The organism is Micromonospora sp. C95 (assembly GCF_018070465.1).
Taxonomy (GTDB): domain Bacteria; phylum Actinomycetota; class Actinomycetes; order Mycobacteriales; family Micromonosporaceae; genus Micromonospora.
The window spans coordinates 1-57321 of sequence record NZ_JAGPXT010000021.1 but is presented as its reverse complement, the minus strand read 5'-3'; the positions used below and the strand labels follow the sequence as shown (position 1 = coordinate 57321).

Genomic DNA, 57321 nt, shown 5'->3' with positions numbered 1-57321 from the left:
CTCCTCGAACGCTTCCTGGGTCATCAACACGTCGCCCGGGTCGTCCTCGACCAGGAGCACCTCGATCGGGCTGTTGCCGTCCGCCGGCGCGGTCATCCCACCGCCTCCTTCATGCCACCTGTCCCACCGCCGGCCTGTGACGAACCGGCGACGGCCGAGGGGCGTTGCGATCCGCCGCCGGCCTCGGCGCCGACGGTACCGTCACCTGCCCGGACGGCGTCATCGGCCCGGCCCGGTGCCGCGTCCGCCCCGGCTTCCGCCGGCTCGGATCCGTCCGCCGCGTCCAGGCCCGCAGCGGTCCCGTCCGCGCCGGTGGTGCTCTCGGCAGCCTCGACATCGGCGGGCAGCGCGGGCAGGGTGAAACGGATCGCCGTCCCCTCGGGCACGTCGGTGTCCACCCAGACCCGGCCACCGTGGTACTCCACGATCTTCTTGACGATCGCCAACCCGATCCCGGTACCCGGGTACGCGTCCTTGGCGTGCAGCCGCTGGAAGATGACGAAGATCTTGTCGGCGAACTCCGGCTCGATCCCGATGCCGTTGTCCTGGCAGGTGATCTCCCAATCCTCGCCGATCAACCGCGCCGAGACGTGCACCTTCGGCGGAACGTCCGCCCGACGGAACTTCACCGAGTTGCTGACCAGGTTGACCAGCAGATTGGTCAACAGCGGCTCCTCACCGCGGATCACCGGCAGCTCGCCCCAGGTCAGCTCGGCGTCGGCGTACTGCCGGGCCGGCTCGGTCTGTGCCGCCACCTCCGCCATCAGGCGGTTCAGGTCGACATCGGTGAAGCCGGTGGTGAGCCGGCCGATCCGGGAGAACGCCAGCAGGTCGTTGATCAGCCGCTGCATCCGCTGCGCGCCGTCCACCGCGAAGGCGATGTACTGGTCGGCCCGCTCGTCGAGCTTGCCGGCGTAGCGCCGCTGGAGCAGCTGGCAGAAGCTCGCCACCTTGCGCAGCGGCTCCTGCAGGTCGTGCGAGGCGACGTAGGCGAACTGTTCCAGGTCACGGTTGGACCGGGTCAGCTCCTCGGCCTGCTTCTGCAACTGGGTGTTGACCCACTCGATCCGCTCCCGTGCCTCCCGCACCTCGGCCAGGTCGGCGGCGATCTTCTGCCGCATGGCGTCCACGTCCTCGCCGAGACGCTGGAACTCCGGCGGACCGGTGCCGGTGATGCCGTGGCCGTAGTCGCCGACCGCGACCTCCCGGACCTGCCCGGCCAGGCTGGTCAGCGGACGGATCACCATCCGCTCCAGCGAGGTGAGCAGCACCACCCCGGCGACGAGCACCACGAGCGCCGCGATGACCAGCAGCAGTACCAGCAGGTTGCTGGTACTGCGTACGTCCGCGGCGGCCTCGTCGCGGACCTCGAGGATTCCGTTCTGCAGCACGTCGACGGCGATCCGGATCTGGTCGAACTGCTGCCGCGACCGATCGGTGAGCAGCTGCTGGCCGGCGACAGTTCCGCCGGTCTCGATGGCTCCGATGACCGGCAGCGCGACCGCCTGCCGCCACTGCTCCGCCCGCTGCCGCACCGTGCCGAACTCGTCGTGCAGCTCCGGGTAGCCGGCCAACAGCCGATCCATCGAGGCGCTCAGTTCCTGCTCGCGCTCTCGGCCGGTGTCGAACGGAACGAGGTCCTCCCGCTCGCCGGTCAGCGCGTACCCGCGGATCGCGGTCTCCTGGTCGACCAGGACCGCGAGCAGTTCCTGGGACTGGGCCCGCAGCGGACCGGTCTGGTTGAGCACCGCGTCGATGTGTGCCCGGTTACGGGTGGCGACCACTGCCTCTGCGGCGGCCACTCCGATCAACAGCAACCCGACGACCACGACGAGCACGGCCAGCCGGCCGCGCAGGCTCCAGCCGGCACCCGTGGTGGTCACCGGCCACCACCCCGCGTGACAAGCAGCATCGCCACGTCGTCGGCGAACGGACCGTCGTTGAGCTGCTCCGCCCGACCGACCAGCCAAGCCGGCAGGTCGGACAGCGGAACCGCCCGGCTGGCCGGCTCGGCCAGCAGGCGGGTCAGGCCGGGGACGTCGAGGCGTTCGTCGCCAGCGCCGACCCGGCCCTCGATCAGACCATCGGTGTACATCAGCAGAGACCAGTCCTCGGTGTCGAACTTCAGGTCGAACGCGACCGGCCGGCGCGGCCGTACGCCGAGCAGCAGACCACCCGGTGCCGGCACCGGAGTCACCCGGCCCTCGGCGAGCAGCACCGGTGGCGGATGGCCGGCCAGCCGCACCGTCGCCCGGCCGGCGTTGAGGTCCAGCCGGGCCGTCGCCACGGTCGCGAAGATCTCCTGCAGCCGGCGCTCACTCATCAGCACCTGTTCCAGCGCGGGGAGCACCTCGTCGTCCGGCACCCCGGCGAGAATCAGCGCCCGCCAGGCCACCCGCAGTTCGACGCCGAGTGCCGCCTCGTCCACGCCGTGACCGCAGACGTCGCCGATGATCAGATCGACCCGGTCGGGGCGGGTCTGCACCACGTCGTAGAAGTCCCCGCCGATCAGGGCGGCGTGCCGGCCGGGCCGGTAGAAGGTGTGTACCGCGATCTGGTCGGTCGACATCAGCGGCTGGGGCAGCAGGCCGCGTTCCAACCGGGCCGACTCGGCCTGGCGCAGCTCCACCTCACGCAGCCGCCGGGCGTTCTCGTCGGCTCGCTTGCGCTCCACCGCGTAGCGCAGCGCCCGGGTCAGTAGGATCCCGTCCACCTGACCCTTGACCAGGTAGTCCTGTGCCCCCTCGGCAACCGCCACGATGCCCAGGTGCTCGTCGGTGCGACCGGTCAGCACACAGACGGCCGCGCTGCCGGACATCTCCAGCACCTGCCGCAGCCCGTCCAGCCCTTGCGCGTCGGGCAGACCCAGGTCGAGCAGGACGCAGTCGACACCCGCGATCCGCCGGCGAGCCTCGCTCAGGCTGGTCGCCACCAGCAGGTCGATCCCGGAGTTCGTCTCGGCCAGCAACTCGCCGACCAGGAAGGCGTCACCCTCGTCGTCCTCGACCAGCAGCACCCGCAGCCGCTCTCCGGGGGGCAGGTTCGGGTTGCCCCCCAGCCCGCCCTGCGGGTACGGCCACGACACGACGGAGGGACCGGTCATCCCGGGCCCCCGGGCCGGCCGGGTCACCGCCGCGACTGGCGGAAGATCGCTGGTGATGTCGGGCTCCTTCCGAGTGCCCTGCTGATCCTGTATTAGACAACGTTCGCACACAACACGACGGAGCACCCTCAGGTGGCATGGAGGATGATGTCCACCCCAGGACCACCCCTCGCAAGGAGCCACCGTGGGCGAACACCCCAGCCCCGCCGCCGACCGCGCCCTCGCCCGGCCACGTCGACGTGCACTCGCCGCGCTGGCGGCACTCGTCGCGCTCGTCGCCGTCGGCGCGAGCGCCCTGCTCGACCTGCGTCCTCCGGCGCCCCGGCCGGCCGACACGCCGGCCGGCGAGTTCAGCGCGGCACGGGCGTACCCGCACGTGACGCAGGTCGCCGGGCGGCCGCACGTCGCGGGCAGCCCGGCCAACGACGAGGTCCGCGGCTACCTGGAAGGCGTCCTGCGTGACCTCGGGCTCCAGACGCAGGTGCAGGACACCGTCGCCGAGGAGGCCGGGCAGCTCAGCGGCGCGGCGGGCGGCGCCACCCTGGCCCGGGTCCGCAACGTGGTGGCGCGGCTGCCCGGCACCGACCCCACCGGCACCGTGTTCCTGGTCGCGCACTACGACGCGGTGCAGACCGGGCCGGGCGGCAACGACGACGCCGCCGGGGTGGCGACGATCCTGGAGGTGGCCCGCGCGCTGACCGACGGCCCGGCGCCCCGCAACGACGTCGTCCTCGTCCTCACCGACGCCGAGGAGGCGTGCCTCTGCGGAGCCTCGGCGTTCGCCTCCGAGCACCCGCTGGCCACCGGCAAGGGGGTGGTGCTCAACCTGGAGGCACGGGGCCGCACCGGGCCGGTGATCATGTTCGAGACGTCACCGGAGAACGCTCGCCTGGTCGAGATCTTCGGCCGGGCCGCACCGCACCCGGTGGGCACCTCGTTCGCGGTGGAGGTGTACCGCGCGCTGCCCAACGACACCGACTTCACCGCCTTCCTCGACGAGGGGTTCCTCGGGCTGAACTCGGCGTACCTGGACGGGGGTGCGATCTACCACACTCCGCTGGACACCCCGGCGTCGATGGACCGGGCCAGCCTCCAGCACCACGGCGACAACACCCTCGGCCTGGCCCGGGAGTTCGGTCGGATCGATCTTGCCGACCTGCGTGCCGGCCACGACGCCACCTACTTCCCCGTCCCCGGCGGTCTCGCCCGCTACCCCGGCTGGCTGGTGCTGCCGTTGGCGCTGCTGGCGCTGGCCGGCGTGGTCACGCTCGGCTGGCTGGCCCGGCGCCGGGATCGGGTCACCACCGGTCGGCTCGCCGCCGGCTTCGGGCTGGCCCTGGTGCCGATAGTGGTGGCACCGGTGGGCGCCCAGCTCCTGTGGGCGGCGATCGCCGCCCTCCGACCGGGCTACGCCGAGCTGCTCGATCCGTACCGGCCGACCTGGTACCGGCTGGCCGTACTGTCGCTGGCCGCCGCCGTCGTGTTCGCCTGGTACGCGCTGAGCCGACGCCGGGTCGGCCCGGCCGCGCTGGCGTTCGGCGGGCTCGGCTGGCTGGCGCTGTTCGGCGTGCTGCTGGCGTTCCTGGCCCCCGGTGGGGCATATCTGGCGACCCTGCCCGCCCTGGCCGGGGCGATCGGCGGGCTCGTGGCGCTCACCACTCGCATCGACGGTCCGGTTCCGGTGATCGCGGTGACCGTCGCCGCCGCGGTCGCGGTGATCCTGCTGCTCCCCACCGTGGTGCTGCTCTTTCCGGCGCTCGGCATGGCGATGGGCGGTGTCGCGGCGCTCTTCGCGGTGCTGCTCGGTCTCGCCGCGCTACCCGTGATCGACCTGCTGCACCCGCAGGCCGGCGGCCAGCGGGGCATGGTGGCGCTGCGGGCCCGCCGACTCGGCGCCCTGCCGGCCGGGGCCGCCGCGCTGGCGACCGTGGTCCTCGCCGGGACCGGCATCGCCGTCGACCGGTTCGACGCCGCGCACCCCGCGCCCACCCACCTGATGTACGCGCTGGACGCCGGCACCGGCCAGGCCCGCTGGCTCAGCCACGAGAGCAAGCCGCAGCCCTGGACCGACGAGTACGTGGACGGCCCGGTCGAGGTCGCCGACGAGTTCCCCGGCATCGGCGGCGACGAACTCCTCGGCGGCCCGGCACAGCCCGCCGACCTGCCCCCGCCCCGACTGGACATGCTGGCCGACACCACCACCGCCGGTGAGCGCACACTCACCCTGCGCCTCACCCCACAGCGCCAGGTACGCCTGACCACCCTGCACGTCGACACGACCACCGCCGAAGTGCGACGGGTCGAAGTTGCCGGCCGCCCGGTCCCGGTGGAGACCCGCGACGGCCGCTGGGGGTTCGGGGTGGTCTTCCACGCCCCACCGCCCGAGGGGATCGAGGTCACGCTCACCGTCACGCCGAAGGCGGACCAGATCGCGCTGCGCGCGATGGACGCCAGCGACGGCCTCGACGCGCTGCCCGGCTTCCGCCCCCGCCCACCGGACGTCGGCGTCGCCGGCTCCCACAGCTCCGAGATGCTCGCCGTAGCCCGCACCTACCCCCTCTGATCCGCGCCCCGCGATCTTGCACTTTCCGTCCCTACAAAACGGGACGTAGCAACCATAAGGGTGACCAAAAGTGCAAGATCGACGAGATGGGAGGGAGGGAGAGAGGGAGGTGCGGCTACTTCCAGCGGAAGTGGACGAAGAGGCGGCCGAAGTTCTTGGAGTCCTTCTCGACCCGGTGGTAGAGCTGCTTGACGTCCTTCTGGTCGAGGAAGCGCAGCACCCGCTTCTTGAGCTGGCCGGAGCCCTTGCCCGGGATGATCTCGACGAGGGTGGCCTTCTTGGCCACCGCCTCGTCCATGATCCCGCGCAGTGCCCGGTCGATGTCGTGGCCCTTGTTGAAGATGTCGTGCAGGTCCAGCTTCAGCTTCATGCCACGTCCACCGCCCGGTCGGCTCCCATCCGGCCATCGTAGGCACCCCGGGCGCCGGCCAGGCCATCGTGGGCACGGCCGGCTGCTGGACCCCGCACACGTCGAGAGGGCAGCCACTCGGGCTGCCCTCTCGACACGTGTCCGGAGTCAGCGACCGCTGCCGACCCGGGTCTCGACCCGGCGCAGGGCGGCGGTGTAGTCGTCGTTGGACGCATACATGGCCGCCGCGATGCGCAGGTGACGCAGCGCGTCGGGGTAGCGGTTCAGCCGCTCCAGCGTCCGACCCAGCACGTGGTGGGCGTAGTGGTCGCTCGGGTTACGGTCGACCAGCTCCCGCAGCTGCTCCTCGGCCCGGCTGAGCTGAGCCGACTGGAAGTAGGCGCGGGCCAGCAACTGTCGGACGGCAGCGTTGTCCGGCTCCGCCTCGATGATCGGTTCGAGCAGCCGGGCCGCACCGCTGGGGTCGCCCGCCTCGAAGAACAGGGTCGCCCGCCGGTACTCGGCCAGCAGATCCATGCCGCCACCCCCTCCGTCTCGCACCACTGCTCCGACGCTGGCACAACACCGGCCGTACCGCGACTGTTCCCGGCGGCTTTCCCTGCCCGAGAGACCCTCCTACACGGTGGCGAGATCCCAGGCGCGGACGCCACCGACGATGCCGGCGCTGTTGGGCACCACCACCACGTCGTCACCCATCCGGGTGAGCTGCTCGGGGCGGATCCGCCGCGAGTTGCCGCCGCCCAGGTAGAGCCGGTCCCAACGGAACACCGGGCGCAGGCCCTCCACCACCTGGCGGATCCGCCGGGACCAGAACGCGTCGCCCAGCCGGCGGCGCTCGGGCTCACCGACGTACGTGTCGTACGTCGTGCCCCAGCGGACCGGGGCGTGGGACAGTTCGAGGTGCGGGGCGAGCACCCCACCGTCGAAGAGGGCGCTGCCCAGCCCGGTGCCGAGGGTCAGCACCAGTTCGCAGCCGGTGCCGGCGACCACCCCGGCACCGTGCACCTCGGCGTCGTTGAGCACCAGCGCCGGCAGGCCGAACGCGGCCGAGAGTGCGCTGCGGGCGTCGAACCCGGACCACTCGGCGAGCAGTGCCGGGTCGACCCGGCTGCGCGGGCCCGACCGGGTGACGTAGTGCGGGGTGGCCACCACCACGCCGTGCCGGATCATGCCCGGCATCCCCACCGTCACCCGACCGGCCGCCGGCAACCGCCCGCCGAGTTCCACGAGCGTCCGGACGAACAGGTCCGGCGGCAGCGGGTACGGCGTCGGCACCCGCATCGGCTGGGCCCGCATGGTGCCCGCGCCGTCGAGGACGGACGCCTTGATCCCGCCGCCCCCGCAGTCGATCGCCAGTGTGGTCAACACGCACGTGAGTCTGCCTCGTCCCGGGGGTCGGCCGCGCGGCGACGGGTAGGCTCGGCTGCTTGTGAGCGCCACGCTGATCGCCAAGGACCTCGCCGCCGGGCATGGGGAGCGGACTCTCTTCACCGGTCTGGACCTCGTGGTCGCGCCCGGCGACGTGGTCGGCCTGGTCGGTGCCAACGGGGCCGGCAAGTCGACACTGCTGCGTACGCTCGCCGGTCTGTTGCCGGTCGAGGCCGGCAGTGTCGCGGTGAGCCCGCCCGGCGCGAGCGTCGGGCACCTGCCTCAGGAGCCGGAGCGCCGGCCCGGGGAGACGGTGCGGGCGTTCCTGGCCCGCCGCACCGGCGTGACCCGGGCGCAGTCCGCTCTCGACGCGGCGACGGAGGCGCTGACCGCCGGCGCACCGGGTGCGGACGACGGGTACGCCGCCGCGTTGGAGAGCTGGCTCGGGCTGGGCGGGGCCGACCTGGACGAGCGGGCCGAGGAGGTGGCCGCCGAACTGGGCCTCGCCGTCGATCTCGACCAGGAGATGACAAGCCTCTCCGGCGGCCAGGCCGCCCGCGCCGGCCTGGCGTCGCTGCTGCTCAGCCGGTACGACGTGTTCCTGCTCGACGAGCCGACGAACGATCTCGACCTGGCCGGGCTGGACCGGCTGGAGAACTTCGTCACCGGGTTGCGCGCCGGCACGGTGCTGGTCAGCCACGACCGGGAGTTCCTGGCCCGCACGGTGACCTCGGTGCTGGAGTTGGACCTGCACCAGCAGCAGGTGAACCACTTCGGCGGTGGCTACACGGCGTACCTGGAGGAGCGGGAGGTGGCCCGCCGCCAGGCGCGCGCGGACTACGAGGAGTACGCCGACACCCGGGCCGGGCTCCAGGCACGGGCGCGTACCCAGCGGGCCTGGATGGAGAAGGGGGTCCGCAACGCCCGGCGCAAGGCCACCGACAACGACAAGATCGGCCGCAGGTTCCGGTCCGAGGCGTCCGAGAAGCAGGCGGCGAAGGCCCGGCAGACCGAGCGGCTGATCGAACGCCTGGAGGTGGTGGAGGAGCCGCGCAAGGAGTGGGAGCTGCGGATGGAGATCGCCGCCGCGCCGCGCGCCGGCGCCGTCGTGGCCACGCTCCGCGATGCCGTGGTACGCCGGGGCGAGTTCACCCTCGGCCCGGTGAACCTCCAGATCGACTGGGCGGACCGGGTGGCGGTGACCGGGGCGAACGGATCCGGCAAGTCGACCCTGCTGGCCGCCCTGCTCGGCCGGCTGCCGCTGGACGCCGGCCAGGCCGCGCTCGGGCCGGGCGTGGTGGTCGGCGAGGTGGACCAGGCCCGTGGGCTCTTCCTCGGTGACGCGCCGTTGCTGGACGCGTTCCGGGCCGCGGTGCCGGACGTGTCTCCGGCGGACGCGCGTACGCTGCTGGCCAAGTTCGGCCTGCGCGCGCAGCACGTGTTGCGCCCGGCCGCGACGCTCTCCCCCGGCGAACGGACCCGGGCCGCGTTGGCCCTGTTGCAGGGGCGCGGCGTCAACCTGCTGGTGCTGGACGAGCCGACGAACCACCTCGACCTGCCGGCCATCGAGCAGTTGGAATCCGCACTTGCCAGTTTCCCGGGCACGCTGCTGCTGGTGACCCACGACCGGCGGATGCTGGAGGCGGTACGCCTGGACCGGCGGTTGCGGGTGGACGCCGGGCGGATCACCGAGTTCTGATCCCGGCGGAATCCGGGCGGCGGGGCGACAATGACCCCATGCTCAGGTGGGAGTACGCCCTGTTGGTGCGGCGCCGCCAGGCCGCCGCCAACGACCTCGGCTTCGAGGTGATCTTTTCCTGGTACGGCCCGGACGGTTCCATGATCGACGTCACGCCGTACGGCGACACCGCGCTGGCCCATCTCAACCGGGCCGGCGACCAGGGCTGGGAGTTGGTCGCGATGAGCGAGGACCCGTCCCTGCCGGGCAACAACGAGTTGCACCGCTATCACCTGAAGCGGCCTCGGACGGCTGCCGCGCCGCGGCAGCGGATGCGCGCGGGACGCCCCCGGCGGCCCATCCCGCGCTGACCCGGCGCGAATTTCAGGGACAACCAGCGCATACCGGGCAGCTATCCGGGTAACGGGCCGGCCGGAGGTGGCCCGGCATGGTCGCGTTGGCACACACTCCGTCCTCCGCCGAGCGACTGCGGGCGGTGGACGGGTTCCTCACCGAGGCGTGGACGGACCAGGTCCGTCACGACGAGCGGCTGCGCCCGCTGGGTGTCGAGGTCCGCTTCGACCGGGGCGTCGCCCACCTGACCGGCGAGGTCGACGAGCAGGCCCAACTGCGACTGGTCCGCGAGCAGGTCGGTCGGCTGGCCGGGGTCTTCGGCGTCTGGTGCCGGGTACGGGTCGGCGGACGCGACCCGGTGGTGGTCGACCTGGGTTGCGGCGCCACCAAGCAGTGGCCGGGCAATCTCGGGCTCGACATCTTCCCGGCCCCGGGGGTGGACGCCGTCGCCGACCTGTCCGGCTCTCTGCCGCTGGCCGACGACTCGGTCGACGTGCTGTTCGCGGTGCACATCCTGGAACACCTGATCGACTTCCTCCCCCTGCTGGACGAGTGCCACCGGGTACTCCGCCCAGGAGGCGTACTGCACGTGATGAGCCCCTGGTGGGGGCACGTGAACGCGGTCGCCGACCCGACCCATGTGCGGCTGCTTGACGTGCAGACCGTCAAGGGCATCTGCGTCATGCGACCGCCGGGCACCCCGCGCTGGTACCCCCTGCACGCCGGCAGCGACGGCGCCTCCATCTTCGCTGACCTGACCCCGCTGGGACCGGACGACGACGGCCCCTCCGCCACCCACCTGGCCCGCTTCTTCGACTAGCCGCCCGGCCAGCGCCCTGGACACCGCTGGTGTCCAGGGCATTCGTCTGTTTCGGCACCGGTCACCAATATTTCTCGCGGGTAACACCGGCAGGCCGCGCTATTGATCGAGACTTGTCGAACCCCGGTAACTCGCCGGTAACAACGTGCTCTGCCGCACACCCCCGCGGAGGTATGACCGTGCCCAGACGTCTCGCCACCACCCTCGCCTCGGCCCTGCTCGCGCTGCTCACCGCCCTCGCCGTGGCCTCTCCCGCCACGGCGGCCGTCACTCCACAGCAGAAGTTGTCGGTACTGTCCAGCTGGACCCAGACCAGCGTCAGCAGCTACAACGCCTGGTACTCCGCCCGCCAGAATCGCGCACCCTGGGCCGAGTACAACTTCGACTGGTCCACCGACTACTGCTCGTCCAGTCCGGACAACCCGCTCGGATTCAAGTTCAGCCTCTCCTGCGCCCGCCACGACTTCGGCTACCGCAACTACAAAGCGGTCGGCCAGTTCGGTGCCAACAAGCCGCGCCTCGACAGTGCCTTCTACGAGGATCTCAAGCGATCCTGCGCCACGTACAACTCCATCGTCCGGCCGGCCTGCCTGAGCCTGGCGTGGACCTACTACCAGGCGGTCGCCATCTTCGGTTCGGTGGCCGCCGTGCAGCAGTCCGACATCGACCGGGCCGCCCGGATGAAGGCCGACGCCGAGCGCCGCGCCCGGGCCTGACCGCTTGGCGGACGCCCGGCTGCCACCACGGCCGGGCGTCCGTCGGTCAGGGACCGTCGGGAACCCCGGGTGCGAGCGAGGCGCAGCTGCCGCGAGGTTCCCGACGGTCTCAGGCGTGCTCGGTGTGGCGGTCGACAGTGCTGGGCTGACGCGGGGCGGGGCGACCTGCGCCGGTGGCGAACCGCCCCGAATCGGCGGCCAGGTCTGGATGCTCGACCCCGAGCGCCAACGCGACCGCCTCGTCCAACCCCAGATCGGCGCCCTCGCCGTACGCCTCGTCGAAGGCGGCGTCGCCAAGCGCCCGCCGCAGCGCGGCCTGCCGCTGCGTCCAGTACGCCTCGTAGATGCCCGGCGTCGACCGCAGCCCCGCCCGGGTCGCCTGAGCGGCACCGAAGAGCCGCGCCGCGGTCAGCGGCTGGTCACCGAGCGCACAGCGCACCGCAACCGCGTTCAACGTGTCGCAGGCCCGTCCGTGGAAGCCGTGATTCATCCGGGACCGGAGCGCCACCAGCAGGTGCTCGTGCGCGGCCACCAGGTCGCCCCGAGCCAGCGCGACCATGCCGAGCAGCATGTCCACCGAGCGACGCCCCCGGTCGCGCGGTCGGGCCGCCTCCACCGGCCGGGCCGCACCGAGCAGTTCCGCCGCCTCGTCCAGCGCGCCCCGCCGCCACAGCAGCTCGGCCAACCGGAGCACGGCGAACAGCGCCTCCGACTCGACCCCCTGGTCCTGCGCCCAGTCGATGACCTCCCGACAGACCCGCTCCGCCTCGGCGAACTGTCCCATGTCGACAAGCGGGGCGGCGCGGCCGGCGAGCACCCGGGCCAGCAGACCGGCATCGCCGGCCTGACGGGCCGCCGCCTCGGCCCGCTGCGAGTAGCGCAGTTCCTCGCCGAACTCACCGTCGCCACCGGCGTGCAGGGAATGCATGTGGTAGGCCGCCGCCAGTTCGTCCTCCGGGACCACCTCGCCGGTCTCGGCCAGTCGGCCGTACAGCCGGAACAGCCAGAGCCGCCCCTCCCGGGCCAGTCCGCGCTCACGCCACCACTGGTCCAGCCCGCCGGCCAGCCGCAGGCCGGCCCGGGCACTCCCACCCGTGGCACACCAACGCAGCGCGGCGCGCAGCTCACCGGCGAGTGGATCAAGCGCGTACAGCGACAGCGTCACCGGCTGCCCGTCCGGGCCGAGGTGAGCCCGCTTGAGGGCGTGCGCCGACCAGGCCACGTGCCGGTCGCGGGCGGCCTGCTCCTCCCCGGCCTCGGCGAGCCGCCGCGCCGCGTACGCCCGGATGGGGTCGAGCATCCGGTAGGTGCAGCCGGCCACGTGCGGTTCCGCAAGCACCAGCGACTTGTCGATAAGCACCGACAGCGGGTCGAGCGGGTCGTCGTCGAGCAGCCACTCCACCGTCGGCAGGTCGACCGGGCCGGCGAAGACCGCCAGCCAGCGCAGCAGTCGCGTGGCGCGTGGCCCAAGCGTCCGGTACGACCACGTCACGGTCGCCTGCATGGTCAGGTGCCGTTCGGCCGCCGAGCGGACTGCCGCCCGGCTGGCCGGGGTCGAGCGACTGACGCCGGTGGCCGCTGCGGCCAGGTCGACGGTGTCCCGCTGGTTACCGGTGTTGCCCCGATCGGTCGGCGGCGGTAGCGGATCCTCGCGGCCAGCGTCGAGCGTGCCGAGCACGTCGTCGAGTCGCTCAGCGAGCTGACCCACCGAGAGCACCCGCAGCCGGGCCGCGGCCAACTCGATGGCGAGCGGCAGACCGTCGAGTCGCCGCACCACCCGTCGTACGTCGGCCGACTCGGACGGATCGGGCTGGCGCCCGCCCCGCGCCGCCGCCGTTCGGTCCAACAGCAGCGCCACCGCGTCGCTCTCGGTGCCGTCGGGCGCCGGATCGACGGTCAACGGCGGGATCCGCCACACCACCTCGCCCGGCAAGCCCAGCGGCTCCCGGGTGGTCGCCAGCACCCGCACCCCACCACCACCGGCCAGCAGCCGGGAGACCGCGTCGGCGCAGGCCGCCGGCTGGGCGTCGCAGGTGTCGAGCACGATCAGCATCCGGCGGCCGGCGGCGTACTCCACAAGCGTGTCGACCATCGGGCGGCCCGGCTCCGGACGCAGCCCGAGCACAGCGGCGACGGCGAAGGCGACAAGTCCGGGGTCGGTTACCGCGGCGATGTCGACGAACCAGACCCCGTCCGGGTACTCGTCCACCAGGTCGGTGGCGAACTCCACGGCCAGCCGCGTCTTGCCGCTGCCACCCGCGCCGAGCACGGTGACCAACCGGTGCCGGCTCACGAGTCGCCCCAACTCGGCGCGCTCGGTCTGCCGACCGACGAACGTGGTCACCTGGATCGGCAGGTTGTGCGCCACCGCGTCGGCGGTACGCGGTCGCGGGAACTGCCGCTCCAGGCCGGGCGCGACGAGCTGGAAGAGCCGTTCCCGATCATCGAAACCACGCAGCCGGTGCAGCCCGAGGTCGAGCAGGGAGGCGCCGGCCGGCAGTGGCCGGGCCCGGCGGGCGGTGGCACCGGAGCAGAGGATCTGCCCGCCGTGCGCGGCGGCGGCGACGCGGGCCGCCCGGTGCACCTCGGGGCTGGCGTACTCGCCGTCGCGTGGCTCCGCCCAACCGGTGTGCAGTCCCATCCGGACCCGGGGGGCCGCCTCCGGCGTCGGCCAGTCGTGCTCACCGAGCGCCCGCTGCGCGGTCAGACAGGCGGTCAACGCCGCGCCCGCGTCATCGAAGGCCAGGAAGAACGAGTCGCCCTCGGTCAGCAGTTCAGCGCCCTCGGTCGCCGCGATCGTCCGGCGCAGCAGCCGCCGGTGCTCGGCCAGCACCGGCCGGTAGCCGGACCCGAGCAGCTGGGCCAACCGGGTGGAGCCCTCGATGTCGGTGAAGACGAACGTCACCCAGCCGGTCGGGAGGTGGATCCGTGGCGGCATGCGTGGCACCTCCCCCCTGGTCTCGGCACCATACTTCCCGACACCAGATCATCACGCATCGTGAGAACGGCCGGCCGAGACTCCGACCCAAGGTGCCATCGGACCCGGCGTCCGGGCAAGGCCGGCAGCCACCCGTACCACCCTTCGGCCAATCGTGCCGGCGTGATCAGCAGCCGCAGCCGCCACCGCAGCAGCCACCACCGGCGGGCGCGGACGAGGCACCGGACCCGCTGCCACCGCGACCGGTGATCGCGACCGTGGAGAGCAGTTTCACCGTGTCGCCGTGCCCCTGCGGGCAGGGCGCCGGCTCACCGGCCCGCGCCATCGGACGGTTGACCTCGAAGGTGGCGCCGCAGGCGCGACAACGGAACTCGTACCGGGGCATGCCGTCAGCCTACGACCGGACCTGACGTCGGCGGGGACATGGGTGATACTCGACGGGTGGCAGACGGCGAAGAGCGCACCACCCTGCGGCCCCTGCGACCGGCCACGCCGCGCGCCGACTCCGGCGCCGGCCCGGACGGGCCGGCAACCAGGCTGCCCCGGCCCCGTCGACCCTGGCTGAGTTCCGGCAGGCCGGCCGCCGACGCGGCACCGGAGCCACCCACCACCGAACCGGTTCCGGCGGAGGCCATCGACAACGCCGCCGGCACCACGAGCGGCGCTACGGCTCCCGACAGGACGGATCGTGCCGCGGCGGAATCGACGCCGAAGACCACTGTCGAGAAGTCCACTCCGGAGTCCGGCGCACCGGCAGCCCGGCGCCGCCGGGTGCGCTTCGGGCACGCCGTACGTCTCCCGGGGCCTCGGGCCGCCGCCCGGGCGACCCGCGCCTGGTCGCGCCGGCCGAGCGGCCGGCTGACCCTGCCCGGGGTCTTCCTGCTCGTCCTGGTCGCCGCGACCGCCACGGCCGGCGCGCTGGTGGTGCCCGCCACCCTGGGCGCTCCACGTCCGGTGGCGGCCGACGCCACCGACGACGCACCCGGCGCGCTGCCCAGCGACCTGCCGCCGACCGCTCAGGTGCCGCCGCCCGGGCAGTTCCCGCCACCCACCGCGACCCTTCCGCCGGGCGTGACCGGGCCGGGCACCGCCGCGCCGGCCGGTGGCCGCCCGTCCGACGCCCTGGCCGGCTGGGCCCGCGACACGGGCACCAAGGTCGGCATCGACCCGATCGCCATGCAGGCGTACGGCTACGCCGAGCTGGTGCTCGCCGAGACCGATCGCAGCTGCGGCCTGAGCTGGACCACGTTGGCCGCGATCGGTCTGGTCGAATCCCGCCACGGACAGGCCAACAACGCCCAACTCGGTGCCGACGGCCGGGCGGTCCCGGAGATCATCGGTCTGCCGCTGGACGGGCAGGGCAACCGGATGCGGATCGCCGACACCGACCGGGGCGAGCTGGACCGCGACACCACCTACGATCGGGCGATCGGGCCGATGCAGTTCATCCCGACCACCTGGGAGGAGATCGGCGCCGATGCGGACAACGACGGCCGTGAGGACCCGCACAACATCCACGACGCCGCCCTCGCGGCCGGGATGTACCTGTGCAAGGGCGGCCGGAACCTCACCATTCCGGGTGACTGGTGGAACGCGATCCTGTCGTACAACGATGTCCGAAGGTACGCCCAGGACGTCTTCGACGCCGCCAACCGGTACGGACAGGCCAGTCGCACGTGAAGTGATCGTCCGCATACATTGGAGAACTGGACACTTCCCCCCGGCTGCGGTTAACGGCAAGCTAGACGGGTGATGGTGCGCGAGTGGGACCCCAGGACCGCGTCGTCCGCCGAGATCGCGTCGCTGCTGGACACGCTGAACGCGGTCCTGGCGGCCGATCTCCCGCAGGATCCGCCGTGGCGGGAGAGTTCCCTGCGGGAGTACCTCGCCGAGGTGATGCCGGGCGAACGACGGATCTCCTGGATCGCCGAGGAGGAGCCAGACGTCGACGGCGTTCCGGGAGCCATCCTCGGTCAGGTTCACGTGCTGCTGCTCGGCAACATCGGTGTGCTGGAGGTCCTGGTCCACCCGTCCGCGCGGCGCAGTGGTCTGGGCCGTGATCTCGTCCTGCGCGCCGCCCGCCGCGTCTACCAGGAAGGTTTCGAGTCGATCGGGGTGGAGGTGGTCGGCGACACTCCCGCCGTCGCCTTCTACGAATCGCTCGGCTTCAGCCGGGAGTACGTGGAGACCCGCAGCGTCCTCGACCTCTCCGGCGTCGACTGGGCCGAGTTGGCGGAGATGTCCACCGGCCTCGGGGCGGGCTACCGCGTCCAGTTCCACCCCGGCGGCCCACCGGACGAGCTGATCGAGGCGTACGCGCGGGCCAAGGCCGAGATCCGGGACATCGAGGACGGCGAGCTACGACCCAGTTCGTACGATCCGCAGCGGCTCCGGGACAGCCTCGACTGCCTGCACCGGCGGGGCATGAAGCCGTACATCGTGCTCGCCCTGCACGAGCAGACCGGTGAGGTGGCCGGCCTGACCGAGGTGGTGGTGCCAGCCCAGCACCCGACCCGCGCCGACCAGTACGACACCATTGTCGTTCAGGATCACCGGGGTTACGGCATCGACCGGGCGATGAAGGCTCGGATGCTGCTGGAGCTGCGCTCGGCCGAGCCGCAGCTGACCGAGGTACAGACCTGGAACGCGCAGGCAAACGAGACCATGCTCAAGGTCAACGCCGAGCTGGGCTACCGCACCGACCGGGACTGGTGCGAATACAGCGTCGACGTCGCCGAGCTGGTCCATCGCCTCGACGCCACCCGCTGACCGTCGGCTGCCCGCCCGTCAGTCCCGGTACCAGGTACCCGGGTCCGGCGGAGGCGGCACGTTGCGGTACTTGGCCACCCGCACCTCCCACTGACTGCGGCGTCGCCGCGCCTCCCGGTCGGCCCGGGAACGGTGGTAGGTCTCCGGCGGGCGGGCCAGCCCGTAGATGTCCGCCCACCACTCGCCCGGCTCCGGATCGAGAATGGTGTTCAGGTGAGCCGGGTAGCGACGATCGGCCCCGTCCCGGGTATCGTCCCAGACCTCCATCGGCAGCACGACCCGCCCCTCCTGGTCGACGGCCACGAGGTAGAGCCCGGCCGCACCCAGCAGCCGCTCCAGCACCGCCAAGCTCGGCGTCAGGCTGCCCGCCTCGACCCGCGCGACGGTCGACGGGGCGACCTTGGCGAACCGGGCCATCCGCAACTGGCTGAGCCCGACGATCCGGCGGGCACGTCGCACCAGACCGGCGATGGGGAAGGGACCGACGGTGGGGCCAAGGTCCGGCGGCTCGAAGACGGTGGACATGCCCCGACCTTGCCGCTGCACAAGACAGGGCAGCAACCCCTGTGGAAAAACCTGTGGATATCCGGCCTCGCGGCATCCATTGACACCGCACCAGGCGGACGACCGCTACCTTGAGCGACTATCACCTTGAGTGACGGGGAGGCCTCCTCCCTCCGCCCTTCCCGATAAACACCTGCACGCCCTTTGCTCTGCTTCAACCCACGCAACCCTCTCTGACCAGCAGTTGAGCGAGGCCGAGTCCTCAACGCGCCATCCGCCGACAACTACCCTCCGCAAGCTGTGCGTGGGTTGAAGCAGAGCAAAGGATGGGCAGGGACAACCGTGGGGGTGGAGGAGAAACACTCAGAGTGACAGCTGTGGCCGAGGCGCTGGTCGACCAGTGCTGACGGGTGTCGGCGTGCACAGGCCCGTCGCCTCAGCGGTCAGCCGTCAGCCGTCAGCATTGCGGCGTGCGGGGAGGCGAGCAGGGCCGTCGAGCCGGGTCAGTAGCGTTCGCGGAGCAGTTGGGCGGCCTCGACGGCCCAGTAGGTGAGGATGATCTGGGCACCGGCGCGGCGGATCGAGGTGAGGGTTTCCAGCATCACCCGCTCCCGGTCGATCCAGCCGTTCGCGGCGGCCGCCTCGACCATCGCGTACTCGCCGGAGACCTGGTAGGCCGCCACGGGCACGTCCACGGCGGCGCGGACCGCGGCCACCACGTCGAGGTACGGCAGCGCCGGCTTGACCATCACCATGTCGGCACCCTCGGCGACGTCCAGCGCGACCTCGCGCAGCGACTCGCGCAGGTTCGCCGGATCCTGCTGGTAGGCCCGCCGGTCCCCGTCCAGCGCCGACTCCACCGCGTCCCGGAAGGGGCCGAAGAAGGCCGAGGCGTACTTCACGGCGTACGCGAGGACGGCCACGTCGGTGTGACCGGCCGCATCGAGTGCCGCGCGTACCGCCGCGACCTGGCCGTCCATCATGCCGGACGGGCCGACCACCCCGACCCCGGCGGCGGCCTGGGCCACGGCCATCTCGGCGTATGCGGCGAGGGTGGCGTCGTTGTCGACCTCGCCGGCCGGGGTGAGCTGCCCGCAGTGCCCGTGCGAGGTGAACTCGTCCAGGCAGAGGTCACTCATCACCACCGTGGCGTCGCCCACCTCGGCGACCACGTCCCGGATCGCGACGTTCAAAATGCCGTTCGGGTCGATGCCGCCGGAGCCACGTTCGTCGCGTGACGCGGGCACGCCGAACAGCATGATCCCGCCGACGCCGGCCTGCACCGCCTCCACCGCCGCCTTACGCAGCGAGTCGCGCGAGTGCTGGAGCACTCCCGGCAGCGAGGCGATGGCGCGCGGCTCGGTCAGCCCCTCCTTGACGAACATCGGCACGACCAGCTCGGCCGGGTCGACGCGGGTCTCGGAGACCAACCGACGCATCGCTGCCGTGCGGCGCAGCCGACGGGGCCGCATCTCTGGGTACGGCATGAACCCTCCCTGACGACCAGCCGGAGCCGGAACGGCTACCGGAACCTCAACGCCGTCGGCCCCTGGACCTTCGAACCACGGCGCTGCTTCGCCGGCATCGCGGCGAGCTTTTCCCGCAGCTCGACGGCGTAGCCGGCGAGCGCCTCCACCAGATCGGGCACCGACGCGTGCGGCGGTTGGACGTCGACCCGCAGGCCGAACTCCGTCGCGGTCTCCGCCGTCTTGGGCCCGATCACAGCGACAACGGTACGCGTGTGCGGCTTGCCGGCGATGCCGACCAGGTTCCGGACCGTGGAGGACGAGGTGAACAGCACCGCGTCGAACCCGCCCGACTTGATCGCGTCCCGGATCTCGGCGGGCGGCGGAGCGGCCCGGACCGTCCGGTACGCGGTCACGTCGTCGACCTCCCAGCCGCGCTCGGTGAGCCCGGCGGCCAGCGTCTCGGTGGCGATGTCGGCACGCGGCAGCAACACCCGGCCGACCGGGTCGAGCACCTCGTCGTGCGGCGAGAACTCGGCCAGCAGGCCCTCGGAGGACTGCTCACCGGAGGGCACCAGCTCCGGCTGGATGCCGAAGGCGCGGACCGCGTCGGCGGTCGCGTCGCCGATACAGGCGATCTTGACGCCGCCGAAGTGCCGGGCGTCCAGCCCGTGCTCGGCGAACTTCTCCCAGACCGCCCGCACCGCGTTCACCGACGTGAAGATCACCCAGGCGTACCTGCCGTCGACCAGACCCTTGACCGCCCGCTCCATCTGGGCGGGGGTACGCGGCGGCTCCACCGCGATGGTCGGCACCTCGCAGGGGATCGCCCCGTACGCACGCAGCCGGGCACTCATCGCGCCGGCCTGCTCCTTGGTACGGGGCACCAGCACCTTCCAGCCGTACAGCGGACGGTTCTCCCACCAGCTGAGCTTGTCCCGCTGGCCGACACCGTCGCCGACGGTCAGCACGACCCGGCCGGTGAAACCGAGTGCCGCCGCGACGAAGGAGTCCACGGTCGACGTGGTGGTGTACTGCGTCTCCCCGGTGCCGTCCCCGGTCACCCCGACGTCGGTGGCGCCGTTCACGCCGGCGGCCAGCAGCCCGTCACGGACCGCGGCCAGGTCACCGGCGTCGACCGCCAGCGCCAACGAACCGCGCTGCACGGCCGCCGCCAGCGCGTCGAAATCCAGGCCGCTGACGTCCTCGACGTCGGCGGCGGTGCGTACGCCCGGCAGCGGCACGCCCGCGTAGGTGGCCACTCCCTCGGCCTGGCCGACTCCGGGAACCACCTCGAAGTGGGCGGCGGTACGCGCCACCGCCTGCACCTCCTTGACCACCGAGTCGTGACCGAACGGATCGCCGGCCACCAGGTGCACCGCGTTCTGCCCGGAGCGGGCCGCCGAGATCAGGATCTTGGCCACGTCGCCCGGCGCGCCCTCGGCCGGGGTGAACTGGGCGTCGGAGCTGGCCTCGGCCCGGACGACGTCGAGCAACGACTCGGGGACGCCCCGGTCGTACACCACCTGGTCGGCGCCGACCAGGGCGTCGTGCGCCCGGCGGGTCAGCAGGCCCGGGTCGCCGGGCCCTGCTCCGACGAACGCGATGCGGCCTACGGGCTTACGGGTGCGGGTCATTCTGTGCTCCCAAATTGCTGGGTCCCCGGGCCGTGGTGTCCTTGCGGGCCGAGGATCGAGTCGGCGCCGAGGTCGAGGAGTTCGGCGGCGAGTGCCTTGCCGATCTCCGCCGCGTCGGCGGGCGTACCGGTGCGGGACAGCCGGACCTCGTGCGTACCGTCCGGGCTGATCACCGCCCCGCGCAGGTAGATCTCATCGCCGTGCTCGCCTTCCGCGAGTTCGGCGTGGGCGGCGACCGGAGCGGAGCATCCGGCCTCCAGGGTGGCCAGCATCGCCCGCTCCGCGGTGACCGCGGCGCGGGACGGTGCGTGGTCGAGCATGGCGAGCAACTCGACCAGGTCGGTGTCGTCGAGCCGGCACTCCACCGCCAGCGCCCCCTGAGCCGGGGCCGGCAGCATCAGCATCGGGTCGAGCGTCTCGGTGACGGCGTCGGCGCGGTCGATGCGGGTAAGGCCCGCCCGGGCCAGGACGACGGCGTCCAGGTCGGCGTCCGGGCCGAGCACCCGGGCCAGCCGGGTGTCGATGTTGCCCCGGATCGGGGTGACCGACAGTGGCATGCCCAGCGCGTGCAGCTGGGCGATCCGGCGCAGCGCTCCGGTGCCGACGACCGCGCCGGGCGGAAGTTCGGCAAGCGTCCTGCCGTCGCGGGCGACGAGCGCGTCACGCGGATCCTGTCGCGGCGGCACCGCGGCGATGTGCAGCCCCGCCGCGGTCGCGGTGGGCAGGTCCTTGTACGAGTGGACCGCGAAGTCGATCGTCCCGGCGACCAGCGCGTCACGCAGCGCGGAGACGAACACGCCCACCCCGAGGCGGTGCACCGGCGCGCTGGACCGGTCGCCGGCGGTCACCACCTCGACCAGTTCGACGGCACGTCCGGTACGCGCCGTCAACGCCTCGGCGACCTGCCCCGACTGGGCCATCGCCAGCTTGCTGCCCCGGGTACCGAGGCGCAGCGGGGCCTCGTTCATCGCTCGCCTCCGGCGGGTGGGGTGATGTCGGGCACGGTGTCCACCGGCGAGGTCTGCGGGACCTGGAGGTCGAACAGTTCACGCAGCAGGGCCGTGTACTGGTCGCCGCCGGGTTCGGCGGCGAGCTGACGGACCCGGACGGTCGGCTGGTGCAGCAGCCGCTGGACCACCCGGTGCACGGTACGCGCCACCTCGGCACGCTGGTCGTCGCTGAGGTCGGGACGGCGTTGCGCGAGCCGGCGCAGCTCGGCGGTGACCACGTCGTCGGCCCGGCCGCGCAGGGCGGCGACGGTCGGTGCCACGTCGGCACCGCGCAGCCAGCAGAGGAAGGACTCGACCTCGCCGGCCACGATCCGCTCGACGGCGGCGGCGTCGGCGGCGACCGGGCCGTCGGCGAGCAGCGCCGCCATCCGGTCGATGTCGATCACCTCGACGCCGGGTAGCTCGGCGACGCCGGGGCCGACGTCTCGCGGCACCGCGAGGTCGAGCAGGACCAGTGGGCCACGCCCGGGAGCGCGGTCGGCGGTCGCGGCGGCGACCACCTCGCGGGAGAGGACCGGCTCGGGCGAGGCGGTGGCGGCCACCACGACATCCACCGTGCGGAGGGTGTCGGCCAACTCGGCCATCGGTCGCGCGCCGGCTCCGTAGGACTCGGCCAGCCGGACGGCGCGGTCGGTGCTCCGGTTCGTCACGGTCAGCGGCCCGGCACCGAGCCGGGACAGCGTCGCCACCCCCAGTGACCCCATCGCCCCGGCACCGACGATCAGTGCGGGGCGACCGCTGAGGTCGTCGTCGAGGTGACCGGCGGCGAGTCCCAGCGCGGCGGTCACCACGCTCTGGCCGGCGCGGTCGATCCCGGTCTCCGAGTGGGCCCGCTTGCCGACCCGCAGCGCCTGCTGCATCAGCTCGTGCAGCAGCCGGCCGGCGGTGTCGGCCGCACTGGCCCAGTGGTAGGCGTCACGCAGTTGCCCGAGGATCTGCGCCTCGCCGATCACCATCGAGTCCAGGCCGGTGGCCACCCGGAAGACGTGATCCACCGCGGCCGAGTCGAAGTGCACGTAGAGGTGGTTGGCCAGCGCGGCCGGCTGGCAACCCGCCTGCTCGGCGAGCACGGCACAGATGTCGCCGAGGCCGCCGTGGAAACCGGAGACCGCCGCGTAGACCTCCACCCGGTTGCAGGTGGAGACGAGGACGGCCTCGCTCACGTACGGCTGCGCGACCAGACGCTCCAGGGTGCGGTCGAGCCCGCTTGGTGACACCGCGAGCCGTTCCAGGGTGGCCACCGGTGCGGTGCGGTAGGACGCGCCCACGACGAGGAGTTTCACGTGCCGATCGCCTCCTGGCTCTCGGTGACCGCGAGACCACCGGGCAGGGCGGTGAGGGCGGACCCACCGGCGGCGGGCAGCGCGGTCAGGGATGCCTTGCGGTGCTCGTGGAACGACAGGATCTGCAACTCGATCGCCAGGTCGACCTTGCGCACGTCGACCCCTTCGGGAACCGAGAGTACGCACGGCGCGAAGTTCAGGATGCTCGTCACGCCGACGGCGACCAACTGGTCCGCCACCCGTTGCGCGGCGGCGGCCGGGGTGGCGATGACACCGATCGCGATGGATTCCTCGGCGGCCACCCGGGGCAGCTCGTCGATGTGCTGGACGACCAGGCCGTTGATCTCCTCGCCGACCCGCTCCTGGTCGGCGTCGAGGAGGGCGGCGATCCGGAACCCACGACTGGCGAAGCCGTCGTAGCCGGCCAGGGCGTGACCGAGGTTACCCACCCCCACCAGGGCCACCGCCCGGCGCTGGGTGAGCCCGAGCACGTACTCGATCTGATCGATCAGCAGCCCGACGTCGTAGCCCACGCCCCGGGTGCCGTACGAGCCGAGCTGGGACAGATCCTTACGGAGCTTGGCCGAGTTCACCCCGGCGGCATTGGCCAGCCCCTCGCTGGAAACCGTCTCGTGACCGGTTTCCGCGAGGTTGTGCAGGGCTCGGAGGTATTCGGGGAGCCGGGCCACCGTCGCCTCGGGCAGGTCCGGGAGCGCCGGTACGGCACCTGCGCGACCGGGCGCGCCAGGGTGACGGTGCTGACTCATGAGACTCCGTGCGGTGCGATCCTCGACCAACTCCACCGGTCGGCCGTTTCGGGACTCCCGCTGGCGACCGATGTTGCCGGCTGTGCTAGCGGGGCGCGTCGGAATTACAGAGTAGGCGCTTGTGAAGACGTGCACAAATCGCGATCTTGCTGGCCCGGCCCGCGTACCCACCGGCCCCTCCATCCCACAAGATCGATCATCACCTCGCCATCACTGCCCGCGCGATTATCCCTCAATCCCGACTTCTCTGACCAATCACACGTAGCCCCCGGCCCTCATTCAAATTCGCCGATCATGAAGTTATCGCCCCGACACGCCGAATTTCGCGCGCGAAACCGTCAGGAACGGCGCGGTGGGTCGGTGGAACTGGTGGCGAGGGTCACGGCCTCGGTGAGCGTGTCGGCGACGGGGTGGCCGGAGCCGAGCAGCCGGGCGCGGTCGGTGAAGCCACCGCTGTAGAGGACGGCGCGGGCACCCACGGACCGGGCCGCGTCGGCATCGTCGAGCGAGTCGCCGATCAGCACCACCGACCGGCCGTCGATGCCCAGCGCGTCGAGATGCCGCGCCAGGGACTCCGCCTTGCGGTCGCCGCCGATCTGTGCCCGCAGCCCGTCGACCCGGGCGAACCGAGTGGTCAGGCCGTACGTCTCCACGGCGGGCACCAGCTCGTCGTGGAACCACATCGACAACAGGGACTGGCTGCCCGACCAGGCCGCCATCGCGTCCACGGCATCGTGCGCCAGCTCACACGTGGTCAGCCCCATCCGGTACGCGTCGTGGAAGATCTTGTCCAGCCGACCGAAGGCGTCATCGTCCACCGCGCGACCGAGGATCTCCGCGTAGTAGTCGGCGATCGGTCGGCGGAAGCGCACCCGGTGCTCGTCAGGGGTGACGCTCGGCCCGCCCTCGCTGGCGAACACCGCGTTGGTACAGGCCACCACGAGGCTGAGGTCGTTGAGCAGGGTGCCGTTCCAGTCCCACACCAGATGAGTGCTCGCAGGGGTCATCGCCGCACCTTATCCGGCCGTACCCCGGTGCGGCGGCCTCAGAGCTGCGGGGTGGTCAGGTCACGCAGCAGCCGTTCCTCCTCCACCCGCCAGTAGCCGTGTTCCCTGCCGTCGAGCAGCACCACCGGCAGCCGGTCGCCGTACTCGCGTTCCAGCTCCACGTCGCCGCTGACGTCCCGTTCGGTCCACCGGTCGCCGGTGACCGCGACCACCCGGTCGAGCGCCGCCTTGGCGTCCGCACAGAGGTGACAGCCGGGACGGGTGATCAGCGTCAGGCGGGGTTCACGCATCGGTCTCCTCCGTCGTACCGAGCAGGGTCTTGCGTACCTTCCCGATCACCGAGCGTGGCAGCACGTCGACGAACTCGACCTCGGTCGGGCACTTGAATCTGGCCAGGTTACGTGTGCAGTGCGCGATCAGCTCGGTACGTGCCACCGCGGCCTGCGGCCTCGGCACCACGTACGCCCGGACAGTCTCCCCGGTCCTCGGGTGCGGCACACCCACTACGGCGGACTCCGCCACCGCCGGATGGGCCGACAACACCAGCTCGACCTCGTGCGGATACACGTTGAAGCCGTTGACCAGGATCAGCTCGCCGATCCGGTCGACCAGGAAGAGGTCGCCGTCGGCGTCGGCGTACGCCACGTCGCCGGTGGCCCACCAACCGTCGGTGTCCGGTCCGCCGGCGCCGTCCGGCCAGTACCCGGAGAACAGGTTCGGGCCACGCACCACGAGCTGTCCCGGATCGGTACCCGAGGCCGGGTCGGTGAGGTCCATCTCGTCCGGATCGTCGTCGGGCGCGGCCACTCCGTCGCGCCACAGTTCCGTACCGTCCGCCCCGACCAGCCGCACCTGCACGCCGGGCAACGGACGGCCGATCGAGCCGGGCCGGGGTTCGCCGCCGACCAGGGTCGAGGTGAGCACCGGGGCGGTCTCGGTCAGGCCGTACCCGACGTGCACCGGAGGTCCGGCGGCCTCGCTGAAGCGCGCCGCGTCGGCCGGCTCCAGCGGTGCCGCGCCGCACACCACGAGCCGCACCCCGGCCATCGCCCCGGCGAGGCTGTCGGCGCCCGCCCGGGCCCAAGCCTGCACCATCGACGGTACGCCCACCAGGACGCTCACCCGGTGCCGGGCGATCTCGGCGAGCGCCGCGTCGGCACCGGCATCGTCGACCAGCACCCCGGTCGCACCATGGTGGAGCACCGCACCCAGCCCGGCGTTCAGCCCGTAGGCGTGGAACAGCGGCAGGGCCAGCAGCACGGTGTCGTCCGGGCCGACCACCGGCGGCTCGATCCGCCCGATCTGTTCGTGGTTGGCCGCCAACGCCCCGTGGGAGAGCATGGCTCCCTTCGGCCAGCCCGAGGTGCCCGAGGTGTAGAGCAGCACCGCCAGGTCGTCGGCGCCTCGGGCCGGAAACGTGCGGTCGCCACCGGCAGCCGGCGCGCCGGTGTGCACCGCCACCAGCGCAGGCAGGTCCAGCTCCGCCACCAGATCCCGGATCCGCTCGGTACCGATCAGCACCGACGCGCCCGAGTCCGCCAGGACATGCCGCAGTTCCCGGGCGGTCAGCCCGGGATTCACCGGTACCGCGATCAGCCCGGCGCGCAGCGCGCCGAGCAGGCTGACCACGAAATCCGGCACGTTCGGCAGCGCCACGGCGACCCTTGCCCCTGGCCGGGAGGCGTCGGCCACCGGCACGGCTGCGGCCAGTGCCCGGGCCGCACCGCTCACCGCCTCGTCCAGTTCGGACCAGGTGATCGTCCGCTGCCGCCAGTGCAGTGCGGGTTTGCCGGCGTGCAGCTGCGCCGCCCGGCGAAGACGGTCGGCGAGGTTGGGACCGGAGACCGAGTCAGGATCCTGCACGGTGGCTGAGTCTGGCACAGCCCGATCCGTACGGCCACGTCCGCGAGTCCCGTTCACGGAACCAGACCATGTCACCGACGGTGCGGTACAGGTGCGACGGCGACGGACCGGGGGTGCCCGGCCCGGTACGGTAGCCGGTTTCCGCCGGACCTCGGCACCCCACGCTGATCCCGCCCGTCACCTGCACGAACAGTGACTCCAATGGGGATCAGGTGGGTCCCCAGTTGTCAACCACACCCGACGGACAACCGGTCCGCCGGGTCGGCGACACGTCGGGAAATACTTCGGCCCTGTGTAACGGACTTGCCACGCGCGGGTGACGTTGGCCCTATCATCACTCGGGTCGGCTCACCCCATTTGCCGTGAGTCGACACCCCTCAGCCCGAGGAGGCCCCCGTGCCGTTGAGCGCATTGGACCAGCACCTCAAGGGGATCTGCCGCCCGCCGGCACACCCCGGAGCCACCCTGCCCGGCGGGGCAACGACCGGTCGACCGGTCGTTGCCGACCCGGCGGCCACCGGCGGAACGGAGGCGGGGCGATGACCACCTTCGGATTCGCCGAACGTCCGGTCGGCCTGACCGGTCCGGCCGCCCGCGCTCCGATCAACGAACGCGGCGGCGTTCACGGCGCACCGGACGCGTCGGCCAACGTCACCACCCGAGGTGACGGTGCCGCTCGCCGGGTGGGCAGTCGGCCTCATCAGAACGAGCCGCCGCATCGACCACCCGTACCCGGTGGAAACGCCAAATCCGCCGGCGGTCGGGTAGCCTCCCCGAACCGCCCCACGATGCCGGCCCAGGCTCGGCGCAGTGGGGACGCACCGGTCGCCGAGGTGTCCACCACCGAGACCGCGGTGATCCCGGCAGTGGCCGAACCGACCGGCACCTCGACCGGGTTCCCGAGCCGGCCGGATCCGTCCGATCCGGCGACCGAGGTCTGGGCTCTCGTCGAGCGCGCCCAGGCGGGCGAGGCCGAGGCCTTCGGGCTGATCTACGACCGCTACGTGGACACGGTGTTCCGCTTCGTCTACTTCCGGGTCGGCAATCGGCAACTCGCCGAGGACCTCACCTCGGACACCTTCCTGCGCGCCCTCAAGCGGATCGGCAGCTTCACCTGGCAGGGCCGCGACCTCGGGGCCTGGCTGGTCACCATCGCCCGCAACCTGGTCGCCGACCACTTCAAGTCCGGCCGGTACCGGCTGGAGGTGACCACCGGCGACGTCCTGGACGCCGACCGGGAGGATCGGGGTCCGGAGGGCAGCCCGGAGGCCGCGGTGGTGGAACACATCACGAACGTCGCCCTGTTGAGCGCGGTGAAACGCCTCAACCCCGAGCAGCAGGAGTGCATCGTGCTCCGCTTTCTCCAGGGCTTCTCGGTGGCCGAGACCGCTCGGGCGATGGGCAAGAACGAGGGTGCGATCAAGGCGTTGCAGTACCGGGCGGTCCGGGCCCTGGCGCGGCTGCTTCCGGACGGCTTCCAGCCGTGATCTCCCCGCACCACCACGATGGCCGTCCGCACCGGCCGGCCGCCGCGCGCGCCGGCCTCACCACGATCACTTTGCGTAATTTCGGCACCGGCCGGGCCGTAACCCGCCCCCGGCACGGCGCGTTTCTCCGGGTGCGACCGGTGACAGGCTGGGAGCCCTCGGGGGCCTCCGGATGACCTACGACGGTGCCGACAACGGCCATCCGCTGTGGTGTCGCGGGGTCATCGGTCGCTGGCGGTGAACGCGGCCGACCGGCCGTGACCAGCGAGAGGAGGTGCCACGGTGGACAACGCCCTCTTCTCCCGTCGGCGCGCCGAGCGCTTCGCGCAGCTTCTCGACGAAGCCAACGGCGGCCGGCGTCATCACGTGCGATCCACCGACGACGACCGGCTCGCGCCGCTCGTCGCGCTCGGCCGGCACCTCGGTGCCAACCCGCCGGACGCCGAGGTCGACCCGGAATTTCGCACCGGCCTCCGGGCGATGTTGCTGGCCACCGCCGCTCGCGAGGGGGTCGGCGCGCCGGTCCCCGCCCGACCGGCCGAGAAGACGTCTTCCGGTCGTGGGACGCTCCTGCCCCCGGTGACCGCCCGCCGAGCCCGCGCTCGCGGTGCCATCCTGATCGGCATCGCCGCCGGTGCCGTGGCCGTTTCCGGCATCTCGGCCGCCAGCGAGGACGCGGTGCCCGGTGACGCGCTGTACGGGATGAAACGCAGCACCGAACGGGCGCAGCTCGCGCTCACCAGCTCCGACATCAGCCGGGGTCAGCTCTTCCTCGACTTCGCCCGCACCCGGCTGGCCGAGGCGACCACGTTGGGTGGCAGCCCCGGCGGATACCGCACGGTGCTCGACGACATGGACGCGGACACCCGGCAGGGCGTACGTCTGCTCACCGGGGCGGCCGTGCAGCGCTCGGATCCCGCGGCGCTGGCCGCGGTCGACGCGTTCCTCACCGACCAGCGGCGATCGCTTGGCGCACTGCAGAACCGGGGATCCCGGGTCGACCGGGTACGCACCACCGCATCGCTGGCCCTGCTCGAATCCGTCGCCGAGCGGGCCGAGGCCGTGCGCGCCGCCATCGCCTGCGGCCAGGAATTCACCGTCACCAGCGACACGCTCGGTCCGATCCCCACCGCCTGCTCCTGACCGGGCGGGCGCTGCGAGCTGGCCGGCGGATCAGCCGGGCACGCCGGGCAGCCGGTCACTGTCGCATCGGTCAGGGACCGAACGGGTCAGGCCGGCGCTCCAGCAGCTGGTGCAGGGTCTGCTGGATGGTCTCGCGTACCTGGTCGGCGAGGTTGAACACGACAAGCGGATCGTCCGCGGAGTCCATCAGGTGCTCCGTCGGGATCGGCGGACAGAACTCGATAAGCCACTTGCTCGGCAACGGCACCATGCCCAGCGGCCCGAGCCAGGGGAAGGTCGGTGTCACCGGGAAGTACGGCAGCTTGAGCAGTCGGGCCAGTGGCTTGATGTCGGCGAGCATCGGATAGATCTCCTCGCCACCGACGATGGCCACCGGGACGATCGGAGTGCCGGTGCGCAGCGCCGCCGAGACGAAGCCACCCCGACCGAAGCGTTGCAGCTTGTAGCGTTGCGCGTACAGCTTGCCGACGCCCTTGAAGCCCTCCGGGAAGACACCCACCAGCTCGCCGTTGCGCATCAGCCGCTCGGCGTCCGGGTTGCAAGCCATCGTGCCGCCGGTCTTGCGGGCGATCTCGGAGACCACCGGCATCCGGAAGATCAGGTCCGCGCCGAGCAGCCGCAGGTTGCGGTGATCGGGATGCTCGTGGTGCAGCGCGGTGGAGAGGATCAAGGCGTCCAGTGCCACGGTGCCGGAGTGGTTGCCGACGATCAGCCCCGCCCCGTCCGCGGGTACGTTCTCCAGGCCGGTGACCTCGGTACGGAACCAGTCGCGGTAGAGCCGACGCAGCAGGGGATGAAAGACCGCCCCGGTCAGGTCGCGGTCGAAGCCGAACTCGTCCACCTCGTAGTCGCCCGCCAGCCGTCGGCGCAGGAAGGCCAGGCCGGCGGCGACCCGGCGGTCCCAGACGTCGCCCGCCTGGTCCGGCGCGCTCGGGCGGTGCCCGTTACGTCGCGTCACGTCGGGGGCCACCGGCGCCGGCACGGCGTACCGGCCGTCGAGGCGTGCCTCGTCGTGCCGTTCCTCGGGCCCGGTCACGACCGCTCCCGGACGGCGGCCCGAACCTGTCGGATCTGGTCGAGCACCAACTGCTCGGCGGCGGCCAACTGCTCCCGGGTCACCACCGCACGTCCGTGGTGTGCCCGGACGAAGTCGTCGAAGGCGGCGGCGGTCGAGCGGGGCGTGAAAGCGTACTCCCGCTCCAGTCGGGAGATGTCCACCACCCGGCCGTGCACGAAGAGGTCGACCTGGTCGAGGCCGTAGCGACCGAAGCCCATGACCCGGGCCAACGCGGCGGCTCCGGACAGGCCCGGCTCCAGCACCGGCACGGCGACCCGGCCGGCTCGACGGATCGCCTGCGACAGCGCGAGCACCCCGGGCCCGGCGACGTTGAAGGTGCCGGAATGATCACCGACGACCGACCGGTGCAGCACCTCAAGCGCGTCGTCGAAGTGCAGGAACTGCAACCGGGCGTCCCGGCCGAAGATGGTCGGCACCACCGGCTGGGCGAAGTAGCGGGTGAGCGTGGTGTCCGCCGTCGAGCCGATGAACGGTGCGAAGCGCAGCACGGTGGCGGTGACGTCGCCGCGTCGGCGACGGAAGCCACGGACGTACCCCTCGATGTCGAGGATGTCGCGGCCGAAACCGCCCCGCGGCACCTCGCGCGGCTCGGTCTCCTCGGTGAAGACCGCCGGGTCGCGGAACGACGCACCGTACGCAGCGGTGGAGGAGCGGACCACGATCTTGCGTAGCCGTGGTGCCCGTTGGCACGCGGCGAGCAGCTGCATGGTGCCGATGACGTTCTGCTCCTTCATCGCCGCCCGGCCACCGTGCTGTGGGTCAGGGGAGCTGACCAGCGCCAGATGCACCACGGTGTCCACGTCGAGGTCGGCGAGGAGGCCACCCACCGAGCCGGCGTCGACCCGGATCCGCTCCACCTGGTCGAGCAGTGCGTCGACCTCGGGCCCCGGCTCCGGCAGGTCGATGCCGATCACCCGATCGATCCGCGGGTCGGCGGCGAGCCGGGCAGCGACGTGCGCGCCGAGATAGCGACTGACCCCGGTCACGACGACGACCCCCGGAGGGCTCTGGGAGCCACCGGGGGTCATGTCTCGCACCTACCCCGGCAGGTGGGACCGAGCCGGAACAGCCACGGCCTGATCACCTGAGCCTCCGAGGGTCGACAGTTGGCAAGGGACGGACGCCGGACCAGGCCCGGCGTCGGTCACTTGCCGAGACGGCGACGCTGGACGCGGGTCTTGCGCAGCAGCTTGCGGTGCTTCTTCTTAGCCATGCGCTTGCGGCGCTTCTTGACCACCGAGCCCATACGACAGCCTTTCGATGCAACGTGCGGCGCGACCGGGAGGACACCACGAACCCGTGGCGTCAGCGACCGCTTGCGGACAGGGACCGGACCGGCGGGGTGGGCGGCGGAGCGCACCAGCGGTCACGATCGGAGTCCAGCGTAGCGGGACTGCGTCAGCAGGACCAACGCGCCCCCGCTCGATGCCCGTTCCACCGGGTCCGCGTGACCCGGCCGCACCAGGGTCAGGCGGTCTCCTGGAAGGCGCCGCGCAGGTATTCGTGCACCGCGTGCTCCGGCACCCGGAACGACCTGCCCACCCGCACCGCGGTCAGCTCGCCGCTGTGCACCAGGCGGTAGACCGTCATCTTCGACACCCGCATGACCGTCGCCACCTCGGCGACGGTCAGGAACTTGACCTCCGACAGCCGACCGTCGGACTGCGACCCGGCCATGGCTCACCCGACCCATCCCATGCCCGGCGCGTGCCGCCACACGGGTCCTCCCGCGCGGCCGGCGACGCGCGTGTTACCAGTACGGTAGCGGGACGGCTGTGACCGGCGCGATCCCTTCCTGCAACTGATCATGGATGGGTGCCGGCGTGGCGGCGAAAAACCCCTGGTCGAGTACCATCCTTGGAATTTTGGCGACGATCAACCTCGGCCGCGGGTATCGGGGACGTCACTCGGCGCGCAGGGCCACCACCGGATCGAGCCGACCGGCGCGCTGCGCGGGTACCACGCCGAAGACGATGCCGACCGCCGCCGAGACGCCGAAGGCCAGTGCCAGCGACCACCAGGTCACCGCCGCTGGGATGGGTGAGACAGCGGCCACCAGCAGTGCGCCGCCCACCCCGAGGGCCATCCCGGTGAGCCCACCGACCGAGGTCAGCAGCACCGCCTCCAGCAGGAACTGCACGCCGATGTCCCGGGGCCGGGCGCCGACCGCCTTGCGCAGCCCGATCTCCCGGGTCCGCTCCCGGACCGAGACGAGCATGATGTTGGAGACGCCGACCCCGCCGACCAGCAGCGAGATGCCCGCGATGGCGGCCAGCACGCCGGTCAGGATGCCGAGGATGTCACCCAGCACCCCGAGGATCTGCTCCTGGGTGACGGCGCTGAACTCGGTACCCGGGTGCCGGTCGTTGAGTTCGGCCACGATCCGGTCACCCAGCTCGTCGATCCGTTCCCGGTCCGGCGCCTTCACCGCGATGGCGTCGACCCGCTGGATGCCGTAGAGCCGCTGCGCCGCCGTCACCGGCACGTGCACCTCGTCGTCCCGGTCGACCCCGAGACTCTGCCCGAGCGGGGTGAAGACGCCGATCACCCGGAAGCGGACGCCGGCCACGTTTATCTGCTGGCCGACCGCCTCCCGGTCCGGGAAGAGGGAGCGGGCGACCGAGTCGCCGAGCACCGCCACCCGCCGGCTGGTGTCCACATCGGCACGGGTCAGGTAACGACCCCGGCCCAGTTCCCGGGCGAAGACCGTCGGGGTCGTCTCCAGCACCCCCTGGACGGTCGTGAAGTCCTCCCGGTTGCCGGCCCGCACGGTCGCACCCGAGGCGACCGTCACGGCCACCCGACTCGGATCACCGACCACCCGCCCGACCGCGTCCACGTCCTTCAGGGTGAGCGGGGAGAGCGCCGGCGCGCTACCCACGTCCAGTCGCCCCGGCACGACCAGCAGCAGATTGGAGCCGAGCCCCTCCACCTGCTGTTCCACCCGCTGCTTGGTGCCGGTGCCGATGGCCACCAGCAGCACCACGGAGGCCACCCCGATGACCACCCCGAGCATGGTCAGCGCGCTGCGCATCCGGTTCGCCCGCAGCGCGTCCCACGCCACCCGCCACGCCTCGGCCAGTCTCACGCGCCGGCCCCGCCGTCCACCGCGCTGTCGGCGACGACCACGCCGTCCCGCATGGCGATGCGCCGCCGGGCCCGGGCCGCCACCTCGGCGTCGTGGGTGACCATCACCAGCGCCACCCCGGACTCGACGTTGAGCCGTTCCAGCAGTTCCAGCACGGCCGCGCCGGTGGTGCTGTCCAGGTTGCCGGTCGGCTCGTCGGCCAGCAGCACGGTCGGGTCGGTGACCAGGGCCCGGGCGATCGCCACCCGCTGCTGCTCGCCGCCGGAGAGCTGGTTGGGCCGGTGGTGCAGCCGGTGCTCCAGGCCGACCCGGCCGAGCATCGCGGCGGCGCGCTCCCGCCGCTGGCGCGCGCCCACCCCCCGGTACACCAGCGGCAGCGCCACGTTGTCCACCGCCGAGGTACGCGGCAGCAGATGGAACGCCTGGAACACGAAGCCGATCGTCTCGTTGCGCAGCCGGGCCAGCTCCGGTGCGGACAGGCTGCCCACCTCCCGGCCACCGATCACCAGCCGGCCGCCGCTGGGCCGGTCCAGGCCGCCGAGCAGGTGCATCAGCGTGGACTTGCCGGAGCCGGAGGGCCCGACCAGCGCCACGTAGTCGCCGGCTCCGACGGTCAACGACACACCCCGCAGGGCGGGCACCGAGACGCCGTCCAACTCGTACGTCCGGGACACGTCGAACGCCTCGATGGCCGGACCCTGGCTCACCCGACCTCCTGGCCCTCGCGGACCTGGTCGGTGCCCCGGACGACGATCCGGTCGCCGGGCTGCACCCCGTCGACGATCTGCACCAGGTCCTGACCCTGCACGCCCACGGTGACCACCGCCCGGTCGGCACGGCCGTCGCGGACCAGCCAGACGGTGTCCCGACCGTCGACCGAGAAGAGCGCCGACGCGGGCACGGTCACCGCGTCCGCCTCCTCCCGTACCCGCAGTCGCAGCACCGCGTTCATCCCGGGGCGCGGGGTGGGTGCCGGCTCCGCCTCGCCGAAGCTGCCGGCGCCGAGCGCGAGTCGTACCCGGTAACTCACCCCACCTCGGGCCGAGGTGCTGGGCAGCACGTCGATCGAGCGGACCGTCGCCGGGTAGCTGGCACCGGTGACGGCGTCCAGTTCGACGGTGCCGGTCAGCCCGGGCCGGACCAGCAGCACGTCGGTCTCGTCGACCTCGGCGAGCAGACCCAGATCGCGGGTGTCGACAACGGTCAGCACCGCGGTGCCGGCGGTGACCCGACCACCCACCGGTATGGCGGTGTCCACCCCGGGCGGCGGGCCGGCCGGTGCGCCGAGGGCCCCCGGGTCGATCCCCGGCGGCACTCCGCCCGACTCCAGCAACCCGGCGAGCGCCCCCGCCGAGCCGCCGCCGCTGCTGGCGCCGCCCGGTTGCACCACCCCGGCGATCGGGGCGCGCAGGGTCAACGCGTCGACGTTCGCCTTGGCCAGGTCGTACGCCTGCTGGGCCTGGAGTCGCTGGGCGGTGGCGAGCGCGCTGACGGCGGAGTTCAGGTTGCGGACGCCGCGTTGCACCTCCCGGACCGCCCGGTCGGCGGCCCGGGCCGCCGCGTCGTACCGTCGCTGTGCCGCCTCGACCTGGGTGAGCAGCGCCTTCCGGAGCTTCGGGTCACTGATCTTCGCGGCGGCCGCGCGGGCGGCGGCGTGCGTCTGCTCGGCGGCCCGGTCGGTGCCGCGCAGGGAACCGGCGAGGTCACCGCCGCCACCGCCCCCACCGGCGCGCTTCGCCGCGTTCAGCGCGTCCCGCGCCTGGCGGAGCCGTTCCCGGGCCGGCGGTGAGCTGATCACGGCGAGCACCTGGCCTCGCTTGACCTGCTGGCCCGGCTTGACCCGAAGACGGGCCAGCGTGCCGTCCGCCGGGGCGGTGAGGGTGGCCGCCGCCCGCGCCACGACGGTGGCGGGGGCGTCGATCTCCTCCGCCACGGCCGCTCGGGCCGCGGCGGCGAGCGTGATCGACGGTTCGTCGCCACCGCAGGAGGCGGCGGTGGTGACGGTCAGCACGGTGACGGCGAGCAGGACGGTGAGCAGGCGGAGCCGCATGGCTGGCAGCCGCGGCGAGTCGGAGCGGCGCACGCGACACATGCTACGAGTCGCTGTCGATGTCGGCCCTGCCAGGGCACCAGGTCAGCGCACCGCCGCGCGGATGTACGCGACGCACTCCTCGTGCAGCTCGGACCAGGGCACGCCAAGCAGTTCCTCCGAGGTCTGGGCTGGTCGACGGCCCTGATGCACCACAGCTTTGAAGAAGGGGAGCAACCGGTCGGCACCGAACCGCTCGATGAAGTACCCCACGGCGAGATACGCGATGCCGTAGGTTCCGTTCACCTCTTCGTCGGAGAATTCGGCAGTGGGGTAGAGGTCGTCGAACCTGCCGTCCCAGTCGCCGCGCACCAGCCGCCGGGTTTCGGCGAGCGCCGGGTAACGGGCGATCGGTTGACCGTTCGCCGCCACGTACTCGGCCAACCCGTCAACCAGCCACCAGGCCGAATCCTCCCAGTAGCCGTCGTGCATCGTCGCCGCGTGGGTGAACTCGTGCCGGAGCACCTGGTCGAGGTAGGGTCCGTAGTACAGGCTGTCCGGCCCGAGTACAACCTCGTGGTGACCGCCGCCGATGCTTATCGCCGTACCGATCCCCCATTCGGGTTGTCCGCCGCCGTACCAGCTCTGCCATTCCTCCTTGCCGGCATAGAAGATCCGATACCGGTCCGGCGGCGTACCGTCCACCGCGTACCGATCGGCCACCCTGGCTGCCGCCTCGGCCTGCAGCAGCAGGATCGGAAGCAACTCGCGATGCTCCCGTACGGTCGCCACGAGTGTTCGTTTGCCCACCACCACTGTCAACTCGCTGATCTCCCAGGGCACGTTGCCGGGCTGACCGCTGGCTTGGCCGAGCACGTCCGGGGAGGACTTCGACCTCTCGATCTCCAGCAGCCGCGGCTCCGGTCCGTCGCTCCACCTGGTGTCGACAACCATCGGGCTCAGCTGGCACGAAGCGGTCACGAAGCAGTAGTTGATCGAGACGCGCAGTCGCCACTCGCCCACCTCGCCCGCCCTGGTGGGCAGGCCGCTCGGGCTGGCCACCCAACGGGCCACCCGCAGCGCTCTGAGCGAGTCGTACCGGCGGCGCAGCTCGGTGCGCGCGGCTCCGGTTTCAGCGATCGCCAGAAACCCGGCCCGGTCCCCGTCGAGCAGGGCGGCCGCCTGGCGGTTCAGCTGTGCGCCGATCCGCTCGGCGAGCTGCCGGGCTGCCGCGGTGGTCGGGTTCTCGGTCGGGTTGGCCGACTCGCTCGATGCTCCGTCGTCACCCTCACGACCGGACTCGATCATCAGTACCGTCACCGCCGGCAGGCTGCAAGCCACAAGCAACACGACCACAAGCAGCGCGGCCCACAGTCCCCAACGCCGCCGAGGTTGCCCGGGTGCCGGAACCGACGGATCGGCAGGCACGTCTGAACCTGTCATGCCGGTCACCGCACGGCCTTGCGGACGTACGCGACGCACTCCTTGCGTAGGCTCGACCAGGACTGACCGAAGATTTCCTCGCTGGTCTGCGCCGGTAGCCGCAGGTCGTACACCACCGCCTTGAAGAAGGCGAAGGCCCGTTCCTCGCCGAAGCGGTCGACCAGATGCCGGAAGGCGAGGTACGCGATCCCGTAGTTGCCCGCCACCTCCTCGTAGGGCGCGTCGTCGGCGGGTATGAGCTTGTCCAGCTTGCCGTCCCAGTCGCCCCGCACCAGCCGTCGGGTGGGCACCAGCCCCTCGTACCGTCCGACCGGCCGACCTTCGGCACCGGCGTGCTCGGCCAACCCCTCGATCAGCCACCAGGCCGAGTCGTCCCAGTAGTTCTTGTCGGGCAGCGAGGCGGTGTGGGCCAGCTCGTGGCGGAGCAGCTCGTCCAGCCCGGGGCCGTAGCCGAGCGTCTCGGGCGCCAGCACCACCTCGTGATGGCCGCCGCCGACGTTCACCGCGTACCCCGCGCCCCATTCCGGTTGGTCACCGCCGTACCAACGGTCCCACTCCTTCGGCCCGGCGTAGAAGACGCGGTACAGGTCGGGTGGCGCACCGGTCACCACGTAGCTGTCCGCCACCTTCGCCGCCTCCTCGGCCCGCTTCAACAGGCCCGGCAACCGGTCGCGGTGCGCCGGGGTACTGGCCACCATCACCCGCTTGCCGACCCGGACGGCCAGCTTGCTGACCTCCCAGGGCAGGGCGCCGGGCTGGCCGTTGTAGCGGCCGTTGACATACGCCGAGGACTTCGACTTCGGAAAGGTCAGCAGCTGAGGTTCCGCGCCGTCCCGCCACCGGGTCTCGACCGCCATCGGGCTCGGCTGGCAGTTCCGTACGACGAAGCAGTACTGGAACTCGATCGACACCCGCCACTCCCCCGCCCGGCCGGCGGAGGTGGGCAGGCCGATCGGCCGCCCCTGCCAGTGCATGACCCGCAGCGCCTTGAGCGCGTCGAACCGACGGCGCAGATCCGGGCGTACGGCTGAGGATGCGATCGCGGCGAACCCGGACCGGTCGCCGCCGAGCAGCGCGGCGGCCTGTTTGTCGAGTTGCGCGGTGATCCGCTCGGCGATCTGTCGGGCGGCGACGGTGGTCGGGTTCTCCGTCGGCGAGGCGGCGGTCGCCGGCTCGCCTACCTCGACATCGGACGCCCCGCCGGTCAGCAGCACCACCGGAACGCCGATGCTCAGCGTCAGCAGCACCGCCAGCATCGCGGTCCACAGTGGCCACCGCCGACGCCGCCGGTTTTCCGGAACCGGACCGGCGAGCGCACCTTCCACCGCCGGCGAAGGTGCCAGCTCCGTCGTCGCCTCAGTCGGTGTCGCACTGGTCGACGCCGGCTGTTCGTCGCCCTGAAGGCCCCCGTCGTTCACCGGCGAAGGGTACGGCCTGGGGTGGTGTCGACGGAAGGGTGATCAACCGGCCGCTGTCCCGGTCCGTACCGTCAGCCAGGGCCGGGAGCCATCGGTTCGGGCCAGGACGAGAACGCCACGCCCAGCGCGGCGATCATCTGGTCGAAGGAACGGTCGAGTTCGCGGGGCAACCCGAAGTCGCCGGCCGCCTCCAGCGCGACGAAGCCGTGCACGGCCGCCCGGAACATCCGGACCCCGTCCACCGCGGCGTCGCCGTGGATGCCGTACCCCCGCAGGATCGCGTAGACGACGCCGACCGCCCGCTCCCCGGCGGCCAGGTGCGCCGGGTCGGCCGGATCCGGTACCCGCTGGGTCGCCGGATAGCGGCCGGGATGCCGCCGGGCGTACGAGCGGTAGGCGGCGGCAACGGCCCGCAGCGCGTCCGCGCCGCTACGGCCGGCGGCGGCCGTGGTCATCTGGTCGGCGATCTCGGCGGTGGCCAGCGCGGACAGTTGCTGCGCGAGCGCCTCCGCCCCCTTGATGTGCTTGTAGAGGCTCGGCAGCGCCACGCCGAGCCGGTTCGCCAGCGCGGCGAGGGTGAGCCGGTGGTATCCGACCTCGTCGACGAGCCGGGCCGCCTCCTGCACCACGACCTGCGCGTTGAGCCCGGCCCTAGGCACGATTCGCCGCCGCCAGGAAGCCGACCAGCTCGTTTGCCATCGCCTCCGGGCGGTCGGCGTGCGGGTAGTGCCCGGCGTCGGTGATCATCCGCGCCTCGGCGACCGGGAACAGTCGCCGGGCGGCCCGCGCCTCGGCACCCGGGTCCGGAAAGTCGGGGTCCTTGGTGCCCATCAGCACCAGCACCGGCTGACGCACCTGCGGGGCGCGGGCGGTCCAGTGCGGCTGCACCGGATGGATCACTCCGCGCACGGGCGCCATCCGGCCGGGGCGGCGCAGCGCCGCCACCAACTCCCGACGGTACTGCGCGTCGTCGGCCGGGCGGTGCACGGGAAAGAGCGTGCGATGGAACAGGCCGAACAGCCGTGGACTGCGCAGCACCACGGTCTGCGCCAGCCGCAGGAAGGGGTTGAGTTTCGGCTGGTTGACGAACGCGCCGACCAGCACGACCCCGTTGACCAGCTCCGGCGCGTCGGCGGCGGCGAAGACCACGGCCGCGGCGCTTGACGAGCTGCCGACCAGGACAGCCGGGCCGCCGCCCAGGTCACGGACCACCGCGAGCAGGTCGCCGCCCACCTCCACCGGTGCGTACGAGGGCCAGCCGGCGCTGGAGTCGCCGTGCCCACGTACGTCGACCGAGGCGACCTGGTAGCCCGCCGCCACCAGCAGCGGAATCAGGTGCCGGTAGGAGCGGCGGTTCTCCCCCATGCCGTGCGAGAGCACCACCAGCTGCCCCTGCCCGTGCACCTCGTACGCGATCCGACCCTCGGCACGCTCCACGAAGCTAGCTGTCATAGCCCCTAGGCTAATGCCATTAGCCGATGCCGTCAAGGCTGTGCCGCGCAGCGCCGACCGGGTCGATCGGCGCTACGGCCGCGGACGCGGGTTACTTCTTGGAGGTGAGCGCGCGGGCGAAGAACGCCAGGTTGGCGGGACGCTCGGCGAGCCGGCGCATCAGATAGCCGTACCAGTCGTCGCCGTAGGGCACGTAGGTGCGCACCGTGTAACCCTCGCCGACCAGGCGGGCCTGCTCCTCCGGCCGGATGCCGTACAGCATCTGGAACTCGAAGCGGTCGGGGTCACGGTCGAACCAACGCGCCCGGTCCTCACCGATGGCGATCAGACGTGGGTCGTGGGTGGCCAGCATCGGATAGCCGTCGCCGGACATCAGGATGTTGAGGCACCGGACGTAGGACTTGTCGACCTCGCGGGCCGACTGGTACGCCACCGACTCCGGCTCCCGGTACGCGCCCTTGCACAGCCGCACCCGCGACCCGGCCGACGCCAGGTCGCGACAGTCGGACTCGGTACGCCGCAGGTAGGCCTGCAGCACCGCGCCGGTCGACGGGTGGTCCTTCCGGAGCTTGGTCAGGATGTCCAGGGTCGAGTCGGTGGTGGTGTGGTCCTCCATGTCCAGGGTGACCGTGGTGCCCGCCGCCTCGGCGGCGGCGCAGATCGCCCGGGCGTTGTCGTACGCGAGTTGCTCGTCGAACGCCTGGCCGAGCGCGGAGAGCTTCACACTCACCTCGGCGGCGGGCGTCAGCTTCGCCTCGGCGAGCATCCGCAGCAGCGTGAGGTACTCGTCCCGGGTCGCGGTGGCCTGTTCACCGGTGACGGTGTCCTCGCCGAGATTGTCGAGGGTGACCGCGAGACCGTCGTCGACGAGTTCGCGGGTCGCGCGCAACGCGTCGTCGGTCTTGGCGCCGGCGACGAACCGGCGGACGACGTCCCGGGAGAACGGGGCCGTCGCGACGAGCCGCTCGACCCGGGATGACCGGGAGGCGGCGAGGATGACGGAACGGAGCATGAGCCGAGCGTAACGCCCACCCGACCGCCAGGTACCTTCCCCCGTCGCCCCCGGCCCGGGGCGGACGGGATGGCGTTCATCGGTTACAACCATGTCGTGGAACAACGCCCTAGCCGCCGACTCCGATCGGCCTCCGTGCAGCTTGGCGCCATCACCGCGCTGGCGCTCGCCCTCTCCGGCTGCAACATGACCTCCGACGACGACGATGACGACTGCGCCCTCGGCCCGGCCGGCGGCGGGGAGACGGTGGCCCTGGCCCTGCGGGTGCCGGCCCCCGCCGCCGAGACCGGCCGTGCCGCGCCCGAGCCGGTCGGCGCGGCAGTGCCCGAGCGCGGCGGCTTCGGCACCCATCTCGCCTCCTGCGGCGGCTGAGCGTGCGTCGCGAGACGACGACACCCCGCCCCGACTGGGACACCACCATCCGGGAGCAGGGCCTGGTCTACGTCGACACGGAACTGCCCGACGGCGGGGTGATGTCGTACTGGGACGAGACCGCCGCGTACGCCTTCGAGCTGGACGAGGTGCTGCGGCTGGAGGAGGCCACCGAGGAACTGCACCGGATGTCGGTGGCCGCCGCCGAACACGTGGTGGCGCGCAACCGGTACGCCGATTTCGGCATCCCGGCGTGGGCGGCCGAGGCGGTCGCCCGCTCGCTGCGGGAGACGCCGCCGACCCTCTACGGCCGCTTCGATCTCTGGTACGACGGCAGCTGGCCGCCGAAGCTGCTGGAGTACAACGCCGACACCCCGACCGCCCTGGTCGAGGCGAGCATCATCCAGTGGTACTGGCTGGAGCACACCCGGCCGGACCTGGACCAGTGGAACAGCCTGCACGAACGGCTCGTAGGCAGCTGGGCGAAGATCGGCGCCGAGCTGTACGACCGGCGGGTGCACGTGGTCTGGTCGAACGAGGAGGAGACCGGCGAGGACCACATGACCGCCGGCTACCTGGCCGAGACCGCCCGCCAGGCGGGGCTGGACGTCGAGCTGCTGCCGATCCAGGATCTCGGCTGGGACGGCCGGCGTTTCATCGACACCGCCGACCGCCCGGTCACCACCTGTTTCAAGCTCTACCCGTGGGAGTGGATGCTCGCCGAGCCGTACGGCCCGCTGGCGCTGCGGCCGGGCACCCCGACCACCTGGATCGAGCCGGCCTGGAAGCTGCTGTTGTCGAACAAGGCGCTGCTGGCCGTGCTGTGGGAGCTGTACCCGGGGCACGAGTTGCTGCTCCCGGCGTACCTCGACTCGCCACGTGGCATGTCCGAGTACGTCGCCAAGCCGCTGCTCGGTCGGGAGGGCGCCGCGGTGCGGATCGTCACCCCCGGTGGCGAGATCAACAATCCGGGCGACTACGGCGACGAGGGCTACTGCTACCAGGAGTTCCGGGCGTTGCCCGAGTTCGCCGGCAGCCGCCTGGTGCTGGGCAGCTGGACGGTCGACGGCGAGTCGGCGGGTGCCGGGCTGCGGGAGAGCGCCAGCCTGATCACCGACGGCTACGCGCGGTTCCTGCCGCACTACATCGACGCGCCACGCCCGGGATGAGTCGTCTACCGTTGGGGCGTGAACTTCGACGCGTACGCCCGGACCGGGGTTGACCTCGTCAACGCGCGCCTGGACGATCTCGACGATCTGCGCGCCATCTTCTGCGACGACCAGGAGTGGATGCGCGACGAGGTCGCGGAACGGGACCTGCCGACCTTCCGGCGCGCGCAGAAGCGGCTGCGTGACGTCTTCGAGTACGGCACCTCGGGGCGCGACGTCGAGGCGGTGAGCGAGCTGAACTCCCTGCTGGAGGCGTTCCCGGTGCAGCCGCGCATCTCGGGCCACGACTCCAGTGACTGGCACATGCACGTGACCAGCCGGGGCGCCTCGGTCAGTTCGGAATATCTGGCCGGCGCGGTCTGGGGCCTGTCGGTGTGGCTCTGCGAGTACGGCAGCGCCCGATTCGGCGTCTGCGCCGACGACCGATGCGGCAACGTCTACCTGGACACCTCGTCGAACTGCTGCCGGCGGTTCTGCTCGGAACGCTGCGCCACCCGCTCACACGTGGCCGCGCACCGGGCCCGCAAGCGGGCCGCCGTGCCCAGCCAGCCGGACCCGCTGGCGCCGGTCTCCTGACCCGCGATCACCCGGCGTCGGGACCGGCCCTCAGACGTCGACCGGTGACGGCGTGCCGAGGTGCTGTCGGGCGAAGGCCAGCGCCTCGCGCAGATCCGCCTCACGGACCTGCCGGCTCTTCGCGCCCCGGGTGGTCACCTCGACTGCCACCGACCCGGTGAAGCCCCGCCCGGCCAGCGAGCGCAGCAGCTCGGCGCAGGGCTGGTTGCCGCGCCCCGGCACCAGGTGCTCGTCGCGTCCCTCGCCGGTGCCGTCGCCGAGATGCACGTGGGCCAGACCGTCGCCCATCCGGTCGGCCATCGCCAACGCGTCGCTGTGCGAGGCCGCGCAGTGTGACAGGTCGAGGGTGTACGAGGCGTAACCGGCCTCGGTGGGATCCCAACCGGGCACGTACGGGACGAACTGGCGACCGGCCATCCGTACCGGATACATGTTCTCCACCGCGAACCGCAGGCCGCCGAACTCGCCGGCCACCCGGTCGAGCCCCTCGGCGAAGCCCCGCGCGTACTCCCGCTGCCAGGTGAACGGCGGGTGCACCACGACGGTCGGCGCCTCCAACGTCTCGGCCAGCACCGCCGCCCGGCGCAGCCGCTCCCACGGGTCGGGGCTCCACACCCGCTGCGTGACAAGCAGACACGGTGCGTGCACGGAGCGCACCGGCACTCCGTAGTGATCGGACAGCCCGCGCAGCGCCCCCGCGTCCTGGCTGACCGCGTCGGTCCACACCATCACCTCAAGGCCGTCGTAACCGTGCGTGGCGGCCAGCTGAAACGCCGCCGCGGTCCGCTCAGGGAAGACCGAGGAACTGGACAGGAGCACCGGGACGCGGGAAGTCACGCCATCGAGGGTAGCCGGGATGCCGTCGGACATCATGACGAGAACCGGCAAAACGGACAGCCGGGACGATCCGCATCACACCGGAGTCAGTCGATCCAGTCGACTGAGGATCACACCCTCCCGCAGTGCCCACGGACAGACGTCCAGGGCGTCGACCCCGAGTCGACGCATCACCGACTCGGCGACGACGGCACCGGCCAGCAGTTGGTGGGCGCGCCCCGCGCTGACCCCCTCCAACTCGACAAGCTGCGCGGGCGGGATGTGCCGGATGAAGCCGAGCACCTGTCGCAGCCCGGACCGGGTGAGCCGGCGTCGGGCCCAGAGCCCGGCCCCGCTGGGTGCCGCACCGGCGAGCCGAGCCAGCGTACGGAACGTCTTGGAGGTCGCCACCGACCGTTCCCACCCCACCTCGGTCATCCGCTCGACCACCGGATCGAGGTGGGCATCGACGTACTGCCGCAATTCCTCCACCCTCTCGGGCGCGGGCGGGACGGTGCTGTCCGGATCCACGTCGAGCCGATCCCGGGTCAGCCGGCCGGCACCCAGCGGCAGCGACACCGCGACGTCCGGATCCTCGTCGATACCGGCCGCGATCTCCAGCGAGCCGCCACCGATGTCCAGCACCAGCAGGCGCCCGGCGGACCAACCGAACCACCGCCGGACCGCGAGGAAGGTCATCCGCGCCTCGTCGGCACCGGAGAGCACCTCCAGTCGTACGCCGGTGGAGTCCCGCACCCGGGTCAGCACCTCCGCCGCGTTCGTGGCGTCGCGGACCGCGGAGGTGGCGAAGGCGATCAGGTCGTCGACCTCCAGATCGGCGGCCGACGTCCGCGCCGCCTCCACCGCCGTGACCAGGGCGTCGGCACCGGACTCGCGAAGCGCGCCGTCCGGACCGATCTGCTCGGCGAGACGCAGCACCGTCTTCTCCGAGTGCGCCGGCCACGGGTGCGCGCCACGGTGCGCGTCGACCACCAGCAGGTGCACCGTGTTGGAACCGACGTCGAGGACACCCATTCGCATGGGAGAACCCTAGGCCCACCCGGTTCCCGCCACTCGGCGACCTGCCCGCCGCACCCCGCGTACGCTGGCCGGGTGACAGGGCAGATCGAACTTCGCGTGCTGGTGGACGACCCGGCCGACCCGCGCAGCCGGGAGGTGCCGCTGGACTTCCCCCGGGAGTGGATCGAGTTCGTCGACCCGGCGGACGAACAGCACCTGATCCGGGCCGACCTCACCTGGTTGCTGTCCCGGTGGACCTGCATCTTCGGCAAGGGCTGCCACGGCATCATCGCCGGACGGTCGGCCGACGGCTGCTGCTCGCACGGTGCGTTCTTCACCGACTCCGACGACGAGTCGCGGGTACGCGCCGCGGTGAAGCGGCTGACCCCGCAGACCTGGCAGCACTATCGGCGTGGATTCAAGAACTGGACCGAGAACGACACCGTCGACGGCAAGACCCCGGCCCGGCGGACCGCCACCCAGGAGGCGGACGGGCCCTGCGTCTTCCTCAACGACGCGGACTTCCCGGGCGGGGGCGGTTGCGCCCTGCACGCCCAGGCGCTGCGCGACGGGGCGCATCCGCTGGAGTACAAGCCGGACGTGTGCTGGCAGCTGCCGGTCCGCCGTGATCAGGAGTGGGTGAAGCGACCGGACAACACGAAGGTGCTGGTGTCCACGCTTGCCGAGTTCGACCGGCGCGGCTGGGGTGCCGGCGGGCACGACCTCGACTGGTGGTGCACCTCCTCCACCGACGCGCACGTCGGTGCCGACCCGATGTACCTGTCGTACGCCCCGGAGCTGACCGCGCTCATCGGCGAGTCCGCGTACGCGAAACTGGCCGAGCTGTGCGCGGCGCGGACCCGGCAGGGTCTGGTCGCCCCCCACCCCGCCGACAGCGTCTGACGCGGGCGTCACGCGGAGTTCGCCCCGCCGGCCGGTCTGGCCGCGCACCGAAGCAAGCAGGCTCACACCGGGTAACCATCCGCATCCGACCCGACCAACCACCTCGCCGCCTTTGCTCTGCTTACCTATACGCACAGGTAGCTCTGCGTGGTCGGCGTTGCGCCCGTCAGCCGCGAGAGCGACCGCATAAGTCCTGGTCGGTGAGTTGTGCGTATACGTAAGCAGAGCAAAGGAGCGGAACAGCGCACTGGGTAGGCGGCTGCGGCGTTACGCAGCGCAACTACGACAGGTCGGTAGCAATCCGTCATCAATGATGGCGGTCAGGAACCGGTGCGGGTCGGCCCGATCAGGGCTCGAACTTGTAGCCGAGACCGCGCACGGTGACGATGTGCCGCGGGGTGGAGGGCTCCGGCTCGATCTTGGAGCGCAGCCGCTTCACATGCACGTCGAGCGTCTTCGTGTCGCCGACGTAGTCGGCACCCCAGACGCGGTCGATCAACTGACCCCGGGTGAGCACCCGACCCGCGTTGCGCAGCAGCAGTTCGAGCAGCTCGAACTCCTTGAGCGGCAGCTGCACGGCGCCGCCGTCCACGGTCACCACATGCCGCTCGATGTCCATCCGGACCGGACCGGCGGCCAGCGTCGGCGCCCCTGACTCGGGCGCCTCCGGGCTCTGCCGGCGCAGCACCGCGCGGATCCGGGCGACCAGTTCCCGGGGCGAGTACGGCTTGGTCACGTAGTCGTCGGCACCGATCTCCAGGCCGACCACCTTGTCGATCTCACTGTCCCGAGCGGTGACCATGATGATCGGCACGTGCGAGCGCTGCCGCAGCTGCCGGCAGACCTCGGTACCCGACATCTCCGGCAGCATCAGGTCGAGCAGGACGATGTCGGCGCCGGTCCGGTCGAACTCGGTGAGAGCCGACGTCCCCGTGGCGGCCACGGAGACCTCGAACCCCTCCTTGCGGAGCATGTACGACAGTGCGTCCGAGAACGACTCCTCGTCCTCGACCACCAGAACGCGACTCAACGGCGTTTCCTTTCATCGGTCGGACCGGGCGGCGCCCAGCCTGATCCAGGTGTGGTTCAGACCTGCCGGAGCTCGGCCGGACCGGCCTCGATCCCAGCAGGTGGCAGTGTCGCCAGCAGGTCGTCCGGCGGACGGGCGGGCAGCCGGAGGGTGAACGTCGACCCACCACCAAGAGTGCTCGCCACCTCCACCCGGCCGCCATGGTTGCTCGCGATGTGCTTGACGATCGCCAGCCCGAGGCCGGTGCCGCCGGTCGCCCGCGAGCGCGCCTGATCGGCCCGGTAGAACCTTTCGAAGATGCGGTCGACGTCGGTGGGGGCGATGCCGATGCCCTGGTCGGTGACGGCGATCTCCACCTGCTCCCCGGCGGCTCGGGCGGCGATCCGGACCGTCGTGTCCTCGCCGGAGTAGTTCAGGGCGTTCTCCACCAGATTCGCCACCGCCGTGGCGAGCTGGTTGTCGCTGCCGTACACCGTCAGGCCCCGCTCGGCTTCGACGGTGACGTCGATCCGGCGGGCCGCGGCGGCGGTCCGGGTGCGATCGACCACCTCGGAGATCACCCAGTCCACCGCGACCGGCTCGGGGGCCGGCTGCGGTTCGGCGCCCTGAAGCCGGGTCAGTTCCAACAGTTCCTGCACCAGCCGCCCCAACCGGGTCGATTCGTGCTGGATGCGCTCGGCGAACCGCCGGGCGGCGACCAGGTCCTCGGAGAGATCCGGGCGACCCTCGTCGGCCGGCTCGGTGGCGTCCAGCAGCGCCTCGGCGAGCAGTTGCAACGCACCGATCGGGGTCTTCAGTTCGTGGCTGACGTTGGCCACGAAGTCGCGGCGCACCCGGGCCAACCGGTGCGACTCGGTCACGTCGGCCGCTTCCACCGCGATGTAGCCGTTGCCCAGTCCCATCGCCCGCAGGTGCACGCCGAGCGGGTTCTCTCCGGCGTTGTCGCGGCCCCGGGGCAGGTCGAGCTCGATCTCGCGCCGCACACCGGTGCGCCGAACCTGCCCGGCCAGGGTACGGATCAGCGGATGCGCCGTGATCGAACCTGGCCGCCCACCGGTCCGCAGCAGCCCCATCGCCCGCGCCGCCGGATTGACGAGGACGGGCACATCGTCCGCGTCGAGCACCACGACCCCCGCGCGCAGCGAATCGATCGCGCGGCGGCCGAGCCCGACCTGCACTTCGTCGACGATCGCGAGCCTCCCCTTACCGAACGGGATCATGCGGGACAGCCACAGGCCGGCGACCGCCCCGATCACCAGGGCCGCCGCCACACCCACCGTCACCGCCCACGCCACTCGGCGATCGTAGGGTCATTGTTAACCTGGCTATCGCCCAGAACAGGACGAAGCACTCTCGCTTCCGGGAAAGTTCACCCGTGCGTCCGGCTTAGTTCATCGGCGTTCACCTCCGGTCCGCCCGGGAGACATAGCTTGGCGGGCGTACCTGCGCAAATCCCCGCCGGCGGGATCGCCGGCGCCGACGGACAGGACGTGAGCATGCGCGACGAGTTCCGGGCCGAACTTCAGGCCGTCAGCCAACTGCTTGTCGAGATGGCCGAGGGAGTTCGGGCGGCGCTGCGCCAGGCGACCCGGGCCCTGCTCACCGCCGACCGCCGGGCAGCCGAGTCCGTCATCGAGCGGGACGCGGAGATCGACGGGCTGTACCGCCAGGTGGAGGAGCGCGTCTGCGACCTGCTGGCCCGCCAGGCACCGGTCGCCTCCGACCTACGCGCCATGATCACCGCGCTGCACGTGGCCGCCGATCTGGAGCGGATGGGTGACCTGGCCGACCACGTCGCCAAGACCGCGTTGCGCCGGCACCCGTCGCCGGCCGTGCCGGCCGAGCTGCGCCCGGTCTTCACGGACATGGCCGGCATCGCCGACCGGATGGCCGAGAAGATCGCCTCGGTACTTGCGCACCCCGACGCCAACCTCGCCGCCGAACTGGACAGCGACGACGACGCCATGGACGAGCTGCACAAGGGGTTGTTCGGGGTGCTGCTCGGCGCGGACTGGCCGTACGGCGTGGAGACCGCCATCGACGCCACCCTGCTCGGTCGCTTCTACGAACGCTTCGCCGACCATGCGGTCAACAGCGCCGAACACGTGGTCTACCTGATCACCGGCGAACCCGTCACCTCCCCCTGAGGCGCGAGGAAGGGCCCCCTGTCAACGCAGGGGGCCCTTCCGCCAATCGGGTTCGGCCGGCTCAGCGGCCCTGGTTGGCCACGGCGGCGGCGGCCTCCTTGGCGGCCTCCGGGTCCAGGTAGGTGCCGCCCAGCATCTGCGGACGCAGCAGCGGGTCCAGGTCGTAGCGGAGCGGAATCCCGGTGGGGATGTTGAGCTTCGCGATCGCCTCGTCACTGATCTGGTCCAGATGCTTGACCAGCGCCCGCAGCGAGTTGCCGTGCGCGGCCACCAGCACCGTACGACCGGCCAGGATGTCCGGCACGATCGAGTCGTACCAGTACGGCAGCATCCGCTCGACGACGTCCTTGAGACACTCCGTGCGCGGCATCAGCTCGGTCGGCAGCAGCGCGTACCGGGGGTCGCCGACCTGCGACCACTCGTCGTCGTCCGCGATCGGCGGCGGCGGGGTGTCGTACGAGCGGCGCCAGAGCATGAACTGCTCCTCGCCGTACTCCTCCAGGGTCTGCTTCTTGTTCTTGCCCTGCAGCGCGCCGTAGTGGCGCTCGTTGAGCCGCCACGACCGGCGCACCGCGATCCAGTGCCGGTCGGCGGCGTTCAGTGCCAACTCGGCGGTCCGGATGGCGCGGCGCATCACGCTCGTGTGCACCACGTCCGGCAGCAGGCCGTGCTCGCGCAGCAGCTCACCGCCGCGGCGCGCCTCGTTCTCCCCCTTCGCGGTCAGGTCGACGTCGACCCAGCCGGTGAAGAGGTTCTTGGCGTTCCAGTCGCTCTCGCCGTGGCGCAGCAGGACCAGCGTCCCGACGGTGGGTCCCTCGCTAGCTGTCATGCCGATCATCCTGCCGCAACCCGCTGGGGGACGCGCGGGAAGGGTGGTGACGACCACCACGTGGAAATGGAGGTGACCTTGATTCCGGCACACCACTAGGTTGGTAAGGATTCAACAGATCATCAGGCATTACGGGGAACGGGGGGCGCCGGCGTGCGCGCGATGCGGGGTTGGTTCCGGGACACCACGGGAGGGCTACCGAGGACCTTCTGGTACCTCTGGACCGGCACGCTGATCAATCGACTCGGCTCGTTCGTCCTGGTCTTCCTCGCCATCTACCTGACCCAGGAACGCGGCTTCTCCGCCTCCCAGGCCGGCCTGGTGCTCGGCGCCTGGGGCGTCGGCGGTGCGGTCGGCACCACCGCCGGCGGCACCTTGACCGACCGGTGGGGTCGCCGGCCGACGCTGCTCACCGCCCATCTCGGCGCCGCGACGATGATGCTCGCCCTGGGTTTCGCCCGTGACCTGTGGACGGTCGCGGCAGGCGCGTTGCTGCTCGGCCTCTTCGCCGAGGCGGCCCGCCCGGCGTTCGGCGCCATGATGATCGACGTGGTGTCGGAGCGGGACCGGCTGCGCGCCTTCTCGCTGAACTACTGGGCGATCAACCTCGGCTTCGCCTGCGCCGCGGTGCTCGCCGGTTTCGCCGCGCAGGCCGGCTACCTGCTGCTCTTCGTGGTCAACGCGGCCACCACCGTGGTCACCGCACTGATCATCTACGTGAAGGTCAAGGAAACCCGGACGATCACCGTCGGCATGCCGCGCGGCGGCGCACCGGCCGGAGCCCTGCGGACCATCCTGACCGACCGGGTATACCTCGGCTTCGTCGCCCTCAACCTCCTCGGGGCACTGGTCTTCCTCCAGCACATCTCGATGCTGCCGATCGCAATGGCCGACTCCGGTCTGAGCCCCGCCACGTACGGGTCGGTGATCGCACTCAACGGCGTGCTGATCGTGGCCGGTCAACTCTTCGTGCCCCGGCTGATCAAGGGACGCAGCCGGTCACACGTGCTCGCCCTGGCCGCGGTGGTGATGGGCGTGGGCTTCGGGCTGACCGCGTTCGCCGAGGTCGCCTGGTTCTACGCGCTTACGGTGCTGATCTGGACCCTCGGTGAGATGCTCAACTCGCCGTCCAACGCCACCCTCATCGCCGAGCTCTCCCCCGCCGAACTACGTGGTCGCTACCAGGGCGTCTTCTCGCTCTCCTGGCAACTGGCCGGAGCGGCGGCGCCGATCCTCGGCGGACTGGTGCGGGAGCAGGCCGGCAACGCCACCCTCTGGGCCGGCTGCGCCGTGATCGGTCTGGTGATGGCGGTGGGTCATCTGCTCTCCGGGCCCGCGAGGGAGCGGCGTGCCGTCGCGCTGCGCACCGCCGGTGCCGCCCCCGTGGTGACGGTGCAGTCGACCGCACCGCAGCCCGCCGCTCCGCAGGCCGCGGAGCCGGTGGCCACCTCCCGGGAATGAGCTCCGCCACCCGGCGCCGCTCCCGTCCGTCGGCCCGGGCAAGATCTGTTAGGTGTCCGAACAGATGGGGAAGGCCGAACAGCGCGACCCGCCGTCCGCCGGGGCGCTTCGTCGCTGGCTGACCGACACCGCGGGTGGGCTACCCGCCACCTTCTGGTACCTCTGGGCCGGCCTGCTGATCAACCGGGCCGGCGCGTTCGCGATGCTCTTCCTGTCGCTCTACCTGACCGCAGCCCGGGGCGCCAGCGAGTCGCTGGCCGGCGTGGTGGTCGGTGCGTACGGCGCGGGTGGTGCGGCCGGGGTGCTGCTCGGCGGGGTGCTGGCCGACCGGTGGGGCCGGCGTTCGACCCTGGTGGCGGCGCACCTGGTCACCGCCGGCTTGATGGTCGCCCTGGCGCTCAGCCAGCACCTCGGCGTGATCGCGGCGCTCGCCCTGCTGGTCGGGGTGACGCACTCCATGCCGAGCCCCGCCTTCGTCGCGGCGATCGTCGACGTGGTGCCGGAGCATCGCCGGTCCCGCGCCTTCAACCTGCAGTTCTGGGCGTTCAACCTGGGCATGGCCGTCGCCTCGGTGCTGGCCGGCCTGCTGGCGGAGGCCAGCTACGTGGCCCTCTTCCTGGTCGACGCCGTCGCCACGGTGGCCACCGCCGCGCTCATCGCCTGGAAGGTCCCGGAGACCCTGGCCCGTCGGCACACCCGGGCGAGTTCGGCCGCCGGCACCCGAGGTCCGCGTCGCCCCGGCCTGCACACCGCGTTGACCGACCGGCACTTCCTGGTCTTCGTCGGACTGACCTTCGTGCTGGCCGTACTGACCATGCAGGCGTCGACGATGATGCCGCTGGCGATGCGGGCCGACGGGTTGGGCCCGTCGTCGTACGGCGCGGTGGTGGCCCTCGGCGGCGTCCTGATCGTGCTCGGGCAGCTGTTCGTACCCGGGCTCATCGACCGCCACCGCAAGGCCCACGTGCTGGCCCTGTCGACGGCGTTGCTCGCGGTCGGCTTCGGCGCGCTCGCCATCGCCGACCACCTCGTGTTCTACCTGGGCGCCTGCGTGGTCTGGACGGTCGGCTCGATGCTGGCCGCGCCGCCCAACGCACAGATCAACGCGGACCTGGCCCCACCAGCGCTGCGGGCCCGTTACCAGTCGGTGTTCTACCTGGCGTTCCCGGCGGCATCGTTCATCGCGCCGACGCTCGGCGGCTTCAGCCTGCAACGGTGGGGCGACGGGCACTGGCTGCTGGTCGGCGCGTTGGGTCTGCTGGCCGCCGGTGTGCACCTGCTCGCCGGGCCGTCGCGGGAACGCCGCGTAGCCACCCTGCGTCACCAGGGGGAACCGGCCGAGGCGTCGCTGGCCGGGCAGGTGTGAACACGCGCGTAATGCCCGGCACGGAATCGTGCCGGGCATTTCACGTCGTACGACCGGCGGCGGCGGGCGACACTCACCCCCGTAAGCGACGCCCGCTCGCGCCGCCGGTCCAAACAGGTGGGCCACCGTCCCCCAACGGTGTTGGTCCACCCGTCCCCCGCGCCTCGCCCGGTTGCACAGATCTGATCGATCCGCCGCTCCCCCGAACGGTTCCGAGCGTGGCACGGTGCAATAAAGTTAGTGCGGCCCGACCTCGCGATTCAACCTGAGCGACTGTCTCGCCCGTCACAGCGACCGGCCCCTTCGGAACGGCGCCTAGGCCCTCGGTCAAGGCCAACTGCGCATACCCGGGTGCTATTCCCGCAAACCTCTCACCCGTCCTCCCGATCGGGTGATTCGGTCCGGAAGAAACTGCTCTGTCGGCCGTCGCGCAGCTGCTCCTGGTAGATCAGGTTCAACCGACGCCTGTCGAACGTGTCGAACCACTCGTCCCAGGTGATCTCGCGGATCCGGCTGCTCTCCCGGTATCCCGGAATGTTGAACGTCAGCACCCCGGCCCGGCCAGGACGCTCGGTGCCGCTGATCGTCGCCGGCTTGGCCCCCCGCTCCCGGGCCCACCGGCGGATCACGTCGTGGTTGGTGGTGACCAGGCTCCGGCCGGGGCGCTCCGGCCGGTCCTGCGGCGACGAGATCAGCTGCGACGACCGGACCGACCGGGACGTCGAGCGCCCGGTCCGCACCGCGCCACCCCGGGCCGGCCGGGCCTCGGCCGGCCGGCGGGTGGGTGCCGCCTTGCGGGCGCGGGTCGCCCCACCGGCCGTCGTGCCGCCCGTGGCCGACTTCCGTGGGGCCGACCTGCTGGCCCCCGCCGTGCTCTTCCGCGCCGTACCCGTCGTGCTCTTGCGCGCCGTACCCGTCGTGGACCTGCGCGCCGCGCTTGTCGTCTTGCGGGCGCTGCCGGCGATCGATCTGCCCGCCGCGCCGGTCGCCTTGCGAGCCGGGGTCCGTTTCGCCGGTGCCGCCTTGGCGCGTCCCGGCGCGGTCCGGCCGGCCGCCGCCGATCTCGTGCCGGACGCCTTCGTGGCGCTGGCCCGGCCGGCCGGACCGCTGCTGCGCCGCCCGGCACCGCCGGACCGCAGCGTCTTCACAAGTGTCTTCACCAGTTCCGGCTTCCGCAGCGCCGAGATGCCGGAGACCCCGTGTCGCCGCAGTTGTCCCCGAATGTCGTCCACCCGCATCCGGGAGATCTCCGACTCGGAGATCCGCGGCGTGTTCGGGGTCTGGTTGCCACCCTGCCGCCTGGTCCTGGTCGCGGTCCCGCCGCGACCCGAGCTGCTTCGCTGAGCCATTGACGCTCACGCTCCTCGCCACTCGCCGTATCGGCGCGGCGGGTCCCAACGCCGCACCGCGCGCTGCGGCTTACCCGTCAGGAGCGGTCCGAACCTCCGGCGGCCGGTGGGGCCGACCGGGCCGCGGTCGACGGCTCGAACAGGTGCGCGAAGGCCGCCAGGTTGGCGGTCGACTCACCCCGCTTCACCCGCCACTCCCACTCTCGGCGGATCGAACTGCCGAAGCCGATCTCCAGCATCGTGTCGAAGGACTCGTCGGCGTAGGTCAGCACCGCGCCGAGCAGCCGGTCCAGCTCGTCGGCGTCGACGGCGTCCGGATTCACCCGGCCGGTGAGGTAGACGTCGCCGACCGCGTCGATGGAGAACGACACGGCGTACATCTTGGCGTTGCGCTGCAACAACCAGGCCCACAGCTCCTCGCGCCGCTCGTCCGGCTGGCGCATCACGAACGCCTCGATCCGCAGCGCGTGCTCGCCGACGATCAGGTTGCAGATCGTCTTGAGCTTGTGCGTACCGGGCAGGGTCACCGCATACGACCCGGGGCCGGTGGATTCGCAGGCGAGTTCCCGCTCCGTGCAGACGGACTCGATAAGTGCACCGAGGTCGCTCATCCGGCCAACTCTACGGCGACCAGCACCGCGCCGCCCGGGCGCCGGCGGGTGACCGGCTCGGTCCGGCGCTGGCCGGTGGCACGAGGCCCGGTGTCACCGGGCCTGGTGCCGGCGTCAACAGCTGGAGGCGGTGAGCGCGGCGGTGAGGCCGGCCCGGTGGTCGGCGACCGCCTCACCGTAGACGGTGAGCAGGCCGGCGGCGGTGCGGTGCCAGGAGAAGTCCCGGGCGTGCCGGGCGGCGCCGACGGACAACTCGGCCCGTCGGACCCGGTCGGGCAGCAGGCGGGCCAGCGTACCCGCCCAGTCCGCCGGGTCGTGTCCGCGCACCAGCACCCCGCTGACCTGGTCGCGCACCGTGGTGACCAGGCCGCCGACGGCGGCAGCCACCACGGGCGTGCCGCAGGCCTGGGCCTCCAGCGCGACCAGGCCGAAGGATTCGTTGTACGACGGCACCGCGACCAGGTCGGCCGCCTGGTACAGCAGGGGTAGTTCCGCTCCGGTACGCGGTGGCAGGAAGTGCACCCGGTCGGTGACGCCGAGCGAGGCGGCCAGCTCGATCAACGCGGTGGGCCGGTCCAGCCCGGTGCCGCTGGGGCCACCGCAGATCACCACCCCGACCTCACGGGCCAGCTCGGGATCCCGGGCCCGTAGGGCGGCGATCGCCCGGATGAGCACGTCGGGTGCCTTCAGCGGCTGGATCCGGCCGACGAACGCGACCAGGTGGCCACGGGTCGGCAGGCCCAGCCGAACCCGGGCGGCGGTCCTGGCGGCCTCCTGGTCGCCGGCTGCGGGACGGAACCGTTCCAGGTCCACACCGGGCTCGACCACGGTGACCCTCGTGGGGTCCGCGTCGTACCGACCGATCAGGTCCTGCGCCTCGACCCGGGTGTTCGCGACCAACCGGTCGGCCTCCGCGATCACCTGTTCCTCGCCGATCACTCGTGCCTTGGGCTCCGGCCGGTCACCGGCGGCCAGCTGCGCGTTCTTCACCTTGGCCAGGGTGTGCGCGGTGTGCACCAGCGGCACTCCCCAACGGTCCTTGGCCAGCCAGCCGACCTGCCCGGAGAGCCAGTAATGGGAGTGGATGAGGTCGTAGTGGCCCGGCGGACGGGCCGCTTCGGCGCGCAGCACGCCCGCGGTGAACGCGCACAGCTGGCCGGGCAGTTCCTCCTTGGTCAGACCCTCCAGCGGGCCGGCCATCACGTGCCGGACGTGCACCCCGGGAGCCACCTCCACCACCGGCGGCAGATCGCCCGAGGTGGCCCGGGTGAAGATCTCGACCTCGACGTTCGCCTCGGCCAACCGCCGCGAGACCTCAAGGATGTAGACGTTCATGCCGCCCGCGTCCCCGGTGCCCGGCTGATGCAGCGGTGAGGTGTGTACCGACAGGGTCGCGATCCGGCGAGGCCGTGGCCACGGCAGGGAACCTCGCTGACGCCCGACACCGGTGTGCTCTTCCGCCACGTCCGCTCCCTTTGCCACGGTTGATGCCGTCCCCGCACGACCGGCGCTCCTGCGTAAACGCTCCACGCCGGATGTCATCTTCCCGATCGGCGGCGGGAAATACGTCGGGCAGGGCCTCGGGCGTGACCGACCTCATGGCGACCGTGCCGGCGGCGGGCCGGTGCGGGGGAGCGAGAATGGCCGGATGAGTCGTGTTGCGATCGTCACCGGAGCGTCCAGCGGGATCGGCGCCGCCACCGCGCGGCGGCTCGCGGGCGAGGGTTTCCACGTGCTCGCCGCGGCGCGGCGCACCGACCGGCTTGACGACCTGGTCGCGGAGATCACCGCCGCCGGCGGCTCCGCCACCGCGGTGAGCTGTGACGTCACCTCCGACGAGTCGGTGGCCGGCCTCGCCCGGGCCGCGCAGCAGGTTGGCGGGCCGGTGACCCTTCTGGTCAACAACGCCGGTGGCGCGCGTGGGCTGGATCCGGTGGAGACCGGCGCGGTCGGTGACTGGCAGTGGATGTACGACGTCAACGTGCTCGGCACGCTGCGGGTCACCCAGGCGCTGCTGCCGATGCTGGCGGACTCGGGTGCGGGCACGATCGTCGTCGTCTCGTCGACCGCCGGCTTCACCGTGTACGAGGGTGGGGGCGGCTACACCGCGGCGAAGCACGCGCAGACCGCGATCGCCGGCACGCTACGGCTGGAGCTGTGCGGGCGCCCGGTGCGGGTGATCGAGATCGACCCGGGCATGGTGAAGACCGACGAGTTCTCGCTGACCCGCTTCGGCGGGGACGTCGAACGGGCGGAGGCGGTCTACACCGGTGTCGCCGAGCCGCTGCTCGCCGAGGACGTCGCCGACTGCATCGCCTGGTGCGCCACCCGACCGCAGCACGTGAACGTGGACCGTCTCGTGGTCCGACCGCTGGCTCAGGCCGCCCAGCACAAGGTCCACCGGACGGGGTGAGGGCGGTGCCGGCGTCCCGGCCGCTCGGCGTGGTCACCCGGGGCACCACCGGCCCCAACCGGCTGCGGCGGGTGGACAACTGGATCGTGGAGAGCTGCGCCGACCCGCTACGCGCCACACCGGACCCGCTGGTGGTGGACCTCGGCTACGGTGCGACTCCGGTGACGGCGATGGAACTGCGGGCCCGGCTCGCCGCCCGCGTCCGCGCCGACGTGCGGGTGGTCGGGCTGGAGATCGATCCGGTACGTGTCGCCGACGCGCAGCCCGCCGCCGACCCACCCGGGCTCACCTTCGCCCGTGGCGGCTTCGAGCTGGCCGGTCTGCGTCCCACCCTGGTCCGCGCGTTGAACGTGCTACGTCAGTACGACGAGAGCGAGGTGGCCGGCGCGTGGGGCACGATGTGCGCCGGCCTGGCCCCGGACGGCCTGCTGGTGGAGGGCACCTGTGACGAGTTGGGACGCCTCGCCGGCTGGGTGCTGCTCGATGGCGACGGACCACGCTCGCTGACCCTGGCCGCCCGGCTGGCGACGCTGCGCTCCCCGGCCGAGTTGGCCGAGCGTCTACCGAAGGCGTTGATCCACCGCAACGTGCCGGGTGAGCGGATCCACGACCTGATCCGGTCCCTGGACGACGCCTGGCACGCCGCCGCCGGCTACGCCCCCTTCGGCCCCCGCCAGCGCTGGCTGCACACCGTCTCGGCCGTCCGCGCCCAGGGCTGGCCCGTCCTCGACCGCCCCCGCCACTGGCGCCACGGCCGCCTAACCCTCCCCTGGCCCGCAGTCTCCCCCACCTAACAGCCCACCGTGTTGATCATGAGGTTGTTGTCTGGGAAAACGCTCGCCCGGTGCAACAACTTCATGATCGACGCGAGAGGGCGGGGGTGGGGGTGGGGG

At 72.0% G+C, this 57321-nt stretch carries 54 protein-coding genes and 1 pseudogene (1 of these 55 only partly in view); 18 read left to right on the top strand and 37 right to left on the bottom strand.

Going from position 1 to position 57321, the window contains the following annotated elements; translation table 11 throughout:
• The 3 genes in view from KBX00_RS21665 to KBX00_RS21655 are tightly spaced (each overlapping or abutting the next) and all read right to left on the bottom strand, a layout consistent with a single transcriptional unit that may run on beyond the window.
• On the bottom strand, nt 1-96 hold the start of the coding sequence (locus KBX00_RS21665) for a response regulator (protein ID WP_210829757.1). 357 nt of this gene lie to the left of the window's left edge; 96 of the gene's 453 nt are visible here — the first part of the coding sequence; it begins with the start codon at nt 94-96; its stop codon lies off the left edge, out of view.
• On the bottom strand, nt 93-1883 hold the full coding sequence (locus KBX00_RS21660) for an ATP-binding protein (RefSeq protein ID WP_210829751.1): 1791 nt from the start codon (nt 1881-1883) through the stop codon (nt 93-95). The genes KBX00_RS21665 and KBX00_RS21660 overlap by 4 nt, the downstream gene beginning before the upstream one ends.
• Entirely contained in the window at nt 1880-3130 is a 1251-nt protein-coding gene (locus tag KBX00_RS21655; RefSeq protein ID WP_210829749.1) for a PP2C family protein-serine/threonine phosphatase, read from the bottom strand. Before KBX00_RS21655 ends, KBX00_RS21660 begins: the two co-directional genes overlap by 4 nt.
• 157 nt (nt 3131-3287) lie before the next feature.
• On the opposite strand from KBX00_RS21655, the gene KBX00_RS21650 reads away from it, so the two are divergent.
• Nucleotides 3288-5666 (top strand): M28 family peptidase, encoded by a 2379-nt coding sequence (locus KBX00_RS21650; protein ID WP_210829747.1) that lies wholly within the window; start codon nt 3288-3290, stop codon nt 5664-5666.
• Nucleotides 5667-5781: 115 nt separating this feature from the next.
• On the opposite strand, the gene KBX00_RS21645 is transcribed toward KBX00_RS21650, so the two are convergent.
• The 3 genes from KBX00_RS21645 to KBX00_RS21635 form a co-directional block, all read right to left on the bottom strand.
• Complete coding sequence (locus KBX00_RS21645; RefSeq protein ID WP_013736060.1) at nt 5782-6036, bottom strand: Smr/MutS family protein; 255 nt, start codon at nt 6034-6036, stop codon at nt 5782-5784.
• A gap of 147 nt (nt 6037-6183) precedes the next feature.
• Nucleotides 6184-6552, bottom strand: coding sequence for a M48 family metallopeptidase (locus KBX00_RS21640; protein ID WP_210829745.1), 369 nt, complete (start codon nt 6550-6552; stop codon nt 6184-6186).
• A 99-nt stretch (nt 6553-6651) separates the two neighbouring features.
• On the bottom strand, nt 6652-7404 hold the full coding sequence (locus tag KBX00_RS21635; RefSeq protein WP_093403500.1) for an ROK family protein: 753 nt from the start codon (nt 7402-7404) through the stop codon (nt 6652-6654).
• 61 nt (nt 7405-7465) lie between these two features.
• Between KBX00_RS21635 and KBX00_RS21630 the strand changes: the two genes are divergently transcribed.
• From KBX00_RS21630 to KBX00_RS21615, 4 genes and pseudogenes are all read left to right on the top strand, one after another.
• On the top strand, nt 7466-9103 hold the full coding sequence (locus KBX00_RS21630; RefSeq protein WP_210829743.1) for an ABC-F family ATP-binding cassette domain-containing protein: 1638 nt from the start codon (nt 7466-7468) through the stop codon (nt 9101-9103).
• A gap of 38 nt (nt 9104-9141) precedes the next feature.
• Nucleotides 9142-9393, top strand: a pseudogene (locus KBX00_RS21625) (hypothetical protein); the annotation flags it as partial.
• A gap of 137 nt (nt 9394-9530) precedes the next feature.
• Nucleotides 9531-10256 (top strand): methyltransferase domain-containing protein, encoded by a 726-nt coding sequence (locus tag KBX00_RS21620; RefSeq protein WP_210829739.1) that lies wholly within the window; start codon nt 9531-9533, stop codon nt 10254-10256.
• Between the two features lie 179 nt (nt 10257-10435).
• Complete coding sequence (locus tag KBX00_RS21615; RefSeq protein ID WP_210829737.1) at nt 10436-10972, top strand: phospholipase; 537 nt, start codon at nt 10436-10438, stop codon at nt 10970-10972.
• Nucleotides 10973-11081: 109 nt separating this feature from the next.
• Here KBX00_RS21615 and KBX00_RS21610 read toward each other — a convergent pair whose 3' ends face one another.
• Entirely contained in the window at nt 11082-13910 is a 2829-nt protein-coding gene (locus KBX00_RS21610; protein WP_210829735.1) for an adenylate/guanylate cyclase domain-containing protein, read from the bottom strand.
• A 166-nt stretch (nt 13911-14076) separates the two neighbouring features.
• Complete coding sequence (locus KBX00_RS21605; RefSeq protein ID WP_210829733.1) at nt 14077-14295, bottom strand: zinc ribbon domain-containing protein; 219 nt, start codon at nt 14293-14295, stop codon at nt 14077-14079.
• A gap of 56 nt (nt 14296-14351) precedes the next feature.
• On the opposite strand from KBX00_RS21605, the gene KBX00_RS21600 reads away from it, so the two are divergent.
• Both KBX00_RS21600 and KBX00_RS21595 read left to right on the top strand, forming a co-directional pair.
• The gene (locus tag KBX00_RS21600; protein WP_210829731.1) at nt 14352-15590 is read left to right on the top strand and encodes a lytic murein transglycosylase; all 1239 of its coding nucleotides are present in this window, start codon (nt 14352-14354) and stop codon (nt 15588-15590) included.
• Between the two features lie 72 nt (nt 15591-15662).
• Nucleotides 15663-16679: a GNAT family N-acetyltransferase gene (locus KBX00_RS21595; RefSeq protein WP_210829833.1), complete on the top strand. Its 1017-nt coding sequence runs from the start codon at nt 15663-15665 to the stop codon at nt 16677-16679.
• A gap of 18 nt (nt 16680-16697) precedes the next feature.
• On the opposite strand, the gene KBX00_RS21590 is transcribed toward KBX00_RS21595, so the two are convergent.
• The 9 genes from KBX00_RS21590 to KBX00_RS21550 form a co-directional block, all read right to left on the bottom strand.
• On the bottom strand, nt 16698-17204 hold the full coding sequence (locus KBX00_RS21590) for a helix-turn-helix transcriptional regulator (RefSeq protein ID WP_210829729.1): 507 nt from the start codon (nt 17202-17204) through the stop codon (nt 16698-16700).
• A gap of 482 nt (nt 17205-17686) precedes the next feature.
• Nucleotides 17687-18670 (bottom strand): porphobilinogen synthase, encoded by a 984-nt coding sequence (gene hemB / locus KBX00_RS21585; protein ID WP_210829727.1) that lies wholly within the window; start codon nt 18668-18670, stop codon nt 17687-17689.
• A gap of 35 nt (nt 18671-18705) precedes the next feature.
• Nucleotides 18706-20286, bottom strand: coding sequence for a uroporphyrinogen-III synthase (locus KBX00_RS21580; RefSeq protein ID WP_210829725.1), 1581 nt, complete (start codon nt 20284-20286; stop codon nt 18706-18708).
• The gene (hemC, locus tag KBX00_RS21575) at nt 20283-21254 is read right to left on the bottom strand and encodes a hydroxymethylbilane synthase (protein WP_210829723.1); all 972 of its coding nucleotides are present in this window, start codon (nt 21252-21254) and stop codon (nt 20283-20285) included. Before hemC ends, KBX00_RS21580 begins: the two co-directional genes overlap by 4 nt.
• Entirely contained in the window at nt 21251-22579 is a 1329-nt protein-coding gene (locus KBX00_RS21570; RefSeq protein WP_210829721.1) for a glutamyl-tRNA reductase, read from the bottom strand. The genes hemC and KBX00_RS21570 overlap by 4 nt, the downstream gene beginning before the upstream one ends.
• Nucleotides 22576-23346: a redox-sensing transcriptional repressor Rex gene (locus KBX00_RS21565; RefSeq protein WP_164448464.1), complete on the bottom strand. Its 771-nt coding sequence runs from the start codon at nt 23344-23346 to the stop codon at nt 22576-22578. The genes KBX00_RS21570 and KBX00_RS21565 overlap by 4 nt, the downstream gene beginning before the upstream one ends.
• A gap of 338 nt (nt 23347-23684) precedes the next feature.
• Nucleotides 23685-24353 (bottom strand): HAD family hydrolase, encoded by a 669-nt coding sequence (locus KBX00_RS21560; RefSeq protein ID WP_210829719.1) that lies wholly within the window; start codon nt 24351-24353, stop codon nt 23685-23687.
• 38 nt (nt 24354-24391) lie between these two features.
• Complete coding sequence (locus KBX00_RS21555; protein WP_210829717.1) at nt 24392-24643, bottom strand: glutaredoxin family protein; 252 nt, start codon at nt 24641-24643, stop codon at nt 24392-24394.
• Entirely contained in the window at nt 24636-26216 is a 1581-nt protein-coding gene (locus KBX00_RS21550) for an AMP-binding protein (RefSeq protein ID WP_307869023.1), read from the bottom strand. Before KBX00_RS21550 ends, KBX00_RS21555 begins: the two co-directional genes overlap by 8 nt.
• Nucleotides 26217-26755: 539 nt before the next feature.
• On the opposite strand from KBX00_RS21550, the gene KBX00_RS21545 reads away from it, so the two are divergent.
• Together KBX00_RS21545 and KBX00_RS21540 are read left to right on the top strand one after the other, a co-directional pair.
• A complete protein-coding gene (locus KBX00_RS21545) occupies nt 26756-27703 on the top strand; it encodes an ECF subfamily RNA polymerase sigma factor, BldN family (protein WP_210829713.1) in 948 nt (315 codons plus the stop codon).
• A gap of 282 nt (nt 27704-27985) precedes the next feature.
• The gene (locus tag KBX00_RS21540) at nt 27986-28846 is read left to right on the top strand and encodes a DUF5667 domain-containing protein (RefSeq protein WP_210829711.1); all 861 of its coding nucleotides are present in this window, start codon (nt 27986-27988) and stop codon (nt 28844-28846) included.
• Between the two features lie 70 nt (nt 28847-28916).
• Here the strand turns inward: KBX00_RS21540 and KBX00_RS21535 are convergent, their stop codons facing one another.
• From KBX00_RS21535 to KBX00_RS21480, 12 genes are all read right to left on the bottom strand, one after another.
• Nucleotides 28917-29804 carry a lysophospholipid acyltransferase family protein gene (locus tag KBX00_RS21535; protein WP_210829831.1) on the bottom strand — a complete coding sequence of 296 codons (888 nt, stop codon included), beginning with the start codon at nt 29802-29804 and terminating at the stop codon, nt 28917-28919.
• Between the two features lie 74 nt (nt 29805-29878).
• A complete protein-coding gene (locus KBX00_RS21530) occupies nt 29879-30952 on the bottom strand; it encodes an NAD-dependent epimerase/dehydratase family protein (RefSeq protein WP_210829709.1) in 1074 nt (357 codons plus the stop codon).
• Nucleotides 30953-31068: 116 nt separating this feature from the next.
• Nucleotides 31069-31170, bottom strand: a complete 102-nt coding sequence (locus tag KBX00_RS21525) for a 30S ribosomal protein bS22 (protein ID WP_007465623.1) — start codon at nt 31168-31170, stop codon at nt 31069-31071.
• A 221-nt stretch (nt 31171-31391) separates the two neighbouring features.
• Nucleotides 31392-31601, bottom strand: a complete 210-nt coding sequence (locus KBX00_RS21520) for a helix-turn-helix domain-containing protein (protein WP_007465625.1) — start codon at nt 31599-31601, stop codon at nt 31392-31394.
• A gap of 226 nt (nt 31602-31827) precedes the next feature.
• Entirely contained in the window at nt 31828-33012 is a 1185-nt protein-coding gene (locus KBX00_RS21515; protein ID WP_210829707.1) for an ABC transporter permease, read from the bottom strand.
• Nucleotides 33009-33719, bottom strand: a complete 711-nt coding sequence (locus KBX00_RS21510) for an ABC transporter ATP-binding protein (RefSeq protein WP_210829705.1) — start codon at nt 33717-33719, stop codon at nt 33009-33011. Before KBX00_RS21510 ends, KBX00_RS21515 begins: the two co-directional genes overlap by 4 nt.
• Nucleotides 33716-35104, bottom strand: a complete 1389-nt coding sequence (locus KBX00_RS21505) for an efflux RND transporter periplasmic adaptor subunit (protein WP_210829703.1) — start codon at nt 35102-35104, stop codon at nt 33716-33718. Before KBX00_RS21505 ends, KBX00_RS21510 begins: the two co-directional genes overlap by 4 nt.
• Before the next feature lie 42 nt (nt 35105-35146).
• On the bottom strand, nt 35147-36361 hold the full coding sequence (locus KBX00_RS21500) for a hypothetical protein (RefSeq protein ID WP_307869019.1): 1215 nt from the start codon (nt 36359-36361) through the stop codon (nt 35147-35149).
• Between the two features lie 128 nt (nt 36362-36489).
• Nucleotides 36490-37902: a hypothetical protein gene (locus KBX00_RS21495; RefSeq protein ID WP_307869016.1), complete on the bottom strand. Its 1413-nt coding sequence runs from the start codon at nt 37900-37902 to the stop codon at nt 36490-36492.
• Between the two features lie 71 nt (nt 37903-37973).
• Complete coding sequence (locus KBX00_RS21490; protein ID WP_210829699.1) at nt 37974-38561, bottom strand: TetR/AcrR family transcriptional regulator; 588 nt, start codon at nt 38559-38561, stop codon at nt 37974-37976.
• Nucleotides 38554-39354: an alpha/beta fold hydrolase gene (locus tag KBX00_RS21485; protein ID WP_210829697.1), complete on the bottom strand. Its 801-nt coding sequence runs from the start codon at nt 39352-39354 to the stop codon at nt 38554-38556. The genes KBX00_RS21490 and KBX00_RS21485 overlap by 8 nt, the downstream gene beginning before the upstream one ends.
• 91 nt (nt 39355-39445) lie before the next feature.
• Entirely contained in the window at nt 39446-40366 is a 921-nt protein-coding gene (locus KBX00_RS21480; protein WP_210829695.1) for a proline dehydrogenase family protein, read from the bottom strand.
• A 135-nt stretch (nt 40367-40501) separates the two neighbouring features.
• Between KBX00_RS21480 and KBX00_RS21475 the strand changes: the two genes are divergently transcribed.
• The 3 genes from KBX00_RS21475 to KBX00_RS21465 are packed head-to-tail and all read left to right on the top strand — an operon-like array spanning nt 40502 to nt 42483.
• A complete protein-coding gene (locus KBX00_RS21475) occupies nt 40502-40738 on the top strand; it encodes a hypothetical protein (protein WP_210829693.1) in 237 nt (78 codons plus the stop codon).
• Between the two features lie 2 nt (nt 40739-40740).
• Nucleotides 40741-41907, top strand: a complete 1167-nt coding sequence (locus tag KBX00_RS21470) for a glutathionylspermidine synthase family protein (RefSeq protein WP_210829691.1) — start codon at nt 40741-40743, stop codon at nt 41905-41907.
• Between the two features lie 18 nt (nt 41908-41925).
• Nucleotides 41926-42483: a CGNR zinc finger domain-containing protein gene (locus KBX00_RS21465; RefSeq protein ID WP_210829689.1), complete on the top strand. Its 558-nt coding sequence runs from the start codon at nt 41926-41928 to the stop codon at nt 42481-42483.
• A gap of 30 nt (nt 42484-42513) precedes the next feature.
• On the opposite strand, the gene KBX00_RS21460 is transcribed toward KBX00_RS21465, so the two are convergent.
• Nucleotides 42514-43320: a sugar phosphate isomerase/epimerase gene (locus KBX00_RS21460; protein ID WP_210829687.1), complete on the bottom strand. Its 807-nt coding sequence runs from the start codon at nt 43318-43320 to the stop codon at nt 42514-42516.
• A 75-nt stretch (nt 43321-43395) separates the two neighbouring features.
• The gene (locus tag KBX00_RS21455) at nt 43396-44340 is read right to left on the bottom strand and encodes a Ppx/GppA phosphatase family protein (protein ID WP_210829685.1); all 945 of its coding nucleotides are present in this window, start codon (nt 44338-44340) and stop codon (nt 43396-43398) included.
• A gap of 72 nt (nt 44341-44412) precedes the next feature.
• Between KBX00_RS21455 and KBX00_RS21450 the strand changes: the two genes are divergently transcribed.
• Nucleotides 44413-45222: a hypothetical protein gene (locus tag KBX00_RS21450; RefSeq protein ID WP_210829683.1), complete on the top strand. Its 810-nt coding sequence runs from the start codon at nt 44413-44415 to the stop codon at nt 45220-45222.
• A gap of 346 nt (nt 45223-45568) precedes the next feature.
• Here the strand turns inward: KBX00_RS21450 and KBX00_RS21445 are convergent, their stop codons facing one another.
• The gene (locus KBX00_RS21445) at nt 45569-46252 is read right to left on the bottom strand and encodes a response regulator transcription factor (RefSeq protein WP_093403456.1); all 684 of its coding nucleotides are present in this window, start codon (nt 46250-46252) and stop codon (nt 45569-45571) included.
• A 56-nt stretch (nt 46253-46308) separates the two neighbouring features.
• Entirely contained in the window at nt 46309-47547 is a 1239-nt protein-coding gene (locus KBX00_RS21440) for an ATP-binding protein (RefSeq protein WP_374225341.1), read from the bottom strand.
• A gap of 201 nt (nt 47548-47748) precedes the next feature.
• Between KBX00_RS21440 and phoU the strand changes: the two genes are divergently transcribed.
• Nucleotides 47749-48399 carry a phosphate signaling complex protein PhoU gene (gene phoU / locus KBX00_RS21435; RefSeq protein ID WP_210829825.1) on the top strand — a complete coding sequence of 217 codons (651 nt, stop codon included), beginning with the start codon at nt 47749-47751 and terminating at the stop codon, nt 48397-48399.
• A 61-nt stretch (nt 48400-48460) separates the two neighbouring features.
• On the opposite strand, the gene KBX00_RS21430 is transcribed toward phoU, so the two are convergent.
• Entirely contained in the window at nt 48461-49228 is a 768-nt protein-coding gene (locus KBX00_RS21430; protein ID WP_210829681.1) for a phosphoglyceromutase, read from the bottom strand.
• Nucleotides 49229-49381: 153 nt separating this feature from the next.
• Between KBX00_RS21430 and KBX00_RS21425 the strand changes: the two genes are divergently transcribed.
• Nucleotides 49382-50689, top strand: a complete 1308-nt coding sequence (locus tag KBX00_RS21425; RefSeq protein WP_210829679.1) for an MFS transporter — start codon at nt 49382-49384, stop codon at nt 50687-50689.
• A 64-nt stretch (nt 50690-50753) separates the two neighbouring features.
• Nucleotides 50754-52055, top strand: a complete 1302-nt coding sequence (locus KBX00_RS21420; protein ID WP_210829823.1) for an MFS transporter — start codon at nt 50754-50756, stop codon at nt 52053-52055.
• Between the two features lie 371 nt (nt 52056-52426).
• On the opposite strand, the gene KBX00_RS21415 is transcribed toward KBX00_RS21420, so the two are convergent.
• From KBX00_RS21415 to mshA, 3 genes are all read right to left on the bottom strand, one after another.
• Nucleotides 52427-53317, bottom strand: a complete 891-nt coding sequence (locus KBX00_RS21415; RefSeq protein WP_374225344.1) for a hypothetical protein — start codon at nt 53315-53317, stop codon at nt 52427-52429.
• Nucleotides 53318-53481: 164 nt separating this feature from the next.
• Nucleotides 53482-54015: a YbjN domain-containing protein gene (locus tag KBX00_RS21410; protein WP_210829675.1), complete on the bottom strand. Its 534-nt coding sequence runs from the start codon at nt 54013-54015 to the stop codon at nt 53482-53484.
• A gap of 114 nt (nt 54016-54129) precedes the next feature.
• A complete protein-coding gene (gene mshA, locus KBX00_RS21405) occupies nt 54130-55479 on the bottom strand; it encodes a D-inositol-3-phosphate glycosyltransferase (RefSeq protein ID WP_307869013.1) in 1350 nt (449 codons plus the stop codon).
• A gap of 184 nt (nt 55480-55663) precedes the next feature.
• Between mshA and KBX00_RS21400 the strand changes: the two genes are divergently transcribed.
• Nucleotides 55664-56428, top strand: coding sequence for an SDR family oxidoreductase (locus KBX00_RS21400; RefSeq protein WP_210829671.1), 765 nt, complete (start codon nt 55664-55666; stop codon nt 56426-56428).
• Complete coding sequence (locus KBX00_RS21395; RefSeq protein ID WP_210829669.1) at nt 56425-57222, top strand: class I SAM-dependent methyltransferase; 798 nt, start codon at nt 56425-56427, stop codon at nt 57220-57222. The genes KBX00_RS21400 and KBX00_RS21395 overlap by 4 nt, the downstream gene beginning before the upstream one ends.
• The last annotated feature ends 99 nt before the right edge of the window (nt 57223-57321 follow it).

Coding starts and splice junctions, on each gene's coding strand:
- KBX00_RS21645 (WP_013736060.1), bottom strand. CDS start 6,036: ATGAAGCTGAAGCTGGACCTGCACGACATCTTCAACAAGGGCCACGAC.
- KBX00_RS21640 (WP_210829745.1), bottom strand. CDS start 6,552: ATGGATCTGCTGGCCGAGTACCGGCGGGCGACCCTGTTCTTCGAGGCG.
- KBX00_RS21620 (WP_210829739.1), top strand. CDS start 9,531: ATGGTCGCGTTGGCACACACTCCGTCCTCCGCCGAGCGACTGCGGGCG.
- KBX00_RS21610 (WP_210829735.1), bottom strand. CDS start 13,910: ATGCCGCCACGGATCCACCTCCCGACCGGCTGGGTGACGTTCGTCTTC.
- KBX00_RS21605 (WP_210829733.1), bottom strand. CDS start 14,295: ATGCCCCGGTACGAGTTCCGTTGTCGCGCCTGCGGCGCCACCTTCGAG.
- KBX00_RS21595 (WP_210829833.1), top strand. CDS start 15,663: ATGGTGCGCGAGTGGGACCCCAGGACCGCGTCGTCCGCCGAGATCGCG.
- KBX00_RS21590 (WP_210829729.1), bottom strand. CDS start 17,204: ATGTCCACCGTCTTCGAGCCGCCGGACCTTGGCCCCACCGTCGGTCCC.
- hemB (WP_210829727.1), bottom strand. CDS start 18,670: ATGCCGTACCCAGAGATGCGGCCCCGTCGGCTGCGCCGCACGGCAGCG.
- KBX00_RS21580 (WP_210829725.1), bottom strand. CDS start 20,286: ATGACCCGCACCCGTAAGCCCGTAGGCCGCATCGCGTTCGTCGGAGCA.
- hemC (WP_210829723.1), bottom strand. CDS start 21,254: ATGAACGAGGCCCCGCTGCGCCTCGGTACCCGGGGCAGCAAGCTGGCG.
- KBX00_RS21565 (WP_164448464.1), bottom strand. CDS start 23,346: ATGAGTCAGCACCGTCACCCTGGCGCGCCCGGTCGCGCAGGTGCCGTA.
- KBX00_RS21560 (WP_210829719.1), bottom strand. CDS start 24,353: ATGACCCCTGCGAGCACTCATCTGGTGTGGGACTGGAACGGCACCCTG.
- KBX00_RS21555 (WP_210829717.1), bottom strand. CDS start 24,643: ATGCGTGAACCCCGCCTGACGCTGATCACCCGTCCCGGCTGTCACCTC.
- KBX00_RS21545 (WP_210829713.1), top strand. CDS start 26,756: ATGACCACCTTCGGATTCGCCGAACGTCCGGTCGGCCTGACCGGTCCG.
- KBX00_RS21530 (WP_210829709.1), bottom strand. CDS start 30,952: ATGACCCCCGGTGGCTCCCAGAGCCCTCCGGGGGTCGTCGTCGTGACC.
- KBX00_RS21525 (WP_007465623.1), bottom strand. CDS start 31,170: ATGGGCTCGGTGGTCAAGAAGCGCCGCAAGCGCATGGCTAAGAAGAAG.
- KBX00_RS21520 (WP_007465625.1), bottom strand. CDS start 31,601: ATGGCCGGGTCGCAGTCCGACGGTCGGCTGTCGGAGGTCAAGTTCCTG.
- KBX00_RS21505 (WP_210829703.1), bottom strand. CDS start 35,104: ATGTGTCGCGTGCGCCGCTCCGACTCGCCGCGGCTGCCAGCCATGCGG.
- KBX00_RS21485 (WP_210829697.1), bottom strand. CDS start 39,354: ATGACAGCTAGCTTCGTGGAGCGTGCCGAGGGTCGGATCGCGTACGAG.
- KBX00_RS21480 (WP_210829695.1), bottom strand. CDS start 40,366: ATGCTCCGTTCCGTCATCCTCGCCGCCTCCCGGTCATCCCGGGTCGAG.
- KBX00_RS21455 (WP_210829685.1), bottom strand. CDS start 44,340: ATGCGAATGGGTGTCCTCGACGTCGGTTCCAACACGGTGCACCTGCTG.
- phoU (WP_210829825.1), top strand. CDS start 47,749: ATGCGCGACGAGTTCCGGGCCGAACTTCAGGCCGTCAGCCAACTGCTT.
- KBX00_RS21430 (WP_210829681.1), bottom strand. CDS start 49,228: ATGACAGCTAGCGAGGGACCCACCGTCGGGACGCTGGTCCTGCTGCGC.
- KBX00_RS21420 (WP_210829823.1), top strand. CDS start 50,754: ATGGGGAAGGCCGAACAGCGCGACCCGCCGTCCGCCGGGGCGCTTCGT.
- KBX00_RS21410 (WP_210829675.1), bottom strand. CDS start 54,015: ATGAGCGACCTCGGTGCACTTATCGAGTCCGTCTGCACGGAGCGGGAA.
- KBX00_RS21400 (WP_210829671.1), top strand. CDS start 55,664: ATGAGTCGTGTTGCGATCGTCACCGGAGCGTCCAGCGGGATCGGCGCC.